Genomic DNA, 57,671 nt, shown 5'->3' on the forward strand with positions numbered 1-57,671 from the left:
TGCCAAAGCGGCGCGTATCAGGGTTGTAATTTGCACTGACCCAATCTGGTGTTCTTGACACAATTAAGTCGGCATATTGGTAGCCTGTAGGACACTCTGGTAATGTGCCACACGCAATTCTGAAGCGATACTGACCACTAGATAGTGGAAAGCCTGCTGGCTTTACCAAGGCGCTATCAAAGGCTAATTGTGTGCCTTTGTATAAGGTTTTCCATGTGTTTGAACCTGCATGTAGCTTGGTATATTCAAGCGTGTACTGTTGCCCTTCTCGTTTAAATGGTGTCCAGCTTAGTTTGTTATGCCCAGTGTAACTAGACAGCCAACTTGTTAATACAGGTACGTCTTGTCCTACGTGGGTCCCTTTGTACATTTGTGCGTCATCAAGTGTAAATTCAGCAGTTCCTTCACCTATTAAGCGAATGTAATAGCGCACAAATTTAATTGGCTCAGACTCATCCAAGTAAAGCGTTGAAAAGGCTGATATTGTTTTTTCTAAATCGGCTTCGCTTACGACGGTTCTGGAGCCTTCTATACGAATGTCTCCATTTAAATAGTATGCAGCAGCATAAATACTTAACGTATTACCAGCAGATAGGCTGCGTAAATTGAGTAGCCCTTTTATGGTAAAACCATTCATTCTCGTTGTGTTGCCCAGAGGGTAGTAGAGCTCTAAATATCCCCAGTTTTGCAAGGTTACATTGAGTGAATGGCTACCGTTTATCGGATCGCGATTACTGATTTCACTAAACCCTCCGCCCTCAGATACAAAAAATTGCGTGCTCCCTGACTCAAACCCTTGGTCAGGTAGAATGGGAGTTAATCCTCTGACCGAGAGAGATTTAGATGTTCTTGTTGTGCCGCAGGCCGATTGTACGCAACGCTTAACCCGGTATTTCAGGTCAAGTGAGGCGTTACTGCGCTTGAGGTATTGCGTAACGCTTGTCGCCCGTGCTGTACGTAATGTTGATTGCGGTACAAGTTGATTATTCAGATTGACTGACGTCTCTGAGCCAGTGTGTAGCGCGCCCTCATAATCGTTAGATGTATGATAGGTAAGGGTTTCTTCTGGCTCAACAATTTGCCATGTTTGCCCTTCGTCTGCACTTTGTTCTACTACATGCCCTTGTGGAACGCCTTTGTCTTCCCATTGTAAGGCTACACGGCTCGACTTTTGTTCAAAATACGAATTAATAAATGTTGGAGGAGTTACTACTGCTGTTGATGCTACCAAGTAACCTTCCTGTGGACACGATGCCAACCCGTTACAATGAAGGCGAAAGGTATATTGCCCCGGTGTTAACGGCGTGTTCGGAATGTATTCAGCTGAATGGCCAGAATATAAGGTCTGCCATGGGGTATCATTTAGTTTGTATTCAAGTGTGTACCCTTGATCTGAAAAATGTGTCCAGTACACCCTAACATTGCCTGATTCGCTTTTTGCAGGAGCATGGATTTGTGTCTCTGATGTAAGCACTGGCTCATTGATCAGATGAATGACATTAGGCAACCATGCTTGTTGAGCATGCGCCATAGGTGTAAGTACAGCGACACACAGCCACAATAGACAGCGTGAAGTGAGCGACGCGATGTTGGCGCGCGTCAAGCACCTGAATAGTAACTTCATAATTTTGCGCTAGTTAAATAATGCGATGGTTTTGATTAGCTCAATGCCAAACTGACACTCGTTGGCGCTGTCTATATGAATAGGCTTGTTCAGCGCAATAGCCGTGGTAAGCAATACGTAATTTCCACGACCACGCTCGCTGCCGATATCCAAAATCCAAACTGGCTTATCAGGCTCTGTCACACACGCCAATTGGCTCGAAGTTTTTGGTTCTTTTTGTGTGATATACGCGTAGGTTTCTTCTACTTTCACTTCGCTGATGGTAACAGCATGTGAAAACGTGGCTGCGAATAGTGAGTTTAGTAAAATGAATTTACGCATTAGAGTGAATCGATTTTGAGTTGACATACACCGTTACCGCAAGCGCCGTTATTAGTAAGAGAAAGCTTGTAGAGATTACCTTTGCCTGAAGATGAGACGTTGACGCAACGATTATTATGAAAAATGGATTTAAATACGTAGTACCCAACAGTTTCCTCAGTCTTGTATAGCCAAGGTTCATTAGAGGGTTTTACCTTATCATGCGGATAACCTACATACTTTGTTCCTGTGCAGTCAATGTCAGAGTAATGAATGGAACTTACTTTGATATCATTATGCGAGATCCGCTTGGGTGTGAAAGACGGCTGACCGTCGGCATAAATCCAATCGCCTGTAGCATCATCTATTTCAATCAACGTACCAACTCGGGTGGTACCGTCGGCTTGATAGATGCCAACAAGGCTCCCTTTTGTTGCGTAAACAGAGTCAGCGCCCAGTAGCAAGTTTATGCTTTGTGCACGTTCAAACCCTTCTTTGTCTGCGCAATCGTTCGCGCTTACAACGTCAAACTGGGTTTCTTTTGCCAGCGCGGTCACCAGTAGCGAATACATTGCACGGCCAGATTCAGAGCTCAATGAAACTGTCCACATATCGTTGTTTTCAGCGCGAACACATGAAGGCGATGGCGTGTTTTTGGGGGAAGTTGAAGAGAAGTAAACTGTACTTCCATCTACCTTAAGATAATCAATCCCACCCGCAATGGCTGGGATGTGCGTTGCCATAAGCAGCGCCGCTGTAAAAGAAAGAATGTATTGCTTCATAAAATGCTACCTAGTCAAAAAGTGTCTGCCAGCGCAATGTGGGTTGCCGGTTAAGTCCATTGTGTAAAATGATGTCGATAAATGAACGGTTAGTGGGTATCTACTTTTAGTAAGCAAACGCCCTGTCCGCAAACACCATTGGACGTTTTTGTCAGTCTGTAAAAACTACCAGAGTACGCCTGATTATAAGACAAGCAACTTCCGTTACTTACAGAGCGGTAAGAATAATTGCCTTTGCTTCCTGAGCGACTGTATACCCATGGTTCAGAAGTACTTTTCACTCTAGATTGACTAGCGCTTGTGTATGCACTTCCTGTGCAATTTAACCCAGAGTAAAAAATTGCCACCTCATAGATACCTGACCGGCTAATGCGTTTAGGTTTGTCTGAGGCGATGTTGTCTGCGTAGTACCAATCGCTCGTTTCTTGATCTACATATAACAGTGTTCCAACTCGAGTTACGCCGTCTGCTTGATAGACACCAATGCCGTCGCCCTTATTCGACGACACTTCACCCAATAAAAGATTAATACTTTGGGCGCGCTCAAAGCCGTCAGCGTCTGCACAATCGTTAGCACTGATGACGTCAAATTGGGTTTCTTTTGCTAATGCCGTTACAAGCAGTGAGTACATTGCTCTGCCTGATTCAGAGGTGAGTGATGTAGTCCAATAATCGCTATTTTCAGGTGCAACGCATGCAGGTGATGTGCTGGCTTTGGCTGTTGAAGAAGAGAAGTACACGGTATTCCCGTCAACCTTAAGATAATCAATCACACCTGCTTGAGAATTGAAGGTGAATAGGGCGGCAAACGAAAACGCCATTGTCCGTAATATAAACTGCATAATACGACCTTTCGTTAAACAACGAATTAATTCAATAAGTTATAGAGTGTGCCGCATGCTGACTTGCATGAAGCGGTTGAACCATTTACAAAATGGCCCGGGATTGTATCCTTTTTGTTCAATTTTTTAAATAGGCAAATCACTATTCAATGTTGCTTGTTTGCCATTTCTGTTTGCGCGTCTTTTGACGTTTATCAGACCCAGATATTAAACGCCAAACCGTTTCACGCTGCACATAAAGCAACCGGGAATGGCATTGTGAATATGTAGGTACTGAATCGTATTGTTCTGAAAAAGCGCGTGGATAGCTGAAACTACCTCTTTTCCTGTACTCAGGCTGGCATTGATAAGCATGCCGCCTTCACTATAGCCGCGCACTGAAAGTTGACGATGATGCAAAAATGCTGGAATAGCATTAGGTACGGGCGACGCTGCGACAGCGTTTTCTCTGATAAAAATAGGGCCTGAAGCATAATATGGGGAGGGCATTTGATGATGAGTAAAATGCACCGCTAAAACGCGCTCGCCAATACCAGCATCTTGCAATGAAACACGGCAAGGGTAACCTGGCGTCGTATCGGCTTTTAACCATGTGAATTTGTTAGCCGCCCTCTCAATGACTTCATCAATCGAAAGCGTAATTGGGGTGATTTGAAATTGTATTTGCATGCTTCTTCCTTTTTTAATTCGGAAGAAAGCATGCTCGGTTTTTTGATTAAATGCGCGCGCTTTTCGGGCGCCACAGCTTGCTTCGCCCTGCCAGGAAAAGCAGTCCAATTCCAATCAAACTTAACGTAGCAGGAGAAAAAATGTAACTAATTACCGGTGCGTTAGATGAAATTTGGAATCCATTGCCCGTGGTGAAGTAGGCGCAGGCAGCGCTCCCGCAATCGGATTCATTTAAAAAGAATGAAAATGGGCTAGTTGGGCTAGAGGTTTGTAAGTAAGCCATTTGGCCAAAAGTAGGTTGAGTTAATGGTTGGGTAGAAATACGTAATCGATAGAGTTCATTCAGCGTGACTATGCCCCAGCTTGAAATCCCACCTGTGAGTGAAATGCCGCCATTTAAGAAGACTTGAAACATAGAAATTTCACTGCGGTAGTTGTCAGCGTCATACACGAGAAATCCATCACCATCTTTATCTTCCCCCACAATGCTCCCTTTAATAAAGCCGTTATCGGGGAAGCCATCTTGAAAGAGCGAAATCTTGATGGGGCTCGCAGAAACCGATAACGAAAAGGCGGTTAACACAAGGAAAGTAAATAATGCACGCATTGCTTGTCCATTTTAGGTTGTTTATTTTACCTACACTATTAAACAATAATCATTACTTGATTGTCTACGGTGTTTTTGGCTGCCCCGTTGCCGTAGGTTTCCCTTTTGGCTTGCCAATTCACCTGCTAACATGAGAGTTTATAACTATTTTTTTACGTGAGTAGTTAAACTAAAGAATTATTGAATGCAAGCGTAACGCATGCGAAATGATAGTTGTAGTTACATATAAATAAGGGCGAGTGAATGACAATATCTGTACTCATTTGTGATGACTCTGGCTTTGCCCGGCGCCAAATGGCGCGCTCTATTCCTGATGGTTGGGATGTCTCTATTAGCTTTGCCGAAAATGGCAAAGAGGCAATCGAACTGATTCGTCAAGGTAAAGGCGATGTCATGTTTCTCGATCTTAATATGCCAGTTATGGATGGTTACGAAACCATGGAAGTGGTGCGTGCTGAAGATCTACCGACTATGGTAATTGTCGTCTCGGGCGATGTTCAAGCAGAAGCGCGCGCACGAATGAAGGCGCTCGGCGCGCTGGATTTTATTCGTAAGCCAATTGATAACCAAAAACTCGTTAAAATACTGCGTCAGTATGGCCTGTATTCTGGTGATGGCTCTGCAGAGAATCGAGAAACAGATATTCCAGAATCGGGTTCAAGTGAAAAAACCGAAGCGGATGTGCTAGATGCTTTTCGTGAAATGGCGAACGTTGCAATGGGCCAAGCAGGAGAGAAGCTCGCGCAGTTGCTAGGCGAGTTTATTGATTTACCCATACCGAACGTGAATTTAATCGAAACCCCAGAATTGCACATGGCCATTGCCGAAGTAAAATCGAATGACAGCGTTTCAGCTGTTTCTCAAGGCTTTATAAGTGCCGGAATAAACGGTGAAGCCCTACTGATTTTCAATGATGCCAATACCTCCAGCATGATTGAGTTACTAAAATATCAGTTAACAGCGGCTAATCAGGAGCTGGAACTTGAGGCACTATTAGATGTGTCTAACATTCTTATCGGAGCCTGTTTGAATGCATTATCTGACCAGTTGTATGTCAAATTCAGTCATACGCACCCCATCGTGTTGGGTAGGCATTGTGATCTCGATGAGTTGTTAAGCCGCAATGTTTCTCGTTGGAATAAAGTGCTGGCTATTGAGATTGGTTACGCGATTAAGTCTCATGGTATTCAGTTCGATTTGCTGTTGTTGTTCCCCGACAATGCCATGGAACTGATGTTTGAAAAATTAGTACAAACAGGATGACCACTATGTCGAGCTCTTCATCTGAAAGTCTTGCAGAATTGCACTGGCAACATGATCTTTTAGGCTCTATTGAAGTTGGGCTGGCGGTGCTTGATCACCAATATAACGTGCAAGTGTGGAACCAGTTTATGGAAAACCACAGTGGTGTGCTGCCGAGTGATATTAGAGAAAAGTGCTTGTTTGACTTTTTCCCAGAAATTGAAAAAGACTGGTTCAAGGCAAAAGCGGAGTCAGTTTTCAACTTAAACAGTGCTGCCTTTATTATTTGGGAGCAACGCCCGTATTTATTCAAGTTTGCGACTAATCGCCCCATTACTAGCGCGTCAGATACGATGTACCAGAATATCACTTTGTTTCCACTGGCATCGCTGTCAGACAAGGTAGAGCAAATTTGTCTGGTTGTGTACGACGTGACCGATGAGGCCATTAACAAAAAGGCAATCGAAGGGTTAAATAAAAAGCTTGAGCATATTAGCCGAGTAGATGGCTTAACAGGCCTATATAATCGCCGTTATTGGGAAGAGCAATTTGAACGAGAATACAAGCGTTTAAAACGAAGTGGGCAAGAGGCCTCAGTGTTGATGCTCGATATTGACCACTTTAAAAAAGTCAATGATACCCACGGTCATCCTGCCGGCGATTACATTATTCAAACCCTCGCTAAAATTATTCAAACCGCCATTCGTGAAACAGATATTGCGGGGCGATATGGGGGCGAGGAATTTGCCCTATTATTGCCTTATACCAATGGAGAGAATGCACGTATTGTCGGTGAACGTATCCGGAAGTTAGCCGAGCGTTTTGTGCCTGTGTATGAAGAAAAAGAGATCCCCTTTACGGTGAGTATTGGTATTTGCGAATTTAATGCAAGTTTCGACACCCATATGGGCTGGCTAGAAAAAGCCGATCAGGCTTTGTATCAGTCTAAAGAGAGTGGACGAAATACCGTCACTTTGATTTAGAACAAATATTCATCAGATTACCTCGTCTAAGCTAAGTTGACACATTGTCGTGTCAGCTAACCGTAGCAGATAGAGGTATAGGCATGTTGAGCGAACTTGGGCCACTATTTCGGCATATCGTTGAGGCCGCCAACGATGTTGTGATTATTACCAAGGCCGACACTATCGATCCTCCCGGCCCTGAAATCGTCTATGTGAATAAGGCATTTGAAGCGCTTACGGGGTATCAGTTTGATGAAGTTGTGGGGAAAAATCCACGTATTTTGCAAGGTGAGAATATTGATCGTGCCCCACGAAATAAAATTCGACAGGCGCTATCATCGTTCCAACCCGTTCGCACCACACTTCAAAATGTCGCAAAAGATGGCACACCCTACTGGTTAGATGTGAGCATTATCCCCTTAAAAAACCGTCAGGGGGACGTTACCCATTTTGCCGCGATTGAACGTGATGTAACCTCGCAGCGAGAGCACCAAGAATACCTTGAAATGCTCTCTCGAACAGATGGACTGACGGGACTACTCAACCATCGTGCATTTCATCTTGCCTGTGAAAATCAAATCGAACAGCTTCGTCGTAGTGAAGCCATGCCAACGGGCGTGTCGATTTTGTTATTGGATATAGACCATTTCAAAGGAATTAATGACACCTTTGGTCATTTATGTGGCGATGGCATCCTTAAAGAAATGGGGCGATTGATTCGTGATGCATTTAGAAAGGCGGATTTTGCTGGGCGGGTTGGTGGTGAAGAGTTTTGCGTCGTACTACCTGATACTGGAGAAGTTGAGGCAAAAGCTATCGCAGAACGTTTTCGTCGTTCGGTACAGCAACAGATATTTTCAGAAGAGTATCCAACGTTACGCGTTACAGTGAGTGTGGGCATTGCCACCCACTCTGGAGGGGATGAATTTTATTTGTCTACTTTAAAGCACGCAGATCTTGCCCTTTATGAGGCAAAAAAACGTGGTCGGAATACAATATGTTTGCACAGCGAACTGTAACTGACCGCTATTGAGTAAGCGTTATTGTGACGCTTTGTTTTTGGCCTTGAGTGGGAGCTCGTACTTGGTAAATAATTTAACCAGCGAATCTTTGTACAGCGGCTTAACAATGTAACCTTTGGCTCCGCGCTCTATGGCTTGAGCGACGGTGGTTTTATTCTTGTTACCCGAAAGCATAATAATGGGGGTATTGGCGTTTGGGCCGTCTCCCGATGTGATTTGATCGACTATATAGATTCCATTGGTATCTGGCAGGTTTATATCCATGAGCACCATGTCATATTGGGAAGAACTCAGCGACGCAAATGCGTTACGTCCAGTTGAAGTATGCTCGACCTTGATTTTATAAGGATCAAGAATACGTTGTGTGAGCTGCAGGCTGATAGGATCATCTTCAACTAACAATACGCGTGGCTGAGCAGGGGCTTTTTTCAGAATTTCATCAGGATCGATATCCTGATTATATAGCTGATTGAATTGCGGCTTTTGCTTGGCTTCGGTCTTTTCAGACGTGCTTTCATCATCGGTGTCGGTCTCTTCTTCACTTGCTTGCGGGAACAACGATGATAACAATGCCAGTGCTTTTTCTTGGAGCCTTAAAAGTTCTGGACGGATTTCGTCAGATTTTATCGCCCCTAACATGGCCTTGAGGCGTTCTACATCTAATGATGCGGGCTGTGCTTGCTCAAGTTTTTTGGACGCCTCATCCAGTGCTGTCTCTATTTCTTTTAAACTCGTCTCAAATGCTGCTTTCATAGAGGCTTTTTTCTCTACGACGCGTTTTAATGTAGATTGAAGATCGTCAGAGTATTTAAGGGTGTAGCGTTCAAAAAGCACATCTTTGTTTTCAATCGGGGTTGATACGCCTAGCTCAATCAACAAGTGCTGGCATATCATCACAACGCGGTGTACTTCATAAACAGGCCGAGACACCAAATAATCATCAATGACGCCACTTTTAAATGCGTTGTACGCATCTTCTTCACATTGGCGAGGAATCAAGGAAACGACGCGGTGATCGCAAACTTTATACTCTTTGACCGCATCGAAACAACGGTAATAGCTCGATAGCGTTGCGGTGACGCTTTCGCCCGTTATCAATAAAACTTTAGGTGTTACATCCACTAACTGACGGCAGAGCTCTTTTAGTTTGGTAATGACGCTAATGCTGGTGAAATGTTTTTGCAATGTCTCGATTACGAGCCGATCGCTTTCAGCGTCGGTTTGCAGTACTACGATATGGTTGGCTTTTTCTTTTTCATCAGTCATGTTGCTGCGTCACCTTTTCTACTTCGTGTAGTACATGCGTAATTTCACTATTTTGCTCTTCCCATAACGACGTTAATCGGTTTGTATCTATGTCGTCGGCACAGGCTTCTTCCATTTTTTCGCAGAGCTGACTCAATATTTTTGCCCCTACAATCAACGTACTGCTTTTTAAACTATGGGATAGCTTTTGTGCTTTCGTCCAGTTTTTACTTTTTACTGCTTCGTTGAGATCGTTTTGCATATTCGTCAGGTTATGGGAAAACTGTTGTAAAAACGCGCGGTAATCGCTCTCTTCAACTTCGCCGATAAAGTCTTTTAGCGTATTTAGGCAGATAGTGTTTTGTTTGCCCACGTCTTTGTTAACACCTTCATCAATAAAGACCGATTCGTTAATAACGGGCTCTGCCAACGGTGTACTTGTCGCTTGTTCGTTATGTGATGGAGAGAACGGGTGAGTTGCGCTTGTTGACGTTAAGATTTCAGCGAGTGTGGTCATGGTTAATGGCTTCATTAGCACATCATCTGCACCTGCATTTAAACAATCTTCCATACACCGTGGCGTACGATCGGCGGTGAGAACGAGCATGGCGCACGTGGGCTGGTTATGTTTCACTTCCCATTGTCGTAAACTGCGAATTAAGTCTGAACCCAGCTCTCCTGGCATTTGATAGTCGGTGATAACCAAGTTAAATGTCTGTTGCTCAAAGAAAATCTTGGCGTCTTCTGCATTCACTGCAAACTGCGCATTGACATTGAAACGTGAAAACTGTTTTTGTAAGACGAACATGTTGTCTTCGTTGTCTTCCACTACAAGCACTCGCATTTGGTGTGGAATATGAACAACTTTTAATTTGTTATCTGTTGTATCTTGCGCGTCTATACGGCTCAAAAATGCCAATATTTGCGACAGCTTGAGGGGCATTCTTTGAATTTGTGGGTAGTCAGAAAAACGTTTTAAGGGCTTTATTGAGTAGATGATGCCTAACTGGCTGCAAGTGAGGTTCTCAAGAGACTCAGTTTCATTTAAAAACAGAGGGTTGAGTAAGGTGTAGGTGTTTTCTCTTTCGCCTTGAAACTCGCGACCAGACATGGGTGTGATATATTTACAAGTTATATTAAGAAACGGTGAATAAGGCTTTAATGCTTGTGTAAATTGTTCATCGTTGCACTCCAATATAATGGGCGAGTCTATATGTTTAAACGTGTCAACTTCAGGTGTGCTTGCCTCTAACAAACTTACGTCAAAATAAAACTTAGAGCCGATACCCACTTCACTTTTCAGTTGCAGTTTGCTGCCCATTAATTCACAGATTTTTTGGCAGATGCTCAACCCCAACCCTGATCCACCAAAACGCCGATGAATATCGGGAGATGCCTGTGTAAAATCTATGAATATGCTCTCTCGTTGATCTTCTGGAATGCCAATGCCATTATCTTCAACGCTAAATCGTGTTAGGCCCGTTCCTTCTAGTCGTTCAACTCTAACAGACACCCGCGGACGAGGTTTCGTATTAAATTTTAATGCATTACTCACTAAATTATTTAACACTTGCATGAGTCGAATGTCGTCAACCGTAACAATGTCAGACAGGCTTGGGTCAACAAAGAGTTTAATAAAGGCTTTTTCCTGTTCCGCCTGACCTACAAACTCCTCAACAACTTGTTCACATAAATTACGTAAAGACACATCAACAAGAGATAACTCGACTTTATCGGCTTCAAACTTTGAAAAATCCAACACGTCGTTGATTAACCGCATCAAATGTTCTGCATTATGATATACCTTGGTGAGTAGCTCGTTCTCTGACAGTTCATAGTCATCCAAGCATAAATCCAACAGGCCAATGATTGCATTGAGGGGCGTTCTTACTTCGTGGCTCATAGCAGCCATAAAATGGCTTTTTGCTTCACTTAGTTCGCTTGCCTCGACCAATGCTTCTCGTAGTCGTGTGTTTAAGCGTTTTAGCTCAGTCTCATCTATGATTAAGCCAATGCGTTCGCCCGTATGGGTGACCCTGTCGCGGTATTCCAAATAGCGCCCATCGGCATTTTTAAAACTGAAACTACAAGCCCGTCCATATTGAATGCAGCGCTTGACATACCTGAGTCGCCCGCGCATATCGCTTTGATTTGACACTTGTAAATGGTTGAGGACGGCTTCTACAAAGTCTTCTAGCGGACGATTTTGATATTCTTTTGTATTAATGAATGGAAACAAGCGTTCCATGTTTTGGTTCATCAAGTCGATATCGTTGTGATGATCACAAATCAATAAGGCATCAGACATCTGATCAATGGCGGCTAACAGATTTTGATAGCGCTTGGCTAAGTCTGAAGATTGAGCTTGGACGGCTTTGATCAACCACTGATCGGATTGTAGCGGAAGCGATGTCAGCACAAAGTGTTCGCCCGATGTGGCATGTCCCGCGACAAAATGCGCCCGCTCTTGTTCTCCTGACACAAATACACGCAATGTATTTAACAAGGCTGGCATTGAGTCTAGTAAAGTATGACATTGAGAAAACGCATCGTTTTGTGCGATTACTTTGTAGCTACTATCAATAACAAATACGGGTACTGTGAATACGCGAATAAACGATAAATCAGCGGTAGTTGTTACATCATTCATAGCGTTTTTTTAAGGAGGGAATTGCAATACATGCCTAAGCTTAGAAGGCGTTTTATGCATCTGCAAATATCGTATTTAGATGATAATGACTATCAGTACATATCCATCGTGTGGTTTTTGCAGTAATGGCTATAGTTGAAGTACAAGTAAGGCATGGTAAAAGGAATTGATGTTTGCAGGCTTCTGAAATACTACTCGCTAGACAACCTATATACGACAGAAACATCTCACTTTATGGGTTTGAATTGCTTTATCGCGGCCCAACCAATATCTGTGAGTTAGATGCTGAATCTCAAGTGGCGGCAACCGTAGAGCTGTTAGCAAATATTTGTACGAACTCTTTAGACGACAACATGAATTTAGGCTTGCCTTTATTTGTGAATATTGATCAGGCTTTTATCGAGTCTAGTGCCTATTTTCCCGCACCATCCGACAATCTTATTTTAGAAATACTTGAGCATGTAAAAGCCACCGACAACGTTATGTTGAATTTACAGCAGCTTAAAAAACAAGGTTACCGATTCGCACTCGATGATTATGTGTTTGAGAAAGAGCGTTCTGAATTTTTACCCTTGGTGTCTATAGTCAAAATTGATTTATCGCTGATGTCGTTAGACGAAGTGCGCCAACGACTACCAGAGTTAAGAACGGAAAGGCGCTTATTGCTGGCTGAAAAGGTAGAGACTAAAGCCATGCTTGATGCCTGTTTAGAAATGGATTTTGACTTATTTCAAGGCTATTTTCTCGAATATCCTACGTTGATTGCAGGTAAAAAAATCGATGCAAACAAGCAATTGGTGATTCGGCTTATCTCAGAGTTAAGTCGTGACGATGCCGAGTTTGACGACATCGTGGATTTAATCTCTCTTGATCCTCTGCTGACCTATAAAATTTTACTGTTAGTGAATTCTCCCATGTACCATTTTGTAAGAGAAATTCATTCTGTTAAAGAAGCGATCATCGCCCTCGGGCTAGAAGCCGTCAGGCGCTGGGCAATGATTATTAGTTTGGTGTCGCATTTGAATCAACCCAAAGAGCTATTTCGCACACTGCTTGTGCGAGCCAAAACATTGGAATTGTATGCAGAAAAAGAAAAATCCTATGATCCGAAATCATGCTTTTTGCTAGGACTTTTTTCGGGTATTGATGCGATTTTAGAAACCGATATGGAGAATTTGCTCGCCAAGCTGACGCTGTCTAATGAACTAAAGCTTGCGTTATTACATGCGAATACACCTCTTAGTATTTTGCTGAATCAAGCAGTAGGCGTTGAGCGGCTAGATGCAGACGTATTGGAGTCGTTGTCAACCCAACAGGCCTACAATTTGAATCAATGTAATCGATTAGCAATGCGTTGGGCGGATGAAACATTAATGATTGTGGCGTAATGTTGTTTGAATCCTGTTTGTTAATTATACTGTATATAATTACATGCTTTTTATGAGTTGCGTTTGAAAAAGATTATTCATGTTGATATGGATTGCTTTTATGCTGCGGTAGAAATGCGGGACAATCCCGCGCTTACCCATAAGCCGATTGCTATTGGCGGCAGCGCAGAACGGCGCGGCGTGATTTCTACCTGTAATTATCCAGCGAGAAAGTATGGTGTGCGTTCAGCCATGGCAACCGCACATGCTCTCAAACTGTGTCCTGATTTGGTGTTGGTTCCGGGCAGAATGGACGTGTATGTGAGTGTGTCAAAACAAATTCGAGAGATTTTTTCGCGCTATACATCAATCATTGAACCGCTATCGTTAGATGAGGCGTATTTGGATGTCACTCACAGTACGTTATTTCAAGGCAGCGCAACCCTTATTGCTGAAGATATACGACGCACGATTTTTGATGAAACAGGGCTAACGGCATCGGCTGGTGTAGCGCCATGCAAGTTTGTGGCTAAAATTGCCAGCGACGAAAATAAGCCAAATGGAATGTGTGTTGTTACACCCGATGATCTTGATGCGTTTGTGAAAATATTACCCCTTGGCAAAATTCCTGGGGTAGGCAAAGTGACTGTTGAGAAGCTCCATACTATGGGGCTATACACCTGCGAAGATGTGCGGGCGTATTCTCTTCCTGAATTGATAAAGCGCTTTGGTAAGTTTGGTCCAGTGTTGTGGAATCGTAGCCATGGCATTGATAATCGAGACGTGAAAGTTGAACGTCAACGTAAATCGGTCGGGGTCGAGCGCACGTTGTCTGAAGATATTGCGAGTTTGGATGACTGTCTCAACATGGTTGAGCATTTGTATCCAAAATTAGTTGAACGCTTAGATAACGCTAATACGTCTGGGCGAATCGCCAGTCAGGGAGTAAAGTTGAAGTTTAGCGACTTTCAGCAAACGACCGTCGAACACAGGCATCAAACACTAGACAAAGCCTATTTCCATACACTCATCGAAGAGGCCTTTTCCAGAAAGGGAGAAGGACGAGGAATCCGTTTGGTTGGGCTTCATGTTGGCTTGCCCGACGCCAGTAAACAGCATCAGTACAGTTTTACGTTTTAGGTATTCCTTCACTGTTATGATTACCCCAAAAGATGTTAACTAATGTTTACATTCTCTCTACAGTGTTGATGCAATAAGCGTTAGTGAAAGTGAGCGTATCTTAACCGTATGCCAGCCTTGGCGTAGACGTATGGATTCCCACAAGGCAAAATAAGCCCTTACACACTTATTCATTTTTTTGGGGCTCTTATGGCGTTTCCTACACCCGTGCAAGTTAGTGACGTTAACCAACTACTTGCCACGCATTCAGATTGGGATGCAATTATTTATATTTCTGATTTATCTGGTTCAGAGCAATTTCCCGCTATTCACCAAGCGATTCTTCAACAAGAAAAAATTGATAAACGTACCGGTCTTCACACTGTATTAATCAATGCGCCCGAGCTCGCGGGTGGTCGCCTTATTTTTGCCCCAACAGGTGATTTAAGTCGTGATTATGATGATGTTAGGCGTATCGCTGATGCTACCAAGCTGGCAGCAGAGCTCGCATTACAGGCTGGTGTAGAAAAGCCATTACTTGTCACTGAGATTGGTAGCAATGCGTCACAGTATCAAGAATCTCAAGGTGTCGCGTACTTGGCGTTATGTCAGGCTATGTGGCAACCGCTCGAAGCACGAGAAGCGCTTGGTGAAGATACGATTGAAACAGTATTAAAAGCAGGCGTGTTCAGCGAGCGCGAACTGAATTTGGCGTTCTGGCAAGCAATTGAAGCAGGCAAGCGTGTCGCGCGTGACTTGTGTGGTACAGAGCCTGAAAGAATGGCACCTCCTAAATTTGCAGACTATTGTGAACAGGCATTTGCAGGTACGGATGTGGCTGTGTCTGTGCTGTCAGATGATGCGGAAATTTTAGCCTCTTATCCATTGTTACACGCCGTTGCAAGGGCTTCTGTAGAGGTGCCACGCCATGCCCCACGCGTGATTCGATTGGAGTATACGGGACAAGGCACTATCGAGAAAACCCTATACTTGGCGGGCAAAGGAATTACTTTCGATACCGGCGGTGCAGATTTGAAAGTGGGTGGCCATATGGCTGGCATGAGCCGTGATAAAGGTGGTGCAGCAGCCGTTGCTGGAATCATGAAAACCGTTGCAGCACTGAAACCCAAAGGCATAAAAGTGGTCGCAGAAATCGGTGCGGTAAGAAACAGCATCGGCGCAGATGCTTTTGTGCCAGATGAAATTATTACGGGTCATGCTGGAAAACGTGTACGTGTAGGTAACACCGATGCGGAAGGCCGTATGGTGCTCGCTGATATTTTGTCTCATATGCGTGAAGACGCTAAAGATGCAGTGAATCCTGAAATCTTCTCAATGGCGACATTGACCGGACATGCCGCCATTGCGTTTGGCCCTTACACTGCCTTAGTGGAAAATGGCCCAGCCAAATCAAAACAAACCGCGAAAACAATTGCGTCTGCCGGAGAGCAATGGGGCGACCCCGCAGAGCAATCTTTGTCACGCAGAGAAGACTTTGACTTCGTTAGGCCGCGTACCAAAGCGGATGATGTTTTGTCATCGAATAACGCCCCCTCTGTCGCAACGGTAAGAGGACATCAATTCCCAATGGCCTTTTTGAGTATTGCATCAGGGTTAGATCAGCACAGTCTAAACAGTGATTATCCTATCCCGTACACACATGTAGATATTGCTGGAAGCGGTGTAGAAGGCGGTGATTGGCAGCATGGTAAGCCTACCGCTGCCCCCGTTGCAGCGTTTGCTGCAACTTATTTACAGGATTTAGCATAGTGATCACACCCGGTAAATACCGTCATTACAAAGGTAATGACTATCAGGTACTGGGTGTGGCAACGCACTCAGAAGATGAAACGAAGCTGGTGGTATACCGTCCTCTTTATGGTGAAGGGGCGTTATGGGTTAGGCCGTTAGAGATGTTTCTAGAGAGCGTTGAGCTAGATGGCAAAGCTGTTCCTCGTTTTCAATTTGTGTCTGAAGATTGATCGTCGAGTGACTGTGTAATTTGCTTAATGTTCGCCTCATTGAAGTCGTTGTTTACTGCAACGGCAACGCATGGGGCGATTTGATCTTGTAAATGTGGCATGGCTTCTCGTAAGGCGTTGACACCTTCACATTTTAAGATGGCGGCTTCTTCTGCAACCGTGGGCGTTGCATGATCCTGCACGATCCCTATTGCGCCAAATTGGCTGATTGCAAAGGCTTTGTGACGCGTGGCATTTTGGTAGTCATGCCATTTGTCGCCCAGCAATGTTTTAGCTAATTCGGCTAAGCGTTGGCTGTTGTCGGGAGTTGGTGCTTGCAGCGGCCTGATGTCATTATCTGCATTTGCCAAGATCGTTGATTTGATTCGTCCCATCGTGGCTTGTTGATTGGTGTCGATAATCTGACATTGCCCTTGTTTGCCTTGTTTTTGTTCGCAGCTTTGTAGCGCCAAATGCTGAGCACGGTGCGCGTTCGTTTCACCGTAAGCTTCGCCCCAAGCTCCACCAAATGCGATAGCAAAGGCCTTATTCCCATTTCTGGTCAAATACGTTCTATACGCTTTGGCTTGTTCTAGATTGTTGGCCACTTGCATTGCTACATGAAAAGCTTCTATAGGCTCCCACGGCTTCAAGCGCTCCTGGGTAAGATGTTGTCGCAGACTAAATACGTCAGTGGTTTCGTGAAGACTCTCGCCGTCGCGTGCAACTACATAACAAGGTGCATCCGGCTGCTTCTCTTCACACTGGCTAATGGCGGCGTCATCTGCAGATGAAATTAAACCATAAGACCAACTTTCTCCGTAAACGCCTAAAGGTGACACCGCAAACGCACTGTATGCAGGGCGTGATTGATATTTAAGGTAGGCTTCTATTGCCGCCTCACTGGGCAGGGAACTGGGAACTTGTTGAGCAACTGCTTGTTGAACGGTAAAAGCAAGGCATACAATAGAAAAAACAATTAGGTTAACCATGAGTAGACGTTTTTGTTGTAGATTGCATCAGTATACCGCAAAGATTCTCCGATCCTAATTCATCGTTACGCCCACTCTTGTAAGTTAATGCATAAAGAGCGTTACGGTGCGCATGATAGGGACTTACTGTTTAAACCTGACAAGGGCCAGTGTATCTTCACATGTTATCTTTAAATATATGATATTGTTGCTATATATTTCGATTTTGCTGAATCCTATTGGCGTTAATTCTGGGAATTAAATGAATTTGTCCACTCACTTACTAAACCGTTATTTTTGGTTAGGAAATATGAGTTTTTGGCTCGCAGCGCATTTCATGTTTACGCAAGTTCAATATCAGGCTCTGCAAGGATCATCAAATGAATTGAGCTGGATGGCGACGTGGTTAAAATTAAGTCCGTGGTTTTTACTCTGGATACCCATCACCGCCATAGAATTTATAATTGTGCAACGCGCACCGTCGCGCAAACATGAGCGAGCGCGCAAGATTATTTATCACTTACTATGGGCGATGGTGCTTTTAACCGTGTATTGGATAACGGCTACTTTTCTTCGGGCTCTTATTGAATCTCAGGTCGATCAGGTTTGGCAGAATCTATACAGCGTGTTGACCACAAGTGCACAACTTGACATTTATATCTATGTGTTCATTTTAGCATTGGCTTCAGGTGCGCAATTTTATCATAAGTCGATGGAAGAAAAGCTAGAGTTGAAACGCTTGCAGCACGCATTGTCTGTAGAGCAATTAAAAACATTGAGATCACAGTTAAATCCACATTTTTTGTTTAATGCGTTAAATACAATTGCGAGTTTGGTGCGCTTGAAGCGAGATGCAGAGGCTGTCACTGGACTGTCCGAGTTGAGTCTAATGTTAAGAAGTATTTTAGAAAACAAAAACAATGAAGACGTGAGCATAGAAAATGAGATCGCATTCATTAATTGCTATTTGTCATTACAAAAAATGCGCTTTACTGACAAGCTCGATATTCGCGTACAGGTCGATAAACAGTGCCTTGATATTAAAATTCCAAACATGTTGTTACATCCATTAGTTGAAAATGCGGTGCAACACGGTTCACAATTAGAATCAAATAAGAACCTTATACAATTAACCATCTCTAAGATAAACCACTCTTTGCAGATAGAACTCACTAATAAAGTGGCTAAAAATGACAACCATCAAGGGTTTGGAATTGGGCTTTCGAATACGCGAGAGCGGCTGGCCAAACTTTATTCTCAGTTTCATTTAACGTTGAACGCTATTGATGATGATTTGTTTGAAACCACGCTAGTCATACCTATAGGAGAGCAGGATGCTAAATATACTGATTGCAGATGATGAGTTGCTGGCAAGAGAAACGCTAAAACTTCTTCTGACTCAACAACCTGATATTGGTCATGTTTATGAGGCTGAATCGGGAACAAAAGCTCTGGAATTGGCAGTGAAGCATGAACCTGAGCTTGTCATTCTTGATATTGAAATGCCGGGAATGACGGGTATAGAAGTCGCTAGGGCACTTCCTAAAGCGTGCTCTGTCCTTTTTGCAACGGCGTATAACGAATTTGCTGTGATGGCATTTGAAGTGAATGCTGTAGATTATATTCTTAAACCATTTGATGACAGTCGCTTTTCGGCGGCAATAGCTAAGGCAAGAAGTCGAATAGAATCAACACTGACTGCCGATATGGGGAAAGTCAGCGAGATGATTCAACAGCTCATTAGTAGTCAGCAAACACACTATAAAAAGCGCTTAGTAATTAGGGATCCGGGTAGGATCCGACTCATTGACGTCGCTCAAATTGATTTTGTTACTGGCGCTGGTAACTATGTAGAACTGAATTTGCGAGATGGCACTAAGGTACTTCATCGTGAAACCATGGCAACGCTAGAGAACCAGCTAGACCCGTTAGATTTTGTCAGAATCCATCGTTCTTCTATTGTCAGGCGAAGCAGCATTAGCGAACTTCGCCCAAATGACAAAGGAGATTATTCGGTTATTTTATACAGCGGAGAGGTGCTCACCCTCTCACGCCGTAATCGAAATAAGCTAAATGAGCTTACTTGCTAGGTGTTTGCTCTAGCGATTAAGTCAATAACAAACTGGAAAGTGTCCACAGTATGGCGGCGATACCCGCTGCCGTTGTGGCAGGTACCAATTGCGTTTTAACGTGGTCCATAAGATCGCATCCTGTTGTCATTGCACTGAGAATTGTGGTGTCGGAGATGGGCGAACATTGATCGCCATATACAGAGCCATTTAGCACCGTTGCAAAACAAATCATCATAAATACTTCTGGATGGGCTAATCCGGAAGATTGCGCGATAGCCCAAGCCAAAGGCATAGCGAGCGGAAAGGCGATAGCGTATGTACCCCAACTCGTGCCTGTTGAAAATGCAATGAGCATAGTTAACAGTTGAAGTACGACAGGCAGTAAGTAATAGGGGAGATCTTCTCCCAACAAATCTACTAGATATAAGCCGCCGCCGAGCTGTTTACTAATACCGCCAATAGTGATGGCCAGCATTAGGATCACAGAGGCTACCACCACGCCTTTCCAGCCTGTGCCCATACCTTCAAACACTTGTCGAATGGTCATGCCCTTCGCGATAGCTGTGATAAGCGCGATGCCTAAAGCACTGGCGAAGGCCCAATGAATCTGTGGCGAACCCATGAATAGATAGGTTAATACTGCGACCATAATGAGGCTCAAAAGGGGCACAGCAAACTCGAACCAGTGCGCGTGATAGCCCACAGGGACAGACACAGTTTGGAGTTCTTTGGCGCTAAGTGGTGAGGCATTCTCCGCATCCAACTGCCCAGTTAATCTGGCACGGTTGATGGCTTTGCGCATTGGCGCACCCGCAAATCGATAAAAACCGATACTAACCAAAAATGTCCCTACCACCGCAAAAATACCGTAAAAGCTAAATGGAATACTGGAAAAAAAGAAGTCGATCCGATCCGACTCAGTTGCTAAAAATGCAACGCCAGGCACAAAAATAAGGGCTTGAATGTAAGCAGGCCATGCATTAAACGCAATGACGGATGCAATAGGAGAGGCGGTAGAGTCAACCACATAACTGAGTTCTTCATGGCTGACGTTGGCTTTATCAGCGAGAGGCTTCACGGTTGTTCCTACTAGCACCGTACTCATTGTGCCTCCTTGAAAGAACAACACACCTAAACACCAAGTAACCAGCTTGGCTGAGCGTGGGCCACGGACAAATTTTCGAGACATCATTTCTGCAAACGCTAATGCGGCCCCCGTGCGTGACCAAATGCCCATTAACCCGCCCAGCAACCAGAGGTAGAGTACCAATATTGAAGCCGCATCTGTGGTGGCTAAATTCGGAATCAATACATCAGCGCTCAGGTCAAATTTACCCACCATAAAGGCACCTACCACAATACCACTAAATAGCGCGAGTAATGGTTCCCGCGTGAGTAAGCACAAGGCAATGGCAATAAATGCAGGCAGTAAAGACCAGAGTTCATAATGGTAATTTGCGGTCAGTAGAATCGGCTCGTCAGGCTTATCATTAAAATACACCCACTGCTGTTTAATCGAGGGTTCACCTTCAATAAGGTCTAGCTCGCTTTGTCGTAAGGGAGAAGATTCGTAAGGCACTGGTGGTGGGAGTGTTTTTTCTTTACCCGACATTAAATAGGCTTGCTGTCCGGCATCATTCAGATATATTTGATAACGAACCTGATTTTCGAGCCATTTTGGAGACACTGCGAGGTTGATGTAAATCGCTGAGGCAACACCAAATATAATACATATCAGTGTGGCCCACTTAGTTAGTTTACTCATGTAGTTAACCTTCTCTGGTTCAGGAAGAACGAAAACGTCTTACTTACTCGCTTCACATAATGGTTGAGCGAATGGGCGTAACGAGTGTGCATCGCCTATCCTTGTTGTTATGCCTGTTGAGTTTTGCCACGTGAAACGTGTAATCGTCTGAAAAATGGGAAATTATAATGAAAAAACTGACACAATTCTCCGCTATGTTTCTTGCTACTTCAATCGCATTTTCGTCTTTTTCAGATGATCGCTTCGCCGATGCGAAAGTAGAAACGGTTCATGTAAAGGGAAATATTCACATGTTAACGGGCCCAGGTGGCAATATTGGCGTGACCGTGGGGGAAGATGGTACGCTAATCATAGACGACAAATATGCGCCACTCGGAGATAAAATAGAGCAAGCGCTCGCTACCTTGAGTGATGCCAAGTTACGCTATGTGATTAACACGCACTATCACGGTGATCATACTGGCTCGAATGCACATATGCACGATAAAGGCGCAACGATATTTGCTCATCACAATGTACGTAAACGCTTAGCAAACAACCAAGAGTTGACGAAGGCAGATCTCCCTGTTGTCACGTATGCAGATGGCATAAAAATACATGTCAATGGTGACACGCTAGATATCAAACATTTGCCAACAGGGCATACCGACGGAGATAGCTGGATTGTGTTTGAGTCTGCCAATGTTGTGCATACTGGAGATTTATTCTTCAAAGACCGTTTCCCATACATTGACAAAGGCGCAGGCGGGACGGTTGAAGGCTATATTAACAATGTCGAAATGATGCTTTCACATATTGATGACAGCACCAAAATTATTCCTGGTCATGGTAGCTTAGCCAACAAAGCGGAGTTGCAAGCGTTTGTCGATATGATCAAAGCCACTAATCAAGAGGTTCAGCAGCGTAAAAGCCAAGGTGAGTCGGTAGACGAAATCATTGCGAGTGGATTAGATAAAAAGTGGGCGTCGTGGAGCTGGCAGTTTATTACAGAAGAGAAGTGGATTAAGACGTTGTTTTAAGTGGTTTCTTCAAACTTCTACCGTGGCAACGTGGTTGTAATTGTCGGGTCGCCGACTTTAGCTACAGGCGTTCGTTCAGAGGCGCTTGTTTGAAGGCGGGATTGCACCCGCCTTTTGGGTGAGGGAATTGATCAGTTCGCTTGTTTTGCTTGAGAATTAGAAGCGGAATACACTTTTTCTCCTGCTAACCACGTTTCTAACACGTTGGTGCGCCAAATGGATGTAGCGGGGCCTGCGAAGATATCTTGGTCGATGAGGATAAAGTCGGCGTATGCACCGGGAATCAATCGCCCTACAATCGCTTCTTGATGTGCGGCATAGGCGGCTGAATAGGTGAAGCCGGTAAATGCTTCCTCTACGGTGAGTGCTTCTTCTGGTATCCAGCCTTGTTTGGGTTGGTCATTGCGATCTTGTCGGGTAACCGCCGCGTGAATGCCATAAAAAGGATTCGCCAGTTCAACCGGAAAATCTGAGCCTAGGGCAATGATGGAACCATGCTTAAGAAACGACTTCCACGCATACGCGCCTTTCAATCGCTGCTTGCCTACGCGATCTTCTGCCATATTCATGTCGCTGGTGGCATGTGTTGGCTGCATAGACGGAATGATGCCAATGTCTGCAAATCGAGGAATATCACCTACCTGTACCACTTGTGCGTGCTCGATACGGTGGCGGTGTGTTTTGCCTCCTAAACGCGCAAAGGTGTCTTTGAATTGATCAAGCGCGAGGCGATTAGCACGGTCACCGATAGCATGGTAATTGAGCTGAAAACCTTTTCCTATCACGGTATCAAACAAGGGCTTGAGTGCGTGCTCAGATGTGACCAGTAATCCTTTATTGTCAGTATCGTCAGAATAAGCTGATAGCATAGCCGCGCCGCGGCTGCCAAGGGCTCCATCGCCATAAGCCTTAACGCTGCGAATCCAAATCTGATCGTTGTCACTTCTCACAAAGCCATTATTCAGCATGGTATCGAGTTTAGGATCGGTGGCGGCTATCATCGCGTAAACGCGCACAGGCAATGTACCCTGTTTAGCCATGTCTTGATATATATGGTATTGGCGATAATCAATACCTGCATCATGCATGCTGGTAACGCCTAGACTGAGCAGGTGATCGCCAGCGTGTTGAATTGCTTTTTGAATATACGCGGAATCAGCTTTAGGTAACAGAGGCAAAACACTGTTCATTGCGTTATCAATCAGCACGCCCGTTGGATTGCCGTGTTCATCACGAATGAAACTACCACCAGGCGGGTCCACTGATTCAGCATTTATGTTTGCCAACGCCATGGCTTTGCTATTAAGCCACGCCGCATGGCCGTCTACTCGCTCTAAGTAAATGGGCCTGTCAGGAACCAGTTCATCCAGGACCTTGGCGTTAGGAAAGGATTTTTCAGGCCATAACACCTGGTTCCAGCCTCTGCCTACAATCCAATCTTCAGATGGGGTTTTCTTGACGTAGTTAGCCACTGCTGAGGCCGTGGCTTTTGCCGAGGACAGTCCTCGCACATCAATTTGCAGTAAATTGTCTCCGAGACCAAATAAATGGCCGTGTGCGTCAATTAGCCCAGGCAATAATGTTTTTCCCTTAGCGTTGATTTTGTTTGCTTTAGGGTATTGTGTGACTAACGCTTCTGATCCGACTGCCTGTACTTTTCCCTCTTTGATGGCTAAAGCGGAAAAGCTCGAAAGCTTGCCTTCTTGGTCTATCGTATAGCCATTTGCATTATGTATCACAAGAGATGCGGCGTGCGCCGTGCAGGCGATTGTGGCAAACAAGAGACTGAAAACTATTCTAAGCATGAGCGTTCCCTCTAAAGCGTGTTTATCGTTTCTGTCAGATTCTTTTCTTTCTATTCGCAGGCCATCAACATTTCGACGAGATCAACCCTGCCGCGTTGCTCTAGGATAATATTCTGATGGTTATCGACCACGATCGCAGCACTGCTGTTATAATCGAGAGCAAACTGTTCGCGAATTTGCGCTCGAAGCCTTCCAGACAAGTGGCTATCGCTAGGAAAGTCTTGCCAATGGTTTAAATCATAAAGGACGATTTGCTTGCGCTTTAGGTGCGGAGCCAGTGTAGCAACGGTACTTTGGAAAAGCGCGTGATCTAATCCAGATAAAGAAAAGAAAGCAGTACACTTTGGATGGTGGAAAGCGCGCGCATGAGGGGTAATCGCTATCAACAGTAATGCTGAGCATAAAATGATGACCCTCGTGTTACGCGCCAAAACCATGTGTTTACCTATGTTTATAGTGAAGGCAATATAGACAAATGGTCTTCTTGCCAGATATTGAGCATTTTCTGATTATCTATATTACCGCCACTGAGCAAAACAACAACCGTTTGATTTTTCGGCGTATTCCTCAGATATTCAACAACGGCTTGCATCGACATGGCGCTGGTGGGTTCAATATGCAGCTTAAGCAAGTGCTGTAGCCATTGTGTCCAGTACGCAATGGCACGTTCTTCTACTTCAACGAAACCATCTAAATGTTGTAAATGTGGAAAGGTTTTGTCACCCACTTGTGGCGTTGCCGCCCCATCTGCATGGGTTTGCACGGGGCCGTCTAAAGGAACAATTTTACCCACACGAAGTGAGCGCGCCGCGTCATTTGCATTCAATGGCTCTGCACCAATCACTTTAGTGTCTGGAGACATCGCGAGAGCAGCAATTTTGCTGCCTGCGAGTAAACCGCCCCCACCGCAAGGAGCAAACAGCGCTGAAACATTATCAACCTCTTCAAACACCTCTTTAGCAAGCGTGCCTTGCCCAGCAATGATATCAGGGTGGTTAAAAGGCGGTATCCAGATTGTATCTGGATGCTCAGCGGCCTCAGCGACGGCCGCATCTGCTTGTGTTCTAAGTGGGTAAAGTTTCAGTTCAGCCCCGTAAAAACGTGATGCGGCAGCCTTGACTGCTGAGATAGATTCGGTGCTGTAAATAGTAGCCTTCTTTCCTAGTTTCGCGGCTGCATAGGCGACTGCTTGAGCGTGATTACCCGAGCTATTGGCGATGATATTGTTAGGTAATGTGCCTTCTTCAGACATTTTGCCCAACATGTTCAATGCACCTCGAGCCTTAAATGCGCCTATTTTTTGCAAACACTCAGCCTTAAACAGAATGCGGCTTCCCAGCCATGTATTGAGTAAAGAAGATTCGACAATGGGAGTGTTGTGAATTAAAGGAGAGATTCGCGTATGCGCATCGCATATGTCATTGAAAGTCGGCATGAAATCTTAAGTCTTAAGCGTAACGAGATGTGCCGTACATTGCCATAAAGCCAGTCAGTCAACAAGTGAAATCAACATTGACGCGTAGCGTTCATTTTAGGTTGGGCTGGAGGCAGATAAACGGACAGCTTGAGGCGTTGATTGAGCGTCCTCACAACGTTCTCAGATAAGCCAAAACCACACTATCGCCGACTTATGACAGGATATTCAGCAGCCTAATTCGTCAATTTTTATAAATCTTCTACACTGATTAGAGTTTGTTTTTGTCCACTTTTAGCATTCAAGTTTCAATTTCCACATAGAAATGGAATAGATATATGCAATTTTTTAAATATTTCTCAATTGTTCAAATTAGTGGCGCAATTGGCGGCTTGTGCTTGCTGTTTATCGTCTATCTGGCATTTCGGGTCAGTGCAGACGATTGGAAAACTGTGGCGGATTCCCGCAATGATGTGGAGTTAATCACGCTGCTAGATGCACTTGAAAGTATTGCTCATGAACATGCCAGAGAAAGAGGGCTAACCGCGGGGTATTTGGGAAATCCGAGCTCGGAACAGAAGGCCAAAGTGGATCAACAGCGCGTATTGGCTGACCGAGCGGTGACGGATTTTAACGCCATGCTGAATGATAACGGATTAGATACGCTAGGCATATCAGAGCGGACTAAGTTGCTAGTCGAGCAGTTACCTAAACGAGACGAGCTTCGGCAATTGATTGATGATCAAGCGGAAGTGAATGCATTTGCGTTTTATAGCCAGTTTAACCGTCTTGCTCTGGATGCCGCGCGATCATTGGTGCCTGCTATTACTGCGGCGACAACGAGCCAAGATTTACGGGCAGCCATACTGCTGGCAAGGTTGAAAGAACGTGTGGGGCAGGTGCGAGGCAAAATTAACGGCGTGCTGGCAAAACAAGACATTACAGAGCCTCAGAAGGTAGAAATTCAAGGCTACAAAGACGATATAGATCTGTTAATTGAGTATTTGCTATTAGAGCTGGATGACCGCAGAAAACGCGAATTTCGTGAAGCCCTTAAAAAAGACAGCGTGTATACATTTAATGTTACGGTAGAAAAAGTGATGCGCCACGTTCCTGGGCGGGAGTGGACAATCGCCGAACCTAATTGGTTTAAGCTTGCATCGGAATTTATTACTGAACTGCAAACGGTACTCGACGGAAAATGGAGCGACATCAGAGATGAGGCGCGCGCACACAAAGAGGCCGCGTTCAAAAATGTCATTGTTACTCTGTCGCTTTGCGTTTTACTGCTCGCCTCAATTGTATGGGCATATCTAATGTTATCTTCTACTCTGCGAAATCAACTTAGATTACTCAAGCAGTCATTGAATCAAGTGACAGACCATGGCGACCTAACCGTCACCGTTGACATAGATAGCGACAATGAATTAGGTGACATTGCACGGTCAATCAACCGTATGCTGGACTCCCTGAAAGATTTAATTGTTGGGTTGAGTAACTCGGTGGATGTGGGCGCGCATTTGAGTGAAGGGTTGGATCGGGCTACGTCAAGCATTTTGCATGACGCCACGTATACCCAAGAAATGGCAAATAATATTGCTTCGGCCACCAAGCAAATGGCAAATACAAGTGAAGAAATTGCATCGTCTGCAAACGCCACACTTTTTGCCAGTCAAAACTTAGACAACATTGCAGATAAATCGTTAGCCATAAATGAAACCACCTCCGATGCAATGAAGCGCCTGAGCAGAGGCATGGAAGGCGCACAGCATAAAGCGGGTATGATGGAAAGCCAATTGGCAGAAATTCAGTCTATTCTCGATACGATTAACGGCGTGTCAGAGCAAACCAATTTACTCGCGCTTAACGCCGCGATTGAAGCTGCCCGAGCCGGTGAGCATGGGCGTGGTTTTTCAGTAGTGGCCGATGAAGTGCGTAAGCTAGCCTCACGTAGTAGAGAGGCCTCTGAGCAAATCTCACAGTTATTAGAAAAGCTTAAAGCCGCGAGTTTTGATGTAATTAAGGAAATAGACAGCAACGCAACGCGCACAGTTGAGATGATGAAAGACGTTGAAGCTAATGCGGAAACGGCAACATTAGTGAAGAAACAGGCGAATAATCTTGAAGCGATGGCAAGTACAATGTCGGCATCGGCCGAACAGCAATCTTTGACGTCAAATCAGGTAGCGAAAGAAGTCACCTCTGTGCAAGATGCGGCACAAAAAGAGCTGGAATTAGCCTCTGAGTTAAGAACGCTCTTTGATGATGTAAAAGAAAATACTATGATGCTTCAACGCACATTGGATTCATTCGTTATTGAAAAGTCGTAAATACAAAGGAGTAAACGATGGGATTATTAGACGCTGTTTTAGGTAATGCATCTGAAGTCGATGCATCAGAGGTTGATGCTGAATTAAGGCCAATTCTTGCAGACTCAGAGCAAGTTAAACAGGCCTATAAAGAAATCAGAGATATTTATGCCTTTACACAAAAGCGCCTGATTCTGATTGATAAGCAAGGGATTACCGGCCGTAAAGTGGAATATCATTCCATTCCGTATCGTGCGATTACGCAGGTGAAAGTCGAAACCGCCGGCCATTTTGATATGGACGCAGAACTAAAAGTGTGGATTTCAGGGCAGGAAGCGCCAGTTGAAAAAGAGCTGAAAAAAGACGTTGCAGCGGGCATTCAGAAAACCCTCGCAGACTACATGTTTGGCTGAGCCTTACCTTGTTCTAGCTCAGCATTCTCATCATTAAATTAAACCATCCCGGATAGTACGGTGTACTTCCGAGATGGACGTGTTGTTGCTAAACGCTAAAAATTGAGCTCGCTTTACGCGCGGAAGCTTTAATGGAGTTACAGAATGGTTACTCCATATCAAAGTGTTTATCAAAGAACCCCGTTATTGTTTTATATAAATGGATACCAGTGCTCTTGCCACGAATACTGTGTTTTTTGCCCGGATAGTCCATTACCTCAAACATTAGCGCATTGTCTTGTAGGTGCTTGTATAGTTTGGTGGCATGGGTAAACAGTACATTATCGTCTGCCATTCCGTGGTAAATCAATAATGGGCCTTGTAAGTTATTGGCATAAGGGAATACCGAAGACGCCGTGTAAGCATCGGCAACGTCGTTGGGATTACCCATGTAGCGCTCTGTGTAATGGGTGTCATACAGTAGCCAGTCTGTTACAGGTGCACCTGCAACGCCAGCCTTAAAGTAGTCACCTGCTTTAAACATTGCCATCAAAGACATATATCCACCGTAACTATGCCCATGAACGCCAATACGTGTTGCATCAACATACGGCAGTGTGCGTAAAAATTTCACGCCTTCCACTTGGTCCTCAACTTCAATTGAGCCCATCTTTTTATAAATAGGCTCTTCAAACGCTTTGCCTCGGTAATTTGAACCTCTGTTATCCAGAGAAAACACTACATAGCCTTTGTTCACCCAGTGTTGCATCAATAAGCCACGATTGCCATACCATTTATTTTGCACAACCTGTGCATGAGGTCCACCATAGGTAAACACAATAACTGGGTGCTTGCCTTCACGTTTTTTAGGCGTGAACAAGCGGTAATGTAAGGTGACGCCGTCTTCGCTGTCTATGGTGCCAAACGTGGGTTTGACCCATTGCTGTTGATAAGGATAAAGGGGATGTTGATTGTCTATTTGGTTTTCTTCAAGCCAAGTTAACTGCTTACCGGAGTTAGCGTGAAGGCTTACCTGCCAAGGTGTATTTACCGTAGAGAAGCGATCGATATAAATAGACGCATCGTCACTAAACGTGATGTCATGAAAACCGTCACGTTGTGTCACTTTTGTCACCTTAGGGGTGTCTTGTTTAAAGTTGACTTTGTATAAATGACGTTCAATCGGCGTGTCTTTTCTTCCTGTGAAATAAACATCGCCCGATACATTTTTTACGGCTTCAAGGTCATCAACTACCCATTTGCCTGACGTAAGTTGCTTAACCTGTTTACCGTCAGTGGTATGCAAATACAAATGTTTAAAGCCATCTTTTTCAGATGCCCAGATAAAGTGTTTACCGTCTTTTAGGAAGTAGAGGTCGTCATGAAGGTTAACCCATGTTTTACTGGTTTCTGTCAGTAACACCTGTTGCTTTGCGGTTGGAACATGATAAGCGCGCAGTTCTAATCGTTGCTGATTGCGCGATTGCCACTGATAGGTAAAGGTGTCACTGTCGCGCATCCACTTACCCCTTGCGAGGTAAATGTCTTTATTTTTGCCTAAATCTATCCATGTGGTTTTTTTGTTATCAAGCTGGTGGACGGCAAGTGTAATTTCTACGTTGTTTGTTCCTGTACTTGGGTAGCGCTGCGTGATCATTTTGATGCTATCAGCATAAATTTCACTACGGGTAATTTCTTCAACAGGCGTTTCATCAACGCGAGTAAATGCGATTTTACTCTCATTGCCAGCCCACCAATACCCTGTCATTCGACTCATTTCTTCTTGCGCAACAAACTCAGCCATACCGTACTTAATTGCGCCACCACCGTCTTTGGTAATGGCGGTTTCTTTGCCTGAAGCAATATGTTTGACGATCAAATTTTGATTACGGATAAAGGAGATGTAATTGCCTTTGGGAGAAAAGCGAATATCGGTTTCAAAGCTGTCGGTGTCTAAAATTTTCTTGGCATGTTGCTGACCGAGTTTGAAATAAAAGGCGTCACCCGCTAACGGGAACAGTAGCGCAGAACCGTCGGCAGACCAATGATATTCCATAATCCCGGTGCCGTGCACTCGCATGCGCTCTCGACGCGCTTTTTCTTCATCTGACAACACCTCATTGCCCGTGTGCAAATCGTCAGAATTAAATAGCATGCGGGTTTCACCCGTTTCTACGATGTATTCCCAAAGGTCGTAACGTTCATAGTCGGTTTTCTTGCCTTGCAAGAAGGTAACGCGCTTGCCATCAGGCGACACTTTTAGCGCTTTAGGTTCAGTGCCTCCTAATGCCGGAGACTGAAATATACGTTCAATCGTCAGAGAGTCGTTTGCCATTGCTAGTGGGCTGAGGAAGGAAGCCAGAAGACAGATGAGTTTTTTCATTATTATCAGTATCCTGTTATCAATTACGGCTATTCTAAACGAAATTACAAAGGATAAACATGGTACACGGTTATTCGGCTCTGGTGCTGGGCTCAACGGGGCTGGTGGGGCAGCATCTGTTAGAGCAATTATTAAAAGATGAACAGTATACGTCGGTGACGAGTTTGTCTCGCTCAATGCCAATGGTCGATGATGCCTCTGCGCTCACTGATAAACTGAATATAGTATTGTCGTCGTTGGATAACATGGCCGATCATCAGAACGTGTTTGACGTTGATCATGTTTATGTGTGCTTAGGTACAACCATTAAACAAGCGGGTTCAAAAGCGCAGTTTAAAAAGGTGGATCATGATTACGTTGTGTTAGCTGCGCAACTAGCACAGGCTGCACAGTGCAAGCGTTTTGTATGGGTGTCTTCGGTGGGGGCTGATGCTAGCAGTAGCAGCTTTTATTTAAGAACCAAAGGAAAAGTGGAAGAAACCATCATGAAATTGCAGACACAAAGTGGCAATAAAACCCAGTTCATTCATGTTAATCCTTCGTTGCTGCTTGGTGAGCGAGACACCTTTCGTTTAGCAGAGACTGTGGCCGGCTATTTAGGCAAGTGGTTTGGATGGCTGATGATAGGACCATTGCGAAAATATCGTCCAGTACATGCATCTGATGTCGCCAACTGGATGCGGCACCCTCAACAGCCTACGAATGGGTAAGCGCGTTATGTCAGTAGGGTTTCAATGTAAGCAGTTTTTTGTCGCTCATGATAAATGCGCCATGAAAGTAGGCACTGACAGTCTTATGCTGGGCAGTTGGGTAGAAGCATCCAGTGTGGACTCTGTGTTGGATGTGGGCACGGGATGTGGCCTGCTTGCGCTAATGATGGCGCAAAAAACGTCTGAAAAGACTCAGATTTTAGGTATTGATGTGAATGAAGAGGCCATTGAGCAAGCCCGTGAAAATGCAGCCAAAACAGCTTGGCAAGAGCGCATTAGGTTTCAACATACCCCACTTCAATCGCTTTCATCTAAGCATCGGTATGAATTAATTATCTCAAACCCGCCGTATTTTGAGGCAAAATCAGGCCAGCTCAGTCAGTCGGATCCTCAATATATTGCTCCAGATAAGCGCTTAGCTCGACATACGCTGACATTGCCGCATTCAGCATTACTGGAACATGTTGCGCGCTTATTATCAGAAGATGGTTATTTCTATTGTGTACTGCCAATAGATGCAGCGAACAATGTACAACGTTTGGCGGCATCCTTTGGGTTATTTCCTATCAAGCGTTTGAATATTAAGCCATCTCCTAGCAAGCCAATTAAATTGAGTTTGCTGTGTTTCTCAACGCATCAAAGCAGCTTGCGTGTTGATGAAATGGTTATCAGAGATAGCGAAAATCAGTACACAACGTCGTTTAAGCAGTTATGCCAAGATTTTTATCTGGCTTTTTAATCGGTGCTAGGTCGCTGTTTTTGAATTAGAAAGCGCGAAGTTTAGGTACGAATATTTACCGTTTTATGTGAGGGGGGAATGTACTACGCTGGTAGAGCAACCGAGACTTGCTATAGTTATTATTAGATGGATGTTGGTGCACAGGACGAAACGCGACGCGCAACCTCATGGTGATAACATTATGCGAGATATCGAGTTACCAGATTCCATTTCTAAACTGGTAGACCATCTGAACATTGTACAGCTTTTTTGGCAGGGTATTCCCATTCAATTGCCTCGATTTGCTGTATACGCGATTTTAGATAAGCCTGTGTTTGATAATTACTTTTACAGAGATGGACGTAAAATGGCGCTTATTCGTGTTGATAGATATCAAATTCCAGTTATCGATCCGTTTAGAGGGAATATTGAGCGTCCGCCTGCGCACGTTGTTATTATCAGTCACATTCGAGCGAATCGGTTTGGTTTGTATGGCTACCCAGCCGATGTCGTGCAAGATGACATTTACCTTCCACCAGAGCACCGTTCGGTTAAACGCATTATACGTGATTTTGTGTAGTAGTTAATTCACCGTATATCCGACTATTGATTTTGTCTGTTACTCTATCTGTTTTCGTGTGCTGCGCGCACTTGCTGCGTTTTCAATATAGGAGAAAGCCTTGACAGATTTTGGTGCAGAGTTATTGGGTGCTTGCGCGTTAGTGACTAACTTTATTGGCTACCGCCAAAATGAAATAAATCGCTATCGCATGATTTCTGGTGTCGGCTTAGTATTTCTGAGCGCCCACTTTTTTATGTTAGATGCTATGGCAGCAGGTATTGCGTGTTTATTATCTAGCGTCAGAAATATCATTGCTATAAAAACCCAACATATTGCGGTAGTGATTGTGTTTGTTATGCTCCATTTATTATTTCTAGCTTACGAGTGGTTTATTTTGCATCACAACGCTTGGATATTTGTAGCATACACCTCATCAATTATTTTCACTGTTGGCACTGTGATGCTGTCTAATACCACACGTATTCGGCAATGGTTTATTGTCGCTGAAAGCTTAGGACTGGTTTATGCTCTGTCTGTAGGAAGTGTGTTCGGCAGCATATTTAACATATCTAATTTAATCAGTATTTTTATTAAGTTGGCGGCGGACAAGCCTGAATCACAACGTGATGAATGCAACTCATAAACGACAGTGCAAAAAAAACCTCGCATTTGCGAGGTTTTTAGAAATTATATAGAGGTTTAGGGATTATTGACCCTGAACCAATACAGAAACTTTGTCGATGCCAGCTAATTTAGTCTGGTTCATCACTTCCACTACGATACCATGCTTCGCTTTAGGGTGAGCTTGGATACCAGCAGAGTCTGTGTTGTTTTCAGCAAGGAATGTTTGGATATTTGCTACAACACGACGAATATCAACTTCACGGTTGTTCATCACGATAGTGCCATTTTCGTCGATACGAATGGCTAATGATTTTTTATTCGTTTCTGGCGGTGGAGTATTTCTGTCCTCCGGACGATTCACGTCCAAGCCCTTCTCTTTAACGAAAGACGTGGTAACGATAAAGAAGATCAACATGATGAATACGATGTCTAGCATCGGTGTCATGTCGATTGACGCTTCGTCATCAGCGGAGCCGTGTTTCTTTTTTCTCATAGTTCAAACCACATATCTAAGGATAGCTTTCTAGTATAGAATTATTTGGGGGCGTGAGTAAATGAATTATAACCAACTCTTTACACTTTTCTTTGCTTGTCCGACCTATTTCGTGTCGTCATTAGCCTTCCCTCAGCGCGTATTTTTATCTGATCTTGGGCAAGATCGCAAGATCGTTTCGTTGCCAATGGCGAATCAGACATCCTGAATAGGCGTCATTAATGACTAACCAAACGTTAAATGAACAGTCTAAACGCTTGCTGTAAAAAGTATTTAAGGATTGTCTTTCTGTTTTACCAATGCGTATGTCAGCAATGAAAAATAATCATATAAAGGCAACGACATCGCTTGCAGGTGTTCGGGGGTAGGGTATAAGCCGAGTTTGGCTTCCTGACTTTGCTTCGTTCCCTGTACCAAAAAGGTATTTTTTATCTCACTGGATTGAATAATGGCTTCAAATGCGCGTGCTGCCATCTCTTGAGGTTGCGCATAGTAAAATAGCTTTAGTGTGCGATCTGCCATTGCACTTTGAATAACGTATGGGTGAGGTTCGTCACCACTTTCGTTCAGAAACAGCATTTTAAACCAATGGGAAAGTGCCTGATTTAATGGGTGAGAGTGTGTACGCGCATCGTTGAGCCATAATTCACTGGCAAATTGAAGTGGCGCGACTTTTTCAAACATATACTGAGAAACATAATGGTCAAAGGCATGAAACCACTCGTGTGCCAAGGCACCGCCACCAGCGTTTTTTGCTAAAGCCAGTTGCCGTATCTGTGGTGCGTAATGGGCGCTACTGTGCTTCTGACCGCCGCTGCCAAAGGCAATGGACAGTGTGCCATTTAAAGAGATTACCTGTTCGGGCAAAGACAATATGTCCATGAGGTCACATAGTGCATCAAACATAAGATTAGCAGCAATTTGTTGCTCTTCTTTAGTCACCCACTTGCCGACTTTGGCGGTTTTGAAGCCGAAATATTTCACAATATCAGCAAAAGACACATCCGCTCCTCCGCGATGGTTTTCACCGTTGCGATAAAAAGGGCGATGCAACCTAGACGGGCTTTTAGGATTTTCTGAATGAGACACGAAGCGAGCCGTTAGTGATCCATGTCAGCGAGTTCGGTTAAGAGCCGTGTTGTCCAATTGTCGATTCTGTCATCTGTGACATCAAACTGGTTCTCATCATCAAGAGATAACCCTACAAAATGCGATTTGTCTTCCGTCAACGCTTTTGATGCTGTGAACTCGTACCCCTCGTTTGGCCAATATCCGATAAAACGACAGCCCAGAACTGCCAGCTCATCATGAAGCATACCCAGCGCATCTTGAAACCAGTCAGCATACCCCATCTGATCGCCCATACCGTACAAGGCAACGACTTTATCTTTAAGGTCAAGTTGTTTGACATCGTCCCACTGACTTTCCCAATCTTCCTGTAGTTCGCCGAAATCCCAAGTAGAAATGCCAAAAATCAGCACATCAAACTGTTCTGCGTTTTTGAGGGGCACATCTTTAATATTATGAATATGTACCACGTCACCGGCGAAGAGGGTGTTCAATGCAATCTGAATTTTTTCAGCTGCCATTTCGGTGTAACACGTTGTCGAGCCGTAAAATAGCCCAATCGCGAAGTCATTTTCAGACATGAAAACTCTTTAATTCATTATTTTCCGTTATTTTGCGAAATTGTGTTGGCTGGGTAAAGAGTCTCTGGCTTTTTCCTTACACTGATAATGAACATTAATGGTAATAATTCGCTACGCATGTTCTGTAAGGGTAGTCTTGAAGGCATAAAAATGTCGTCGGGGGAGGCAGATGGACAGCAGCATTTTGTTTTTTGTCAGCACGCTAACATCTGCGGTTGCAGCAATTGCAGGCATGGGGGGCGGCATGATGCTAATCGCTATTTTGCCGAGCTTTTTACCTGCCAGTGCAGTGATTCCAGTGCATGGTGTGGCACAATTGGCAAGTAATGGCTCTCGCGCATTTATTGCGATTACGCATGTGCGCTGGGCGTTTCTAAAACCGTTTTTAGTTGGCTCGGTGCTTGGCGTATTGTGCGTGAGTGTATTGGTGCGCTACGTTTCTGCTCAAACTTTGCTGGTAGGTATGGCGCTGTATATTTTACTTACGCTTTGGAGCACGGCATTTTCGCGGTTTATCAAGCGAGCAGAGCGATTCTCTGTGGCGGGTTTTTGGCAATCTGGACTCAGTGTTGTAGTCGGAGCAACTGGGCCGCTTACCACAACACTGCTGACCAAAAAATGCGATAGCAAAGACGAGATCATTGTGACCAATGCCGTATTTATGGCGTTCAGCCATGGGTTTAAAATCCCGTTATTTTTATGGGTTGGGTTTAACTATGCTACTTACTGGTTGGAAATCGTTCTGCTTAGTATTGGCGCGGTTCTGGGTTCTTATGTCGGTACATGGTTACGTCAATTTGTAAGCGACCAGCACTTCAAACTTTGGGTTAAAATTGCGCTAACATTGCTCGCTATACGTATTATTGCTACCTCGCTTGTTTAAGATTCAGTCGGTGTGTTTTGGCTGTCTTTGTCGTCTTTGACTGAAAATTGGGTGACTTTTCCATCGCTACCCAATACGTTACCGTCAACCAAAGCCCCCTGCTGCTTAACGATTAATTCGCCTATGCCACTGCCATTATGCAAAGAGCCAAAGGTGTTATGTGTAGGAATCCGTGGCGTAATTTTCATATTTCTTCGTCGCGTGAACCAATTTAGCGGTGAACGGCGGTGATAAAGAATGTGGTTTAAGCGATCAAACCAAGTAATTAGTGCATCGGGAAATGTATTTTTTATCCCGCTACAGGTGATTTGAGTAATTCTGGGTGTGTTGCGTTTAAATCGAAGCGTGATGTCGTAAATAAAGCTGTAATGCACATCTCCAGACAGAATCACAAAGTGCTTTGGCGTTTTGGGGTTTCTAAAAATGTTCAGGATTACGCTTGCAGTGCCTTTGTGTGCCATCCAGTTTTCTGCATCGACCATGAGGGCTTTGCCGAAAAAGGTAAAAATACGTTGAATAACTTCGATGAGTTTCACCCCAAAAATAGGAGCGGCAGACACCATAATCACCGAGGGTTGATCAATAAGCTCCTGTTGCAGTTCACTCAGGGCTTCCCAGTCCATTAACCCTGAAGGTTTACCCACATCCGATTCTGAGCGCCACCGATGGGTTCGGGTATCGAGTACAATAAATTTAGGCTCGGTGTTTAAGTGATAATGCCATTCTGACCAATCGAGCAGCGTATCAACAAGCTGATTGTGATGGCTGATGCCTGCTTCTGAAAAGTGTGATTTGCAGGACGCCGTTAACGGTGCCATGACATTCGGTTGGTTGCCCCAACCCTGACATAGCCAATACCCAGCCAAGGCATTGCCAATAATCCGCTTACCAAATGGATGCCCGTATGCCGCTTCTTCCCAACCTCGGGTCAGGTTCCAGTCATCGGTAATGTCATGATCATCAAAAATCATATACACAGGTACATGGGCTAATGCGCGACGAACCTTATGCAGGCCTGCAACAAAATCTTCGATGATGCCCTGTTCTTGGGTAAAACGTGCCGTAAATTGTGGTGCGACTTTACTACTATCAAATGCAATAAGCGGCCACAATGCATCAGACCACACAAGGCAATACATGGCGATTACTTCATTAAACGCGATGAGATGATTATTTGCATTAACAGAGGTAAAAATGGGCTTAGATTTCGCCTTAAAAAACGTCTTATAAAAGGTTTCAGTTGCGTCGTCATCAGGCAGTAGCATTGGGCGCTTATAATAAGAGTGTTCGTGATCGATAAGTGACTGACTGTTGTCGATAACGCTGCTGTCTAATTCTTCGTGAAATAAACCCAGTAAATCAATAACCTGATGAATCGCCTGCAGCATTGGCCCCGCTACGTCATCGGTGTAAACCTGATCACCAGACATCATTAATAAATCAGGCATGGCGGATTTGTCTTGCAGACTGTCTTGAATGCGTTGGTCTAAAATCAGTAATCCGTCTTTGCTGTCATGATGCGGCTTTCGACATGAGCCATGAAAAACATGCTCAAGCGAAGAGGGAACAGTAAAACTCGGTAACGATTCATTCTGATAGCAGAGCGTCGGTATAAGTGCGCTCAGTGATTGTGAATGTTCTTCTCGAGTAAGGGTAATGTCATAGAAAAGGCGCGTTTGCGTTGGCAGCGGATCAGTAAAATGTACGTGTAACATGGTGACGAATGCATGTTTACCCACAGGAATTTGCTGGCACTGCTCTGCGTTGAGCTGGTCGTCAAATAGCGTACCTGATTGGCTTTTGAGTAACAATGAATACGTGTTTTGTGCAGTGGTGATTAACCAAATGCTCACTTCATTTGGCGTAACGTGTCGCACAATCGGGCCTGCCACAATATCAGGCAGCGAATTAGGTGAAGATACGATGGGCTGTTCCAATTATTCGGTTAATATGTTGTTTTTTGCTTAGTCTGCATCAGATTTAAATGTATGATCAACCTCTTGGGCCAAAACTTCGGGTAGATTCACTCGATAAAATGTAAGAATTCGTAAGTGACGTACGCACAAGGCACACATATGAAAAGATCTGGATTGAACATATTCATTAGGATATTGGCAACGAAATTTTGTCTGATAGCCATGTTAACGAGTGTTACCGGTTTGGTTAACGCACAAGATAGTACAGAAGACGAACTTCAACTCTACGGAGAGTGGATTACCGAGCCTAATGGTGACGTGATGGTGAACCCACAAACATCTGGCTTGGTGCTTTGGCGTAATCAATTATTAACCCTTTCTGATGGCAGTGCCGATCAGTCGCAAGTAAATCAACTTCATCAACTGCATGCAGAAAATGCCAAACTGTCTGATCAACACTATGCATTTACTTTCAGTGATCAGGTGAAGCAGTCATGTTTTTATCCTTATTTGGCAGACAAGCCCGATTACGAAGCCTTAGCGATTGATGCGCACGATGATTCGGTGTTTTACGTTGTGACTGAGGATGCAACACGTGCAGAAAATACGTTATCTAATAATTGTGCATTTTCTTCCAAAGAGACAGGCTCGACCGATTACCCAACTTTACTATTAAGGCTGCAATTAACATCGGACACACAACTCGTTGTGACCCATGTTCGCCCATTGCGTTTCTCGGCAGACGACAGCGTAGGTAACTTCCCAAATGACGGCATTGAAGGGTTAGCGATGGCAAGCGATGGCACCTTATATCTGGGTTTAGAAAAAGATGCAGAAGGGCAGCCTCGAATTTTTAGAATCGGCAATATTAAAGCACAGTGGCAATCTGGAGACTTCTTACCCGTAGAAGATGCAAAGCTCAAGGTGCCTAAGTTCGCAGCAGGTGCACATCCTATTAATGGTATGGATGTCATGACTGATTTAACTGGACATGAATGGATTGTAGCAGCTGCGCGCAATGATAACGAATTGTGGTTTATCGATACTCGCGCACAGAGGGACACACATAGGGTTAAATTGGCTTTTTGGGCACCTACACGTGTGCTTGAAGGGTGTGATAGGTTCACCTTAATGGATAATGCGTCTTTAGAGGGCGTAGCGGTCAGTCAGGATAAAATTTGGCTGATTAATGACCCGTGGAAGGTCAATTACTTGAAAAACGCAACCTGCAAGAAAACAGAATTCATGTATAAACAATTTGCGCCTTTGTTGTTTTCAGTGGATAGAGCAGAAATGATGTCTATGCTTCAGGCGCAATAGATGCCAAGCGGGTAACGTGGCTACCCGCATTTTGTACATAGAGAGTGTTACTGGGCTTTAAGCTTGCTCGCAAACGTTTGTTTAAATTTCTTCAGCTTAGGCGCCACGACCATATTGCAGTAGGTGTTCTGCGGGTTATTATTAAAATAATCCTGATGATAGTCTTCAGCTTGATAATAATTACTAAGTTCAGTGACTTCAGTCACCACGGGATTGTCCCAAATTTGTTCTTCTTCCATTTCTTTAATAATGGCCAGCGCTTCGTCTTTTTGGGCGTCGTCGTGGAAGAAAATCGCACTTCGATATTGGGTGCCAATATCATTCCCTTGCCGATTAAGCTGCGTTGGGTCATGCAATGCAAAGAAGATTTCTAGCAAATCTCGGTAGCTGAGTTTATCAGCATCAAAATTCACTCTTACCACTTCTGCGTGTCCGGTATTGCCAGTGCATACTTCTTCGTAAGTGGGATTGGTTTGATGCCCTCCCGCATAGCCTGAAAATGCCGATTCGATTCCTTCAACCTGATTCAGAGCTGATTCTAAACACCAAAAGCAGCCGCCAGCGATGGTTGCATGTTGAATATTCGCCATAAAATGATTTCCGTCTGGTTTTTAAAACTATGTGGGCTTACTGAGTGCAAACTTCAAGTCATCCGAATATAAAATCTTTACGTATAATCATTTGAAAAAACGAATATGTAGGCGTACGTTGATGTACACACACGTTGCTGTATGGCTGATACATAAGAGTGAGACATGATTAAAATTTTCTATGATGGGCTTTGTCCGCTTTGTCAGGCAGAAATGAACGCATTAAAAAAGCGAGACACCCACAATGCATTGCAAACGGTCGATATTCAGTCGCCTGACTTTGTGCAAGCCTACCCGCAACTCGATTGGCAGGCTCTCAATGCACGTATTCATGCAATGCTACCTGATGGCACGGTTGTGACTGGTTTGGATGCAACCCATATTGCGTGGAAAGCGGTTGGACGGGGATGGCTTTACGCGCCACTGCGCTGGCCGGTGATTCGCTGGTTTGCTGATGCTGCGTACACTTTTTTTGCAAAGCATCGATATACCATATCGTATTGGCTAACGGGCAAGAAGCGCTGCGAACGCTGTGTTGTAGATACCTCGTTCGACAGCGATGAGAACAAGCGTCGTTAAATTGAGATGTTGGAGACAATGATTTGAACGCAGGCAATGCTATTGTAATTGGTGCATCAGGCGGCATAGGACGGGCGATTGTGCATGCTCTAGCCTCTTCTAATCAGTACAACAAGGTGCATGCTGTTTCAAGGCAACCAACACCGGAGTCTGAATTTGGTTTAAGCAATATAGTCAACCACAGTGTAGACAGTCGCAATGAAACTGAGATTGCCGCTTTGATTGAGTCATTGAAACCAGATGGCCAGTTTACTTTGGCCGTTAATACAATTGGTGTGCTTCACCAAAATCAGCAAAGTGACACAGCGCAAAACGCTATCCACCCCGAAAAGAAATTGGAAGATATAACGTCAGTTCAGCTCAGTGATTACTTTCATACTAATGCCATCTTACCTGCATTGTGGTTAAAGTACCTTGTGGGATTATTGAAAGGCGATCAAATTGCACACAGCGTTGTGCTGTCGGCACGAGTGGGAAGTATAGAAGACAACCGACTTGGCGGCTGGTATGGCTACCGCGCAAGCAAAGCGGCCCTCAATATGCTGGTCAAAACGGCGAGTGTTGAGTATCAGCGTCGGGCAAAAAACGTCGTGCTCACGTGTTATCACCCAGGTACGGTCGATACTGAGCTGTCGGCTCCGTTTCAAGGCAATGTGAAAGACAGCAAGCTGTTTACGCCTGAGTTTACTGCTCAGCAACTGCTGAGTTTCTTACCAGACTTCACGCCTGAAAATTCTCCCTATTACATTGATTGGCAAGGTAAAAATATTCCTTGGTAATGCTGTTTACAATTTTTTTACACTCATCCGCGCTGTAAGGCGAAGACATTTCTTAAATAGGCTGATAACATCCGCTGTCAAATAATTAAAATGATGTTGGAGTAGGTATGGGAGCAGCCCGCGAACAATTCGGTTCTCGCTTAGGATTTATTTTGGCTGCCGCCGGTTCGGCTGTAGGTATTGGAAACATGGTTGGGTTTCCAGTTGCAGCAACGAAAAACGGGGGCGGAGCTTTTTTATTAATTTACGCACTGTTTGTGTTCTTCATTTGTTTACCTGTGATGCTTGCAGAAATGTCGGTAGGGCGTGCAAGCCGTAAAGACCCTCTAGGGGCATATTCGACGTTATCTAACCGAGATGGAAAGTGGCTGATTGCAGGCTGGCTTTCGATTGTCACGCCGTTCATGATAGCCGTGTTTTATTTGGTCTTGACCGTTTGGATTTTCGGGTATTTAGTGCAATCGTTGATGGGCAATTTGTCGGCGTTGGCTGATCCCGCGACCTTTGGCGCCTTTGTTAATGATCCCATGTTGTTTGTATATATGGCTGGCGTGTTGGCTGTGGTATACCTGATTCTGCAAGGGGGAGTAAAACAAGGTATTGAAAAAGCCGCTAAATTTATGATGCCAACCTTGTTCTTCATGTTGATTGCATTAGTGATATTTGTACTGACACTCGATAATGCGTTTAAAGGCGTGGAGTTTTACGTTGTCCCTGATTTTAGTCAAATTAACGCAAGTGTTGTGAGTGCGGCATTATCTCAAGCATTCTTTTCCTTGTCTTTGGGAATGGGGATCATGATTACGTATGGTTCTTACCTAGACAGCAAAAGTGATGTACCGGGCGCAGCTAAGTTGGTGGCGCTAACCGATACAGCGGTTGCGTTTATTGCCGGGTTGTTGATCTTGCCTGCCGTATTTTCATTTAACCCTAATACCAATACGGCTGAGCTTAGTGACTCTACCGTCAGCATGATCTTTACCTTCTTGCCTAAAATCTTTTTGGCGTTGCAGGCGTCAATTGGTTACATAGGTGCAAGTGTGGTGGCAAGTTTATTCTTCTTACTTGTATTCTTTGCTGCTATCACATCATTGGTGTCGATTTTTGAAGTGCCCATAGCAGCTTATATGGATGAGCGCCAAGCCAGTCGTAAAAAAGCGCTAACGGTGCTGGGTATGCTGTTGGTTGTTATTGCAGGGTTAGCATCGACATCATTTGGAATGATGAGCTTTTTTACCGACTTCGTTAGCTATGCAGGGGCGAATAAGTCGTTTTTTGATGTCATTATTGACGTGTTCTATGACACCATTTTGCCATTGAATGGTTTGCTCATCTGTATCTTTGTTATTTACCGGTGGAAAAAAGCAAACTTTAATGCAGAGCTAGATAAAGGGGCTGAAAGTTACAAAGCCAGCTTATTCGAGCGCTATGTTGACTTCTCTGTTGGTACTTTCATTCCTGCCATTTTGTTAGTGATTTTTGTGAATACAGTGGCGATAAAGTATTTTGGTGTCGCGATTATTGGCTAATGACGTGTCTTTTTAAGACAGTGATTTGTTTTGTTAAAAAGCCCGAGTTATTCGGGCTTTTTTGATTTTTCTCTATTTGTTTTTGGTTTCTTTGTTTTGACTTCTTTCTACATATTTAGCCTTAAGCTTAACGTCTAGCAATGTTTCTATGTCGCTTAAGTTGGGCGTGGTATGAGTGTGGGGTCCTTCGAATTTATAGGGTGATAACGCGGTTGTCGTTATCTGGAAAGTAGACAGCTGACTGCGATCAAAGCCCGTGTTTAAAGGGCGGGATTGTGCCCGTCCTCTGGTCGCTCATGATGTATGTCAGACACCCACTTACCGCTCCAGCTTTTAATAGCAAGCGCGGTGCTTAGGTGTCACACAGATTAACGAAAATCAGTAAGCATGCTATCGGGGGTGGGGTAACGGAGTGTTAAATCCAGTGTCGACAGCGTGTAACTTGAATCGATTGCTTTACCGTGAGGTGAAGGCTGAGGGTCATTGGCAAAGTGAGGGCTTTCTATATCGAGTACAGCGCATGCACTTGTGTAGTAGTCGGCTTTTATAGGATGCGCTTGAGCGGCAAGATGAAAGGTTTCTCCCCATTTTGATTGCTCAGCAATATGTTTTATTGCTTGGATAGCATCGTCTAAATGCACAAGGTTAATACGTTGGTTTGCGCCTTTAATGTCTGTGCGCCCCGCTAAATATTTGGCTGGGTGACGGCCCGCTCCCACTAAGCCGGCTAATCTAAGAATTGATGCTTGTGATTTGAACACCGCTCGTGCGTGCTCTTCAATGCGCATGTTTGCGCGGCCAGAGCCTGTGTCTGGTTTACATCTCTCTTTTTCGGTAATTGTGCCATCGTTACTCGCTCCGTAAACGGAGGTGGTACTGATATAAATGATGTGTTTGCAGCCGTGTTCATAGGCCTGATCAATAATATGTTGCATGTTGCTGGTGTACGCATCTTCGTCGAGGTGCTTACGCCCCGAGGGAATATTCAGAACAAGCACATCTGATTGGCTTAGGGCATGCGTTAGCGCTGTTGATAACGGTGAATCCAGAGACATAGTATGTGCGTCGATGCCCAGTTCGCGTAGTTCGTCTGCGTCGTGTTGGCGCTGTTTGGTACCTGCAACTGTGTGGCCGTCTCGTAGAAAAGAAAGTGCGAGCGGCAATCCAAGCCACCCGCATCCTAATATGCTGATTTTCATAGGGTTCCAGAGTTTTTCGGTTGTTAACCTATCTGGAATAGCCTATCACATTGCATCTTCAGACTGCACTACATTCACTACATTCAACGCTGAGAGTGCATTGGATGACTGCTGTAGGCTATTTTCAGCATCGTCGATACGTTGCAAGGTGTAGCACAGCGCATCCGCTCTCGCTTCTAAACGCTCCGCTTTCGCTTCTACATCGCGCTCAATGTCTTCTGCGAACCGTTCCATTTTTGCCGTAAATGCATCTATATCTGCGCCATTTACGATAAGTTGTTTCCCTAGCGCCATCATTAAGTGGCCCATAGATGAGGAAATTGCATCGTCTACCGCTTGATCAAATTCTTCGTCCCATGCTGCGTCAATGAAGTCTCCATCTTGAAACGCGTTGGAGTCTAGCTGGATAGAACCATCAGCAGCATAAAAGTTGCTTTGCACGCGATCACCCAGTTCGTTCATTTTGCCTGTCAGGTCGGTAATGAACTCACTGTCTTGTCCTAGTATTTCTGAAAATGCAGTATCGATAGCTTCACTGGCAATCGAAATACCATCAGCAGCGATAGAGGCAATTTCTGGTACAAGCGTTTGAAATCCATCGTAATAGTTTTCAACCCAGCGTTGTTGGTCTGCTGATAGAGATTGCGCCTCACCATTCACTTTGACGGTATAGTGTTTGTCGATTTCGATAGTGTTGTTACGATCGGTTGAAACGGTCAAAATTTGATTGCTAATCTTAAGATTACCATCCAATTCCACATTACAGCTTGAAGAAAAGTCCCCTTTTATAGACATTGCATTGGCATTACTCGCAGCACCTACCAGTGCGGCAGCGATGAAGATGGGTAGTGTTTTACGAATTAGCATGGTTGTTCTCCTGATTAACCTGTCTTTATGCGTAGACATGTTGAGTAATACGCAAACGCCAAGCCAATAATGAAAAATTCATATAAAACAACGGTTTATTAATTTTATTCTAAAGGGGATGTTATACTTCACCACTGTTTTTAATGAAAAAAACGAAAATTTAGTCTAAATGACAACTCGTAGAGTTTTTAATAGTTCGTAAGCTTGTTACGTTTATTTACATTGTTCAGCAACATTTTCTTATTTTCAGATATTTATTCTTTATACTGTGTAACATGTTGTAAATAAAGGATTTATCTATGGTAATTTTTCGTTCTCGATTAACCACTCTATTAACACTGCTGGTAGCGTTACTGTCAGTGACTGCACACGCTCAAGATGATTCGCAAACAGATTATCAGGCGAGGCTAAAAGGAATAGACGAAAAAATTGAGCAAGTTATGCAAGATTTTAATGTTCCTGGGTTGGCGTTGGGTGTTGTCGCGGGTGGTCAGGTTGTTAAGGTGAAGGGGTATGGCTTACGTGATATCAAGAACGGCTTGCCTGCAAATGCTGATACGCAATTTCCTATTGGCTCATCAACCAAGGCATTTACGAGCTTTGTTATTGGAACGCTGGTGGATGAGGGAAAACTAACTTGGGATACGCCTGTAAAACAGTATTTGCCAGAGTGGAAAATGCAGGTGGATTACGCCACTTACCACACAAACCTGAAAGATATGCTTGCGCATAGAACGGGCTTGGGTGGCCATAATTTGATTTGGTTGGGCAACCCTGATCTTGATGGACAGCAAATTATAGAAAAGTTACCTCACCTAAACTTGAATAAAGGCTTCCGTGAGGGGTTCATTTATAACAATTTAATGTATGCGATGGCTGGACATGTAGCGTGGAAGGTAAGTGGCCAACGCTGGGAAACATTAGTGCAAGAGCGTGTTTTAGATAAGCTAGATATGAATAATACTAGCTTCAACTACACCACCATGCTTAATACAGACAACTATGCTTTGCCCTATCAAATACGGAATAACACTCCTACTCAAATCGATTATAACGGTAGTTTGTCGGAAGTGTTGTGGCCTGCTGGCTCCATGAATGCCAGTGTTAAAGATATGGTTAAATGGCTACAGATGCTTGTAAACAAAGGCCATTATGGTGAATCGTCATTGATAGACAGCAAAACACTGCAAACAATTCAGTCACCCTTTAATACACTTACTCGCTTTAGCGATGATGCAGATAAGTTGCCGTTGCATTATGGTTTAGGCTGGTTTATTCGCAGCTTCCGCGGACACTATCAGGTTCAACATGGTGGCAATATTGATGGTTTTACTTCAGCGGTATTTACTTACCCAAATGAAGACTTGGGAATCGTTGTCTTGAGCAATCAAAATGCGAGCACAGTTCCTTACTTGCTATCAATGGAGATATCTGAACTATTGCTAGATCTTGAGCCCAGAAACCACCTCGCACAGGCGTTAGCTGAGGAAAAAGCGGCGCAAACGCCGGAAAGCGAAAACGAAACTAAGCAGCCTAGTGGGTTCTCTATGTCTAATGAGGCCCTACAAGCTTACGCGGGAACGTGGAACAACCCTGGCTATGGCAAAATAGACATTACTGTTAGCAATGGTGGGTTGGTTGTTGACTACAACGGGGTAATAGAGCAATTTGTACCAGAAAAACAGCACCAATTTAGAAGTCTGAATACACATCACCTGTCGCTGTTTGAAGATGATGTATTAGTGTTTGAAACAAACGAAGACGGTAAGCTCAATACCGTGAATGCGCCGTTCGATTATCCTGCGTCTGTCAGGTTTAGTCGTTAAGCCTATTTGGGATAATTCACGTAGAAAGAAATGAGATTATTTGTACAAAGGCGCTGACATATTTTGGCGTTATAGTGCATAATATGTCAGATAAACGTAAGTATTAACTAGGAGTTATTATGGCCGAATGGGGTGAAGCGTTAATGTTTGGCGTAGCGCTAGTCGCGTTTGTATTGGGATTAAGCAGCATCATCATGGGCTTTATGGCGCAGCCAGCGTCTGAGCAAGGCGCGATGAAAGAGAAAGTTGAATACGGCTTTTTCGGTGTATCAGGGTTGGTCATTAGCTTACTGTTCTACATCGGTATTGTTTGGTAAATGCCCACTATCAGGTTATATAAAGAGAGTGTTTTTACACTCTCTTTTTTTTTGCCTACACTTTCCGCTTGCTCAACAGGCAAATCTATATGCGCGCGCTGTCACTGATATGTTGGAATGAGCGTAGCTTAAATACGGGTAGCATCGCCATAACATGATCGAAAATGTCTGCCTGAATCCCCTCGTAATTGATCCACTCTTTATCTGCGCTAAAACAATAGATCTCTAACGGTACGCCTGTTGCTGTAGGAGGTAGTTGGCGCACCATCAATGTCATCTCTTTATTGATTTTGGGATGGTGTCGTAAGTATGCCTCTAGGTATGCGCGAAAGGTGCCAATATTCGTTAATCGGCGATGGTTAACTAAATCCTGTATATCAATATTTTGATCCTGATGATACGCGGCTAACTCTGTACGTTTACGAGCAATATACTGATTAATGTGGCGAATTTTAGATAGTGCTTCTATATCTTCTTCAGAGCAAAATTCGATACTTTTGATATCAATATTGATGGCTCGCTTGATTCTGCGTCCCGCTGATTCAGACATGCCTCGCCAGTTTTTAACTGAATCGCTGATTAGCGCATAGGTGGGGATTGTTGAGATAGTTTTGTCCCAATTTTGCACTTTAACCGTAGTTAACCCTACCTGTAAAACTGTGCCATCTGCGCCGTAACTTGGCATTTCGATCCAGTCGCCAGTGTTAAGCATTCTGTTTGCGGCGATTTGAATGCCTGCTACAAAGCCCAAAATGGCATCTTTGAACACCAACATGAGAACTGCAGTAATTGCACCTAAACCGGATAGCAGGAGTAAAGGTGACTTATCTAACAAATTGGCAATGATCAAAAGCAACGCGACAATCACAATCACCAGTTTGCCTACTTGAATAAAGCCGGTGATAGGCGCGCGCTGCGCCATGAGTGAGCCATTGTAAACTGATTCGATGGTATTCAAGATTGCACTGCCTGCACCAACGGCAGACAGCAGTAAATAAACAATGACGAGTTTTTGAAAGAACAGTGTCGCCCGTTCATTTTCAGGAAGAAGAATAGGCACAATTAAATAGAGTATAAGCGCAGTGGCGATATGGGCGATACGTCTGAAAAAACGGTGTTTATGTAACTCATCATCCCATTTGGCTTTGCTCAATGATATGAGCCGGGTAATTTTGGGGCCAAGTACATTTTTGCTGATAAACAGGCTAACAGCGCCAAGCATGGCCAATAACGATATCACCGTGAATAAATACAGCCATCCGTCGGTAGATATATGCAAACCAAAATAGGCATATACATCGACAATAAGTTGTGGAATTCTATTCATCGGCTCCAAATTCATTGTTTGCTGCTCATGAGTTGTGTGATCAGTTTATCTTTAGATTCCCAAACCCCATTGAGCCATGCCTGAAAGCGCTTGCGAAAATCTTCGTTATTAAAGTAGTCCCCCACCACATCTTCAGTAACGGGTAATACATCTACATGTAACACCACTTTATTGAGGCGACCACTGAGCATATCTAGCATTGGGCGTTTGGTATTGTTCGGATAAAGAATGGTCACATCAAGAATGTTAGAAAACAACTCGCCCATTGCCGCTAATGTAAAGGCCGCGCCTCCCGCTTTGGGTGGAAGCAGGCTGGCAAATGGACTATTTTTCAGTTTGTGCTTGTCCATGGTGTAGCGCGTGCCTTCAACAAAATTGATGACGGTGACAGGGGTGTTTTTAAATTTTTCACACGACTTTTTCGTGGTCTCTATATCTTTGCCTTTCAGGTGAGGGTATTTATCTAAAAAAGCGCGTGAATAACGTTGCATGAACGGCATGTCTAATGCCCACGCACCCAAACCTACAAATGGCACCCAGATAAGCTCTTTTTTGAGGAAAAACTTAGGGGCCGGAATGCGACCAGATGCAAAGTCAAACAGCAGTATAATATCAAGCCAGCTGAGATGATTTGGCATCATCAGATACCATTTGTCTTTACCTAGTTCACCTTTGATTTTGAAATCCCACTCAATACGATTGGTTAGCTTGATGATCAATACGCTACAAACGCCAAATAAAATACTAAATTGCCCCATGACAGGATTGAGTATGCGTGTAGTAAATTGAAAAGGCAGCAACAGTTTGATGAACCCCATGGCAATAATGATGCCGCCCCAGAAGCTCAAGTTAATCACTTGCAATAGCAAGTGAAGAGGAAAAATGATAATTGAAGGAAGAAAACTAAGCATACCTACTGTCCTGTCGAAAGCGCTTTTATGGAGTTGTCTTTGGCCGTCCATACTTGGTTGAGCCATGTTTGGAATCGTTCTCGCTGCGCTTGATTGTCGAAATAATCCATGGCGAATATATCGCTTTTTAAAATATCATCAATAGACAACACGTTAATATTCACATGAATGTCTTTGACTTTCCCACATACAAAGTCCCAGAAGGACGGCGCGCCCTGTGGATAATAAATCGTCACATCTAAAAGCTTATGAAGGTGATCACCCATTGCGCTTAGCACAAATGCGATGCCACCGGCTCTTGGTTTAAGCAGATGTGAAAACTCTGCATCTTGTTTGGCATGTTTTGCGGGTGTCCAACGGGTTCCTTCCACAAAGTTCATAATACTGACCGGCTTGGAGCGGAATTTTTCACACGCTTTGCGAGTGGTTTCTAAGTCTTTGCCTTTTAGATGCGGGTTTTTTTGAATAAAACTGCGGCTATAGCGCTTCATAAAAGGAAAGTCCAGTGCCCACCATGCCACCCCTAAGAAGGGTACCCAAATAAGTTCTTTCTTTAGGAAGAATTTTAAAAAGGGGATTTTGCGGTTAAAAATGCGTTGCAGTACAACAATGTCAACCCAACTTTGGTGGTTGGCTATCACTAGATACCAGTCTTTGAGACTCAGAGCATTCAGACCTGAAACGTGAATGCGTGTTTGCGTAAACAGCCGTTGATTTGCATTGTTTACCGAAATCCAAGCAGATGCGCATCCATCTAAAATGTAAGACATCCATCGCTGCCAAGCGCGCAGTGGTAATGCAAGCTTCAGCAGTGAGCAGATAAGAATGGGAACAAACCAGAATAATGTGTTAATGCCATACCCTAGCAGAGAAATTGCGCCCCGGACGTTACGAAAAATTGTTTTTATCATGAACCAAACCACACCCTGAAACAGAAGGGCATAGTGTAAACGAAATTTGAACATGATGCAGGTGAGACGTAAAAAGTTGTGCACCAGTGTGAAGGCTTAAACAATTAAGTTGGTTAGATTGGATATAGACGTGTTTATCAATAGTGACTTTCAAATATAAAAAGTTGAAAGTGACATGGTTGTAAAAAGGCTCTTTTTATTTTATTAAATTTAAAATTAAAAGTTAATTTCAGTTGGTTATAATTTTTTATACATAGTTATTTTTAATGATCTAATCGTATTATTCTTAATTACTTAAAGGCAGTCTCAATACCTTTCAATATGCTAAAAATTAACTGTGCGCATTAACTAGGTTTTGTTTAATTTGTTTTAAATCAGCGGTTTATGTTTATTTGTGGTTTGGGCGTCAATGGTGCTTGTGTGTTTTAAAAAGGTATGAAAAATATCAATTTGGCGGTAAATACCTTGTTTTTGTATGGTATTAAATTTTATTTTTAGTAAGTATGTTGATTTGAAAAGAGAATTTTTAAATAGGTAAAAAAATTAAATTGTGACACTTTTTTGAACGTTTTTTTTGCTATATCATCCTGCGCCTCTTAGCGATTCATTTTTATTTTATTCATTCAGGGATGCAGAGGTTGTAGTTCTATATGGACGTAGTGTGTGCCCAAATAAAATGGTTTTGTGCGTTGACCTTTTTGGTTATGTTCAGTGCGTCAGCCCAGTGGGTGCAAGCACAAGAACAAGTGAATCAAGGTCACGAAAAAATTATCAAGGAAGGATTGGAGCGTCTTAAGCACCAAGTTGATCCACTGCTGCAAAAACAAGATGTGTTTTTACAAGAGCAGTTTTCGTCGGCAAACCCACTTCCTACTATCGATGCTAATCAGCGATGCTTTGATATCTCTACGATTGATGTTCGAGGCGCTACCTTGCTTAATGCCGAGGATGTTGAGCGAATACTCGATGCGCATATCAATCAATGCTTAGGGCTGAGTCGTATCAATCAAATCGTGGCCACCATTTCTAACCTTTATCTTGATGCTGGCTTTGTAACGAGTCGTGCATTTATTAAACCTCAAGATTTATCGCAAGGAACCCTGAGCATTCTCGTTATGGAAGGCCACGTGGAGTCAATTGTGTCGGAAGATAAGCGCTTGAGTGAAGAACAGATCGCATTGGCTTTTCCTTCTACGCCATCGGGCTGGCTTAATCTCCGCGATTTAGAGCAAGGGTTAGAAAATCTGAATCGCCTTGGCAGCAACAGAACCACTATGAAGTTACTACCAGGAGATCAACAAGGCGGAACGCTGGTGTCGATTGCCAATCAGGCTGGGCGTGCGTGGCGTGCATCGTTGGGACTGAATAATACTGGCGTAGAGACAACGGGTGAATTGCAGTTAGATGGTAACTTTACCTACGACAATCTGCTGGGTATGAATGACAGCATGGTTATTGCTGCTTCAACGAATGTTGGAGAGCATGAACTGCCTCATGCTGAATCCCGCAGTTTGTCTGTGAACGCATCTATGCCGAATGGATATTGGCTGTTCAGTGTTAATAACAATTATTTCGAGTACGAACAAACGGTTCTGGGCGCAAGTGTCGATTTCTTAACCCATGGGTCGTCTTTAAACACCCATCTTGCTGCCGATCACACACTGTTTAGAAGTCAAACAGAGAAAGTGAATGTCGCGCTCTCGTTTACGCGAAAAGAAAGTAAAAACTTTATTGAGGATGTGTTTTTAGATACATCGTCAAGGGTGCTGTATTTATGGGATTTTACTGGCAGTTATCTTAATAATTCGGAATTGGGCGCATTCACTGCGTCGTTGAGCGTAAATAAGAGTGTACCGTGGTTTGATGCAAAACGAGAATTGGCTGACGCAGAAGATGATTTCCAGTTTACAAAGTACGCATTGGATCTAGGCTTTTCTTCTACGTTTGACGTGAGTGGACACCCACTACAATATGCAACTCGCCTTCATTACCTTTATTCTCCAGATGTGATTTTGGCGTCTGAGGGAATTTCTGTTGGCGGAAGGTATTCCGTCAGAGGTGTCTCTGGCGCTAGCCTTTTTGGCTATCGCGGAGGTTACATTCGCAATGACGTCACGCTCCCTATTGGACTCGATTGGTTTGGCTCATCTCGACTTAACATCACTGCTGGATTAGATATTGGCACCAGCAATCTACCTGATTATGCCGACAAAAATTCAGACTGGGTAGCAGGCTCTGCGCTAACGTTCAATTTTGTCACTCACACGTTTAATGCTTCGCTTACTTATGCAAAAGCACTTCACGTGCCTGATTTTCTCAATGCTCAACGACAGGAAATTGATCTTTCTGTTCGTATTAACTTCTAAAGGAATGGTGATCTAGATGTACCACCAAAATGTGCTACGCCATATCGCACGAGTGCTGGCAATCGTTTTGACCTTGAACCCATTGGTGCTTTCTGCAAGAAGTGTGGATAGGGTGATTACTGAGCTTGAAGAAAATAGAGCTATGGATGCGGCAATGCGGGCAGAGCTTTTGGCCGCGCAACGGTTTAATACGCAGAACGCAAATTCTTCGCAGTCACAGGCCGCACTTGAAACTGTTAATCAGACGCGTAATCAATCGGAGCAAGCATTAGCCGCGTTAATTAATCAAACGTTTTCAACAGGCATTACCACCGATCCCAATGCGGCGCAGTCGCATACGCCAGTTCTGAAATATGCGGCTAACGGTACGCCTGTTATTGATATCGTTGAAGCGAGTCAGGGTGGGGTCTCTCACAATAAACTCGGCACATTTAATGTTGATGAGAATGGCGTTATTTTCAATAACAGCTTGGACCCTATTATTTCTGTTCTCGGTGGTTGGACCGATGGTAACCGAAGACTCGCAGGAGGCGATGCGAGTATTATTCTTGCTGAAGTGACCGGCAACAGTGCTTCATCACTATTAGGGTACACAGAAATTCTTGGCACTGCCGCAGAGTTTGTTCTTGCCAACCCAAATGGTATTACCTGTGATGGCTGTGGGTTTATTAATACACCCAGAGCGGTCTTCGCCACCGGAACTCCCGATGTGACCAATGGTGTGCTTAACGGCTTTACCGTCGCTAACGGTGGCATCAATATTACAGGAGCAGGGCTAAACGCCACCAATGTCAGTAAGTTCGATATTTTGACGCGTGCATTATCGCTAAATGCGGCTTTGTATGCGAATGACGTAAATATTGTGACGGGCAAAAACTACATTGATTATGCCTCTGGCAAGGTAGCTGAAAATACATCCTCAAAAGCTGCCGCTGAGTTCCTGTTTGCGCTTGATGCGTCTGCACTCGGTGCAATGTATGCCAATAACATCACATTAATTGGGACAGAAGCCGGACTTGGTGTGCGCAGTGAAGGGATCATCAATGCCACAGACAGCCTACAGCTTACTGCTGATGGTAAAATTCAATTGAAAGAAACTGGCGCGGGAGAAGCCATTGCCATTCACTCAACATCAAGTGATGTTTCGCTGTCTGATACAACGTTTGCTCAAAATGTGAATATTGAGGCCGGCGGTTCTATTGAAAACTCTGGGACCATCGGCGCAACCCAAGATGTCGCCCTTCGCGCAGGAAAAGACATCATTCAACAAGGCTATGTGCACAGTGGTGTTGGAGAAAACGGAGAGCTTCTAGCGCAAGGTGCATTGACCGTTGACGCACAGGGTAGTCTGGTAAACACGGGGACGCTTTCCAACAATAATGCATTAACGCTTGCTGTATCTGCACTAGAAAATTACAGCGAAGGCGTTATTCAGTCGAAATCGCTTGATATTCAAGGCGATACACTTGTTAACCGAGGTGAGATCCTCTCTCCTTCTTTGAACATCAACACCAAATCGATCGATCAAGTTGCTGGTCATTTGGCGCAAACTGGGACAGAGGGTACATTGGCCATCAATGCTGACTCAGTGACCATTTCTGGCGGAATGCTATCAAGCCAAGGCGGTGCTGCGTTCAACGTATCGGGCGATCTAACAAACAACAGCCAGTGGCTGGCGTCGGGCGACACACAAGTAAATGCGGATAACTTAATAAACACAGGCGTATTGCAACTTGAAGCGAATACCGTTTTCAATGGGAACGCGCTACACAACAGCGGCGATATGTTAGTCACCGACACAGGAAATGCCACGTTTAGCCTCAAGAAAGGGCTGAATAACTCGGGCTTAATTCAATTGGCTCAAGACAAAGCGACATTGGCTACTGAGCAACTCACTAATGCTGGGGGGCGCATTGTTCACACGGGCGACGGACAATTAACCCTTAAGGCGAATACACTCACAAACACCGATCTTGGTCAAATTGACAGTCAAGGCGCGTTATCGATTTCAGCCACAACGGTAAACAATAATGCGGGAACCCTCATTGCCGATAGCGTTGCTGTTACAGGTGACACCGTCAATAACCTCGCGGGCACGATAGGGGCTGACACAGTGTCGTTGACTGCCTCAACGATTAATAATTCAGCAGGTGTGATGGAAGCACAACAGCTTGAAGTTGACGCCTCGGTGCTTATTAATCAGGGCGGCACGCTGCGCAGTTTAGGTGAGAGCGAAGCATCGTTGCGTATGAACGTGTCAAACACGCTTGATAACAGCTTAGGTGGCAACATTGCCAGTGCTGGCGAGCAACTCGCAATAAACACCCAGACGCTGAATAACTCCGAAGGTCAAATTTCGGCTAACTCGCTAGACCTTGAAACGAGCACCATGCTTAATGAAGCTGGCGTTATTCTCGCTGACACTACGTTGACTATCAATACAGTTGAGCTTGAAAATACCAGCGGTACGCTCTATTCGGGTCAAAACCTTACTATTTCTGCCTCGCAAATCGACAATGACGCGACTGGGCGTATTTCAGCCAATACCGTTACGCTAACAGCGGCTACTCTCAATAACGTTGGTGAGGGTGAAATCGTTGGCGAAAACGTATGGTTGAGTGCGCGTCAGGTAGTCAATCATGGGCGTATCGTCGCGCTTTCTCAGGCCGACAATGCGTTTGTATTAAATACCCAACAACTTGCTAACCATGGTTGGTTAGAAACTCACTCTCAGAATTTAGATTTAAGTGGCATTCTGACCACTAACAAAGGCGGAACAATCTATCACGCCGGATTGGGGGTACTGAATTTCGAATCTTTGAATACCCTGAATAATAACGGCGGTGTTGTTCACTCCAATGGTGCTATTGCTCTAAACGTCGGGGCGCTGAGCAATGACAAAGGTGAAGTGGTTGCGGGGCAATCACTAACGCTTAACGCGACAGCAATATCGAATCAAGGCGGGGTATTGGAGTCAGGTGACACGCTGTCTATTGAGGCTGACACCTTATCGAATGTGGGTGGCTCGATTGTCAATACAGGCGGCGAAACGGCAACGTTGGCTATCTCGCAAGAGCTGAATAATAGCGATGGAAGCATCGTGCTCAATGCTGAATCGAACCGCATCACTACGCCTAATTTAGTTAATGGAGAGGGTGACATTGATGTTGGCAGCCTTGCCAACGGTGGTACGGCGAGCTTGGTTATTGATGCGCAAACAGTAGATAACACAGACGGCAATATCGCATTGCATAAAGGCGATTTGTCGCTCACCAGCGAACAGAGCCTGATAAATACAGCTGGACAAATCTATGTTGGAGGTGACGGCGAACTGATCCTCTCTACGCAAGATACACTGGTAAATACCAATGGCCGCCTGATTTCAAAAGGTAACCAGGTAACCATTGCGGCAGCCAATGTTGAAAATGCTGGGGGGGAGCTAATTACCGCTGGCACATTGACGATTGAAACCGACGCGTTGAACAACGTTGAGGGGCGTCTTCAAGGTGGCAATATTCAGGTTGATGCTCAGACAATCACCAACGATGCTGGCTTTATTCTAAGCACAGGCAATGAGACGGCGAAACTCACCGCCACTGCGATTGAAAACGGAAGTGGTGAAATACGATTTGGTGGAGCCGGTGTACTTAACGCTGACACACTGAGTAGCGATGAAAATGGGGTAATTCAGGCCGAGGACACGCTAGAACTAACGGCAAGAAGCATCGTTAACGCTGGGCATATTGAAGCCACAGGTACACATCAAGAAAGTCTGTTTATCACTACCGACGCGCTGACCAATACGGGCGTGGTTACTACGCAATCAGATAGCCTCAATTTGACTGGGCTGACGCTAGATAATCGTCAAGGCAGTATTGTACTCGCAGGAACAGGGGTGCTGAACATTGAAACCCTTGATGCACTGCACAACCAAAATGGCGTCATGCTATCGAATGGTGATTTGACGATTCGAGCCGCTGCGCTGAATAACGATGCGGGCCAAATGACCGCGCTTAAGCGTCTTTCTGCTGACGTGACCACACTGACTAATCACCATGGCGAGCTTATCGCTGATAGTGGCTTTACTTTAAACGCCGATACGCTGAATAACACCAATGGAGCAGTATTACTTACGTCGCAAGGCACACTGTCTGTGACGGCTAATGAAATCGTAAACGGTGAAACCGGGCAAATCGTCAGCAATGATCAATTACAACTCTCGGCGCAGACACTCAATTCAAACGGCGTAATAAGCGGAAAAGATCTTTATCTTTCAGCGGCATCAGTAAAGAACCAAGGTGAGATGTCAGCCGAGCAAGTAACGATTATTGCGCAGCAACTTGATAATACGGGCACCATCGCTGCGACTGGCATTGAATCAGACAGTTTAGTATTAACACTGCCGCAACTAACAAATAGCGGTGTTATTGCTACATGGGGCGCTGATGCGACGCTACGTAATATGCATGTAGACAACCGCGGCGGCGAGTTCTTGCACTTTGGTGCAGGCGTACTCACTATCGATGTATTAGACACCCTGCATAACCAAGCTGGACGTTTAGCCACACAGGGTAACTTGGTACTTAATGCTGATACGCTTAGCAATCAGTCTGGCTGGGTAGACGTGGCTGGCAATGCCAACATTACCGTCAACTCGCTTGATAATCAGCTAGGGGATATTGCCCTTCTGGCAAATCAATATCTGCGCATTCGTGCTGCCAATGACGTTAACAATGAAGGTGGTAACGTTGCGGCTGATCACATCGATCTTCAAACCGTGTCTTTGAATAACAATTCAGGATCGATTGAAGCCTACGGTAGCGCGGCGAATAGTTTAGATATTGCTGTGTCGGGGGCGTTATTAAATCGTCAAGGGTTACTGTATTCAGCGGGTGATACCGCGCGTCTCTCAGCACAATCGCTAGACAATGCTGGTGGCTCTGTGATCCATAGTGGAAGCGGTTTGCTTACCCTTAATACCCAAACACTGTCTAACACCCAGACTGCCGATGCGCAGGGTGCAATTGTAACAAATGGCGGGTTAGCGATAACTGCGCAGCAGGTGACAAA

Annotated in this window: 50 protein-coding genes (2 of these 50 running past the window's edge); 26 read left to right on the top strand and 24 right to left on the bottom strand. The window is 44.3% G+C overall.

Annotated features, from left to right (window positions below; translation table 11 throughout):
- The 6 genes from OE749_RS08070 to OE749_RS08095 form a co-directional block, all read right to left on the bottom strand.
- On the bottom strand, positions 1–1,624 hold the 5' portion of the coding sequence (locus OE749_RS08070; protein ID WP_263711927.1) for a hypothetical protein. Its footprint begins 1,115 nt before the window's first position; 1,624 of the gene's 2,739 nt are visible here — the first part of the coding sequence; the start codon lies at positions 1,622–1,624; its stop codon lies beyond the left edge, outside the window.
- A gap of 9 nt (positions 1,625–1,633) precedes the next feature.
- Positions 1,634–1,945, bottom strand: coding sequence for a hypothetical protein (locus OE749_RS08075; RefSeq protein WP_263711928.1), 312 nt, complete (start codon positions 1,943–1,945; stop codon positions 1,634–1,636).
- Positions 1,945–2,706 carry a hypothetical protein gene (locus OE749_RS08080; protein ID WP_263711929.1) on the bottom strand — a complete coding sequence of 254 codons (762 nt, stop codon included), beginning with the start codon at positions 2,704–2,706 and terminating at the stop codon, positions 1,945–1,947. Before OE749_RS08080 ends, OE749_RS08075 begins: the two co-directional genes overlap by 1 nt.
- An 89-nt stretch (positions 2,707–2,795) precedes the next feature.
- Positions 2,796–3,548: a hypothetical protein gene (locus OE749_RS08085; protein WP_263711930.1), complete on the bottom strand. Its 753-nt coding sequence runs from the start codon at positions 3,546–3,548 to the stop codon at positions 2,796–2,798.
- Between the two features lie 207 nt (positions 3,549–3,755).
- A complete protein-coding gene (locus OE749_RS08090; RefSeq protein ID WP_263711931.1) occupies positions 3,756–4,217 on the bottom strand; it encodes a DUF1203 domain-containing protein in 462 nt (153 codons plus the stop codon).
- Between the two features lie 46 nt (positions 4,218–4,263).
- Positions 4,264–4,824 carry a hypothetical protein gene (locus OE749_RS08095; RefSeq protein WP_263711932.1) on the bottom strand — a complete coding sequence of 187 codons (561 nt, stop codon included), beginning with the start codon at positions 4,822–4,824 and terminating at the stop codon, positions 4,264–4,266.
- 243 nt (positions 4,825–5,067) lie between these two features.
- On the opposite strand from OE749_RS08095, the gene OE749_RS08100 reads away from it, so the two are divergent.
- From OE749_RS08100 to OE749_RS08110, 3 genes are all read left to right on the top strand, one after another.
- Positions 5,068–6,087, top strand: a complete 1,020-nt coding sequence (locus OE749_RS08100) for a response regulator (RefSeq protein ID WP_263711933.1) — start codon at positions 5,068–5,070, stop codon at positions 6,085–6,087.
- Positions 6,088–6,092: 5 nt separating this feature from the next.
- Positions 6,093–7,049 (top strand): GGDEF domain-containing protein, encoded by a 957-nt coding sequence (locus tag OE749_RS08105; protein ID WP_263711934.1) that lies wholly within the window; start codon positions 6,093–6,095, stop codon positions 7,047–7,049.
- Between the two features lie 83 nt (positions 7,050–7,132).
- Positions 7,133–8,050, top strand: a complete 918-nt coding sequence (locus OE749_RS08110; RefSeq protein ID WP_263711935.1) for a sensor domain-containing diguanylate cyclase — start codon at positions 7,133–7,135, stop codon at positions 8,048–8,050.
- 21 nt (positions 8,051–8,071) lie between these two features.
- Here OE749_RS08110 and OE749_RS08115 read toward each other — a convergent pair whose 3' ends face one another.
- Both OE749_RS08115 and OE749_RS08120 read right to left on the bottom strand, forming a co-directional pair.
- Positions 8,072–9,319 (bottom strand): response regulator, encoded by a 1,248-nt coding sequence (locus tag OE749_RS08115; RefSeq protein WP_263711936.1) that lies wholly within the window; start codon positions 9,317–9,319, stop codon positions 8,072–8,074.
- Positions 9,312–11,948: an ATP-binding protein gene (locus OE749_RS08120; protein ID WP_263711937.1), complete on the bottom strand. Its 2,637-nt coding sequence runs from the start codon at positions 11,946–11,948 to the stop codon at positions 9,312–9,314. The genes OE749_RS08115 and OE749_RS08120 overlap by 8 nt, the downstream gene beginning before the upstream one ends.
- 173 nt (positions 11,949–12,121) lie before the next feature.
- On the opposite strand from OE749_RS08120, the gene OE749_RS08125 reads away from it, so the two are divergent.
- The 4 genes from OE749_RS08125 to OE749_RS08140 all read left to right on the top strand — a co-directional run bounded on the left by OE749_RS08125 (position 12,122) and on the right by OE749_RS08140 (position 16,416).
- Complete coding sequence (locus tag OE749_RS08125; RefSeq protein WP_263711938.1) at positions 12,122–13,336, top strand: EAL and HDOD domain-containing protein; 1,215 nt, start codon at positions 12,122–12,124, stop codon at positions 13,334–13,336.
- Between the two features lie 63 nt (positions 13,337–13,399).
- Entirely contained in the window at positions 13,400–14,455 is a 1,056-nt protein-coding gene (gene dinB, locus OE749_RS08130; protein WP_263711939.1) for a DNA polymerase IV, read from the top strand.
- Between the two features lie 189 nt (positions 14,456–14,644).
- Positions 14,645–16,204, top strand: coding sequence for a M17 family metallopeptidase (locus OE749_RS08135; protein ID WP_263711940.1), 1,560 nt, complete (start codon positions 14,645–14,647; stop codon positions 16,202–16,204).
- A complete protein-coding gene (locus OE749_RS08140; RefSeq protein WP_263712011.1) occupies positions 16,201–16,416 on the top strand; it encodes a DUF1653 domain-containing protein in 216 nt (71 codons plus the stop codon). The genes OE749_RS08135 and OE749_RS08140 overlap by 4 nt, the downstream gene beginning before the upstream one ends.
- Here the strand turns inward: OE749_RS08140 and OE749_RS08145 are convergent.
- Entirely contained in the window at positions 16,395–17,387 is a 993-nt protein-coding gene (locus OE749_RS08145; protein ID WP_263711941.1) for a hypothetical protein, read from the bottom strand. The genes OE749_RS08140 and OE749_RS08145 overlap by 22 nt on opposite strands.
- Positions 17,388–17,676: 289 nt before the next feature.
- On the opposite strand from OE749_RS08145, the gene OE749_RS08150 reads away from it, so the two are divergent.
- Both OE749_RS08150 and OE749_RS08155 read left to right on the top strand, forming a co-directional pair.
- A complete protein-coding gene (locus tag OE749_RS08150) occupies positions 17,677–18,726 on the top strand; it encodes a sensor histidine kinase (protein WP_263711942.1) in 1,050 nt (349 codons plus the stop codon).
- Entirely contained in the window at positions 18,701–19,456 is a 756-nt protein-coding gene (locus tag OE749_RS08155) for a LytR/AlgR family response regulator transcription factor (RefSeq protein WP_263711943.1), read from the top strand. Before OE749_RS08150 ends, OE749_RS08155 begins: the two co-directional genes overlap by 26 nt.
- Before the next feature lie 16 nt (positions 19,457–19,472).
- On the opposite strand, the gene OE749_RS08160 is transcribed toward OE749_RS08155, so the two are convergent.
- Entirely contained in the window at positions 19,473–21,203 is a 1,731-nt protein-coding gene (locus OE749_RS08160) for a Na+/H+ antiporter NhaC family protein (protein ID WP_263711944.1), read from the bottom strand.
- Positions 21,204–21,370: 167 nt separating this feature from the next.
- Here OE749_RS08160 and OE749_RS08165 point away from each other — a divergent pair, with 167 nt between their 5' ends.
- Positions 21,371–22,222: an MBL fold metallo-hydrolase gene (locus OE749_RS08165; protein WP_263711945.1), complete on the top strand. Its 852-nt coding sequence runs from the start codon at positions 21,371–21,373 to the stop codon at positions 22,220–22,222.
- Between the two features lie 131 nt (positions 22,223–22,353).
- Here the strand turns inward: OE749_RS08165 and OE749_RS08170 are convergent, their stop codons facing one another.
- From OE749_RS08170 to OE749_RS08180, 3 genes are read right to left on the bottom strand one after another with little or no spacing between them, the layout of a single operon-like run.
- Positions 22,354–24,027 carry an amidohydrolase gene (locus tag OE749_RS08170; RefSeq protein WP_263711946.1) on the bottom strand — a complete coding sequence of 558 codons (1,674 nt, stop codon included), beginning with the start codon at positions 24,025–24,027 and terminating at the stop codon, positions 22,354–22,356.
- Between the two features lie 50 nt (positions 24,028–24,077).
- Entirely contained in the window at positions 24,078–24,464 is a 387-nt protein-coding gene (locus OE749_RS08175; protein WP_263711947.1) for a hypothetical protein, read from the bottom strand.
- A gap of 14 nt (positions 24,465–24,478) precedes the next feature.
- Complete coding sequence (locus tag OE749_RS08180; protein ID WP_263711948.1) at positions 24,479–25,462, bottom strand: serine/threonine dehydratase; 984 nt, start codon at positions 25,460–25,462, stop codon at positions 24,479–24,481.
- Between the two features lie 317 nt (positions 25,463–25,779).
- Here OE749_RS08180 and OE749_RS08185 point away from each other — a divergent pair, with 317 nt between their 5' ends.
- Both OE749_RS08185 and OE749_RS08190 read left to right on the top strand, forming a co-directional pair.
- Positions 25,780–27,771 carry a methyl-accepting chemotaxis protein gene (locus OE749_RS08185; RefSeq protein WP_263711949.1) on the top strand — a complete coding sequence of 664 codons (1,992 nt, stop codon included), beginning with the start codon at positions 25,780–25,782 and terminating at the stop codon, positions 27,769–27,771.
- 17 nt (positions 27,772–27,788) lie between these two features.
- A complete protein-coding gene (locus tag OE749_RS08190) occupies positions 27,789–28,163 on the top strand; it encodes a PH domain-containing protein (RefSeq protein WP_263711950.1) in 375 nt (124 codons plus the stop codon).
- 148 nt (positions 28,164–28,311) lie between these two features.
- Here the strand turns inward: OE749_RS08190 and OE749_RS08195 are convergent, their stop codons facing one another.
- Positions 28,312–30,525 (bottom strand): S9 family peptidase, encoded by a 2,214-nt coding sequence (locus OE749_RS08195; protein WP_263711951.1) that lies wholly within the window; start codon positions 30,523–30,525, stop codon positions 28,312–28,314.
- Between the two features lie 59 nt (positions 30,526–30,584).
- On the opposite strand from OE749_RS08195, the gene OE749_RS08200 reads away from it, so the two are divergent.
- The 4 genes from OE749_RS08200 to OE749_RS08215 all read left to right on the top strand — a co-directional run bounded on the left by OE749_RS08200 (position 30,585) and on the right by OE749_RS08215 (position 33,158).
- Positions 30,585–31,235 (top strand): NAD(P)H-binding protein, encoded by a 651-nt coding sequence (locus OE749_RS08200; RefSeq protein WP_263711952.1) that lies wholly within the window; start codon positions 30,585–30,587, stop codon positions 31,233–31,235.
- Positions 31,236–31,242: 7 nt separating this feature from the next.
- Entirely contained in the window at positions 31,243–31,974 is a 732-nt protein-coding gene (locus OE749_RS08205; RefSeq protein WP_263711953.1) for a tRNA1(Val) (adenine(37)-N6)-methyltransferase, read from the top strand.
- 136 nt (positions 31,975–32,110) lie between these two features.
- Positions 32,111–32,533, top strand: coding sequence for a hypothetical protein (locus tag OE749_RS08210; RefSeq protein WP_263711954.1), 423 nt, complete (start codon positions 32,111–32,113; stop codon positions 32,531–32,533).
- Positions 32,534–32,633: 100 nt separating this feature from the next.
- The gene (locus OE749_RS08215; protein ID WP_263711955.1) at positions 32,634–33,158 is read left to right on the top strand and encodes a YgjV family protein; all 525 of its coding nucleotides are present in this window, start codon (positions 32,634–32,636) and stop codon (positions 33,156–33,158) included.
- 63 nt (positions 33,159–33,221) lie between these two features.
- On the opposite strand, the gene OE749_RS08220 is transcribed toward OE749_RS08215, so the two are convergent.
- Entirely contained in the window at positions 33,222–33,632 is a 411-nt protein-coding gene (locus OE749_RS08220; protein WP_263711956.1) for an ExbD/TolR family protein, read from the bottom strand.
- Positions 33,633–33,693: 61 nt separating this feature from the next.
- On the opposite strand from OE749_RS08220, the gene OE749_RS08225 reads away from it, so the two are divergent.
- A complete protein-coding gene (locus OE749_RS08225; RefSeq protein WP_263711957.1) occupies positions 33,694–33,840 on the top strand; it encodes a hypothetical protein in 147 nt (48 codons plus the stop codon).
- A gap of 65 nt (positions 33,841–33,905) precedes the next feature.
- Here the strand turns inward: OE749_RS08225 and OE749_RS08230 are convergent, their stop codons facing one another.
- Together OE749_RS08230 and fldB are read right to left on the bottom strand one after the other, a co-directional pair.
- Positions 33,906–34,721, bottom strand: a complete 816-nt coding sequence (locus tag OE749_RS08230; RefSeq protein ID WP_263711958.1) for a CLCA_X family protein — start codon at positions 34,719–34,721, stop codon at positions 33,906–33,908.
- Between the two features lie 11 nt (positions 34,722–34,732).
- Complete coding sequence (gene fldB, locus OE749_RS08235; protein ID WP_263711959.1) at positions 34,733–35,281, bottom strand: flavodoxin FldB; 549 nt, start codon at positions 35,279–35,281, stop codon at positions 34,733–34,735.
- A 169-nt stretch (positions 35,282–35,450) separates the two neighbouring features.
- On the opposite strand from fldB, the gene OE749_RS08240 reads away from it, so the two are divergent.
- Positions 35,451–36,164 carry a sulfite exporter TauE/SafE family protein gene (locus tag OE749_RS08240; protein ID WP_263711960.1) on the top strand — a complete coding sequence of 238 codons (714 nt, stop codon included), beginning with the start codon at positions 35,451–35,453 and terminating at the stop codon, positions 36,162–36,164.
- Here OE749_RS08240 and OE749_RS08245 read toward each other — a convergent pair.
- Positions 36,161–38,101 carry an alkaline phosphatase D family protein gene (locus OE749_RS08245; RefSeq protein ID WP_263711961.1) on the bottom strand — a complete coding sequence of 647 codons (1,941 nt, stop codon included), beginning with the start codon at positions 38,099–38,101 and terminating at the stop codon, positions 36,161–36,163. The two genes, OE749_RS08240 and OE749_RS08245, sit on opposite strands and share 4 nt — an antisense overlap.
- 201 nt (positions 38,102–38,302) lie before the next feature.
- Between OE749_RS08245 and OE749_RS08250 the strand changes: the two genes are divergently transcribed.
- The gene (locus OE749_RS08250; protein ID WP_263711962.1) at positions 38,303–39,400 is read left to right on the top strand and encodes an esterase-like activity of phytase family protein; all 1,098 of its coding nucleotides are present in this window, start codon (positions 38,303–38,305) and stop codon (positions 39,398–39,400) included.
- Between the two features lie 47 nt (positions 39,401–39,447).
- Here the strand turns inward: OE749_RS08250 and msrA are convergent, their stop codons facing one another.
- Positions 39,448–39,990 carry a peptide-methionine (S)-S-oxide reductase MsrA gene (gene msrA, locus OE749_RS08255; RefSeq protein ID WP_263711963.1) on the bottom strand — a complete coding sequence of 181 codons (543 nt, stop codon included), beginning with the start codon at positions 39,988–39,990 and terminating at the stop codon, positions 39,448–39,450.
- A 165-nt stretch (positions 39,991–40,155) separates the two neighbouring features.
- On the opposite strand from msrA, the gene OE749_RS08260 reads away from it, so the two are divergent.
- From OE749_RS08260 to OE749_RS08270, 3 genes are all read left to right on the top strand, one after another.
- Positions 40,156–40,569 carry a thiol-disulfide oxidoreductase DCC family protein gene (locus OE749_RS08260; protein WP_263711964.1) on the top strand — a complete coding sequence of 138 codons (414 nt, stop codon included), beginning with the start codon at positions 40,156–40,158 and terminating at the stop codon, positions 40,567–40,569.
- Positions 40,570–40,592: 23 nt separating this feature from the next.
- The gene (locus tag OE749_RS08265) at positions 40,593–41,348 is read left to right on the top strand and encodes an SDR family NAD(P)-dependent oxidoreductase (RefSeq protein WP_263711965.1); all 756 of its coding nucleotides are present in this window, start codon (positions 40,593–40,595) and stop codon (positions 41,346–41,348) included.
- 107 nt (positions 41,349–41,455) lie between these two features.
- Positions 41,456–42,877, top strand: coding sequence for a sodium-dependent transporter (locus OE749_RS08270; protein WP_263711966.1), 1,422 nt, complete (start codon positions 41,456–41,458; stop codon positions 42,875–42,877).
- Positions 42,878–43,245: 368 nt separating this feature from the next.
- On the opposite strand, the gene OE749_RS08275 is transcribed toward OE749_RS08270, so the two are convergent.
- Entirely contained in the window at positions 43,246–44,076 is an 831-nt protein-coding gene (locus tag OE749_RS08275; protein ID WP_263711967.1) for an NAD-dependent epimerase/dehydratase family protein, read from the bottom strand.
- Positions 44,077–44,121: 45 nt separating this feature from the next.
- Positions 44,122–44,943: a YggN family protein gene (locus OE749_RS08280; protein WP_263711968.1), complete on the bottom strand. Its 822-nt coding sequence runs from the start codon at positions 44,941–44,943 to the stop codon at positions 44,122–44,124.
- 299 nt (positions 44,944–45,242) lie between these two features.
- Here OE749_RS08280 and OE749_RS08285 point away from each other — a divergent pair, with 299 nt between their 5' ends.
- Both OE749_RS08285 and OE749_RS08290 read left to right on the top strand, forming a co-directional pair.
- Complete coding sequence (locus OE749_RS08285; protein ID WP_263711969.1) at positions 45,243–46,769, top strand: serine hydrolase; 1,527 nt, start codon at positions 45,243–45,245, stop codon at positions 46,767–46,769.
- 119 nt (positions 46,770–46,888) lie between these two features.
- Complete coding sequence (locus OE749_RS08290) at positions 46,889–47,086, top strand: hypothetical protein (RefSeq protein WP_263711970.1); 198 nt, start codon at positions 46,889–46,891, stop codon at positions 47,084–47,086.
- A gap of 85 nt (positions 47,087–47,171) precedes the next feature.
- On the opposite strand, the gene OE749_RS08295 is transcribed toward OE749_RS08290, so the two are convergent.
- The 3 genes from OE749_RS08295 to OE749_RS08305 are packed head-to-tail and all read right to left on the bottom strand — an operon-like array spanning position 47,172 to position 50,235.
- Positions 47,172–48,413, bottom strand: a complete 1,242-nt coding sequence (locus OE749_RS08295; protein WP_404828146.1) for a mechanosensitive ion channel family protein — start codon at positions 48,411–48,413, stop codon at positions 47,172–47,174.
- Between the two features lie 11 nt (positions 48,414–48,424).
- Positions 48,425–49,324 (bottom strand): acyltransferase, encoded by a 900-nt coding sequence (locus OE749_RS08300; protein WP_263711971.1) that lies wholly within the window; start codon positions 49,322–49,324, stop codon positions 48,425–48,427.
- A gap of 2 nt (positions 49,325–49,326) precedes the next feature.
- Positions 49,327–50,235, bottom strand: a complete 909-nt coding sequence (locus tag OE749_RS08305) for an acyltransferase (RefSeq protein ID WP_263711972.1) — start codon at positions 50,233–50,235, stop codon at positions 49,327–49,329.
- A gap of 650 nt (positions 50,236–50,885) precedes the next feature.
- On the opposite strand from OE749_RS08305, the gene OE749_RS08310 reads away from it, so the two are divergent.
- Both OE749_RS08310 and OE749_RS08315 read left to right on the top strand, forming a co-directional pair.
- Positions 50,886–52,601, top strand: a complete 1,716-nt coding sequence (locus OE749_RS08310; protein WP_263711973.1) for a ShlB/FhaC/HecB family hemolysin secretion/activation protein — start codon at positions 50,886–50,888, stop codon at positions 52,599–52,601.
- A 16-nt stretch (positions 52,602–52,617) separates the two neighbouring features.
- Positions 52,618–57,671: the beginning of a filamentous hemagglutinin N-terminal domain-containing protein gene (locus OE749_RS08315; RefSeq protein WP_263711974.1), read on the top strand. 15,691 nt of this gene lie beyond the right edge of the window; the window shows 5,054 of its 20,745 coding nt (coding positions 1–5,054); the start codon lies at positions 52,618–52,620; its stop codon lies off the right edge, out of view.

The sequence above is a fragment of the Fluctibacter corallii genome (assembly GCF_025751585.1).
Taxonomy (GTDB): domain Bacteria; phylum Pseudomonadota; class Gammaproteobacteria; order Enterobacterales; family Alteromonadaceae; genus Fluctibacter_A; species Fluctibacter_A corallii.

Coding starts and splice junctions, on each gene's coding strand:
- OE749_RS08260 (WP_263711964.1), top strand. CDS start 40,156: ATGATTAAAATTTTCTATGATGGGCTTTGTCCGCTTTGTCAGGCAGAA.
- OE749_RS08110 (WP_263711935.1), top strand. CDS start 7,133: ATGTTGAGCGAACTTGGGCCACTATTTCGGCATATCGTTGAGGCCGCC.
- OE749_RS08190 (WP_263711950.1), top strand. CDS start 27,789: ATGGGATTATTAGACGCTGTTTTAGGTAATGCATCTGAAGTCGATGCA.
- OE749_RS08295 (WP_404828146.1), bottom strand. CDS start 48,413: ATGAATAGAATTCCACAACTTATTGTCGATGTATATGCCTATTTTGGT.
- OE749_RS08080 (WP_263711929.1), bottom strand. CDS start 2,706: ATGAAGCAATACATTCTTTCTTTTACAGCGGCGCTGCTTATGGCAACG.
- fldB (WP_263711959.1), bottom strand. CDS start 35,281: ATGTCTGAAAATGACTTCGCGATTGGGCTATTTTACGGCTCGACAACG.
- OE749_RS08170 (WP_263711946.1), bottom strand. CDS start 24,027: ATGCTTAGAATAGTTTTCAGTCTCTTGTTTGCCACAATCGCCTGCACG.
- OE749_RS08075 (WP_263711928.1), bottom strand. CDS start 1,945: ATGCGTAAATTCATTTTACTAAACTCACTATTCGCAGCCACGTTTTCA.
- OE749_RS08180 (WP_263711948.1), bottom strand. CDS start 25,462: ATGCCGACTTTCAATGACATATGCGATGCGCATACGCGAATCTCTCCT.
- OE749_RS08195 (WP_263711951.1), bottom strand. CDS start 30,525: ATGAAAAAACTCATCTGTCTTCTGGCTTCCTTCCTCAGCCCACTAGCA.
- OE749_RS08135 (WP_263711940.1), top strand. CDS start 14,645: ATGGCGTTTCCTACACCCGTGCAAGTTAGTGACGTTAACCAACTACTT.
- OE749_RS08175 (WP_263711947.1), bottom strand. CDS start 24,464: ATGGTTTTGGCGCGTAACACGAGGGTCATCATTTTATGCTCAGCATTA.
- OE749_RS08300 (WP_263711971.1), bottom strand. CDS start 49,324: ATGCTTAGTTTTCTTCCTTCAATTATCATTTTTCCTCTTCACTTGCTA.
- OE749_RS08250 (WP_263711962.1), top strand. CDS start 38,303: ATGTTAACGAGTGTTACCGGTTTGGTTAACGCACAAGATAGTACAGAA.
- OE749_RS08280 (WP_263711968.1), bottom strand. CDS start 44,943: ATGCTAATTCGTAAAACACTACCCATCTTCATCGCTGCCGCACTGGTA.
- OE749_RS08305 (WP_263711972.1), bottom strand. CDS start 50,235: ATGATAAAAACAATTTTTCGTAACGTCCGGGGCGCAATTTCTCTGCTA.
- OE749_RS08310 (WP_263711973.1), top strand. CDS start 50,886: ATGGACGTAGTGTGTGCCCAAATAAAATGGTTTTGTGCGTTGACCTTT.
- OE749_RS08145 (WP_263711941.1), bottom strand. CDS start 17,387: ATGGTTAACCTAATTGTTTTTTCTATTGTATGCCTTGCTTTTACCGTT.
- OE749_RS08275 (WP_263711967.1), bottom strand. CDS start 44,076: ATGAAAATCAGCATATTAGGATGCGGGTGGCTTGGATTGCCGCTCGCA.
- OE749_RS08165 (WP_263711945.1), top strand. CDS start 21,371: ATGAAAAAACTGACACAATTCTCCGCTATGTTTCTTGCTACTTCAATC.
- OE749_RS08290 (WP_263711970.1), top strand. CDS start 46,889: ATGGCCGAATGGGGTGAAGCGTTAATGTTTGGCGTAGCGCTAGTCGCG.
- OE749_RS08095 (WP_263711932.1), bottom strand. CDS start 4,824: ATGCGTGCATTATTTACTTTCCTTGTGTTAACCGCCTTTTCGTTATCG.
- OE749_RS08105 (WP_263711934.1), top strand. CDS start 6,093: ATGTCGAGCTCTTCATCTGAAAGTCTTGCAGAATTGCACTGGCAACAT.
- msrA (WP_263711963.1), bottom strand. CDS start 39,990: ATGGCGAATATTCAACATGCAACCATCGCTGGCGGCTGCTTTTGGTGT.
- OE749_RS08090 (WP_263711931.1), bottom strand. CDS start 4,217: ATGCAAATACAATTTCAAATCACCCCAATTACGCTTTCGATTGATGAA.
- OE749_RS08220 (WP_263711956.1), bottom strand. CDS start 33,632: ATGAGAAAAAAGAAACACGGCTCCGCTGATGACGAAGCGTCAATCGAC.
- OE749_RS08085 (WP_263711930.1), bottom strand. CDS start 3,548: ATGCAGTTTATATTACGGACAATGGCGTTTTCGTTTGCCGCCCTATTC.
- OE749_RS08270 (WP_263711966.1), top strand. CDS start 41,456: ATGGGAGCAGCCCGCGAACAATTCGGTTCTCGCTTAGGATTTATTTTG.
- OE749_RS08100 (WP_263711933.1), top strand. CDS start 5,068: ATGACAATATCTGTACTCATTTGTGATGACTCTGGCTTTGCCCGGCGC.
- OE749_RS08150 (WP_263711942.1), top strand. CDS start 17,677: ATGAGTTTTTGGCTCGCAGCGCATTTCATGTTTACGCAAGTTCAATAT.
- OE749_RS08225 (WP_263711957.1), top strand. CDS start 33,694: ATGAATTATAACCAACTCTTTACACTTTTCTTTGCTTGTCCGACCTAT.
- OE749_RS08200 (WP_263711952.1), top strand. CDS start 30,585: ATGGTACACGGTTATTCGGCTCTGGTGCTGGGCTCAACGGGGCTGGTG.
- OE749_RS08155 (WP_263711943.1), top strand. CDS start 18,701: ATGCTAAATATACTGATTGCAGATGATGAGTTGCTGGCAAGAGAAACG.
- OE749_RS08120 (WP_263711937.1), bottom strand. CDS start 11,948: ATGAATGATGTAACAACTACCGCTGATTTATCGTTTATTCGCGTATTC.
- OE749_RS08115 (WP_263711936.1), bottom strand. CDS start 9,319: ATGACTGATGAAAAAGAAAAAGCCAACCATATCGTAGTACTGCAAACC.
- OE749_RS08285 (WP_263711969.1), top strand. CDS start 45,243: ATGGTAATTTTTCGTTCTCGATTAACCACTCTATTAACACTGCTGGTA.
- OE749_RS08160 (WP_263711944.1), bottom strand. CDS start 21,203: ATGAGTAAACTAACTAAGTGGGCCACACTGATATGTATTATATTTGGT.
- OE749_RS08205 (WP_263711953.1), top strand. CDS start 31,243: ATGTCAGTAGGGTTTCAATGTAAGCAGTTTTTTGTCGCTCATGATAAA.
- OE749_RS08185 (WP_263711949.1), top strand. CDS start 25,780: ATGCAATTTTTTAAATATTTCTCAATTGTTCAAATTAGTGGCGCAATT.
- OE749_RS08240 (WP_263711960.1), top strand. CDS start 35,451: ATGGACAGCAGCATTTTGTTTTTTGTCAGCACGCTAACATCTGCGGTT.